This window comes from Sphingobacterium sp. UBA5639, from assembly GCF_002421245.1.
Classification (GTDB): domain Bacteria; phylum Bacteroidota; class Bacteroidia; order Sphingobacteriales; family Sphingobacteriaceae; genus Sphingobacterium; species Sphingobacterium multivorum.
Window position 1 is genome coordinate 1 of the sequence record NZ_DIJR01000004.1, and the last position, 57,671, is coordinate 57,671.

General features: G+C 40.3%; 49 protein-coding genes and 2 tRNA genes (1 of these 51 running past the window's edge). 19 read left to right on the forward strand and 32 right to left on the reverse strand.

The annotated features are described in order from the left end of the window. The 3 genes from B4Z90_RS03590 to B4Z90_RS03600 all read right to left on the reverse strand — a co-directional run. Positions 1–330: hypothetical protein (locus tag B4Z90_RS03590; RefSeq protein ID WP_286801435.1), on the reverse strand; the 330-nt coding region annotated here is incomplete at its 3' end. 26 nt (positions 331–356) lie between these two features. Then, entirely contained in the window at positions 357–2,912 is a 2,556-nt protein-coding gene (locus B4Z90_RS03595) for a tetratricopeptide repeat protein (protein ID WP_159333229.1), read from the reverse strand. Position 2,913: 1 nt separating this feature from the next. Then, entirely contained in the window at positions 2,914–5,058 is a 2,145-nt protein-coding gene (locus B4Z90_RS03600; protein WP_159333230.1) for an ATP-dependent DNA helicase, read from the reverse strand. Positions 5,059–5,161: 103 nt separating this feature from the next. Between B4Z90_RS03600 and B4Z90_RS03605 the strand changes: the two genes are divergently transcribed. Further along, positions 5,162–5,401, forward strand: a complete 240-nt coding sequence (locus B4Z90_RS03605; protein WP_159333231.1) for a hypothetical protein — start codon at positions 5,162–5,164, stop codon at positions 5,399–5,401. Between the two features lie 295 nt (positions 5,402–5,696). Here the strand turns inward: B4Z90_RS03605 and B4Z90_RS03610 are convergent, their stop codons facing one another. Next, a complete protein-coding gene (locus tag B4Z90_RS03610; protein ID WP_159333232.1) occupies positions 5,697–9,005 on the reverse strand; it encodes a TonB-dependent receptor in 3,309 nt (1,102 codons plus the stop codon). Between the two features lie 465 nt (positions 9,006–9,470). On the opposite strand from B4Z90_RS03610, the gene B4Z90_RS03615 reads away from it, so the two are divergent. Continuing rightward, on the forward strand, positions 9,471–9,947 hold the full coding sequence (locus B4Z90_RS03615) for a hypothetical protein (RefSeq protein ID WP_070563649.1): 477 nt from the start codon (positions 9,471–9,473) through the stop codon (positions 9,945–9,947). Between the two features lie 74 nt (positions 9,948–10,021). Here B4Z90_RS03615 and B4Z90_RS03620 read toward each other — a convergent pair whose 3' ends face one another. From B4Z90_RS03620 to B4Z90_RS03635, 4 genes are all read right to left on the reverse strand, one after another. Further along, positions 10,022–10,834, reverse strand: a complete 813-nt coding sequence (locus B4Z90_RS03620) for a M48 family metallopeptidase (protein ID WP_112375777.1) — start codon at positions 10,832–10,834, stop codon at positions 10,022–10,024. A gap of 125 nt (positions 10,835–10,959) precedes the next feature. Next, entirely contained in the window at positions 10,960–11,610 is a 651-nt protein-coding gene (gene plsY / locus B4Z90_RS03625; protein ID WP_075993893.1) for a glycerol-3-phosphate 1-O-acyltransferase PlsY, read from the reverse strand. A gap of 15 nt (positions 11,611–11,625) precedes the next feature. Then, on the reverse strand, positions 11,626–12,483 hold the full coding sequence (gene nadC / locus B4Z90_RS03630) for a carboxylating nicotinate-nucleotide diphosphorylase (RefSeq protein WP_159333233.1): 858 nt from the start codon (positions 12,481–12,483) through the stop codon (positions 11,626–11,628). A 77-nt stretch (positions 12,484–12,560) separates the two neighbouring features. Beyond that, positions 12,561–13,019 carry a DUF4783 domain-containing protein gene (locus B4Z90_RS03635; protein WP_159333234.1) on the reverse strand — a complete coding sequence of 153 codons (459 nt, stop codon included), beginning with the start codon at positions 13,017–13,019 and terminating at the stop codon, positions 12,561–12,563. A 173-nt stretch (positions 13,020–13,192) separates the two neighbouring features. Here B4Z90_RS03635 and gpmI point away from each other — a divergent pair, with 173 nt between their 5' ends. From gpmI to B4Z90_RS03655, 4 genes are all read left to right on the forward strand, one after another. Then, a complete protein-coding gene (gpmI, locus tag B4Z90_RS03640) occupies positions 13,193–14,725 on the forward strand; it encodes a 2,3-bisphosphoglycerate-independent phosphoglycerate mutase (RefSeq protein WP_159333235.1) in 1,533 nt (510 codons plus the stop codon). Beyond that, complete coding sequence (locus B4Z90_RS03645; RefSeq protein WP_115047437.1) at positions 14,706–15,293, forward strand: hypothetical protein; 588 nt, start codon at positions 14,706–14,708, stop codon at positions 15,291–15,293. Before gpmI ends, B4Z90_RS03645 begins: the two co-directional genes overlap by 20 nt. Before the next feature lie 210 nt (positions 15,294–15,503). Further along, complete coding sequence (locus B4Z90_RS03650; RefSeq protein ID WP_159333236.1) at positions 15,504–15,818, forward strand: hypothetical protein; 315 nt, start codon at positions 15,504–15,506, stop codon at positions 15,816–15,818. A gap of 163 nt (positions 15,819–15,981) precedes the next feature. Beyond that, complete coding sequence (locus B4Z90_RS03655) at positions 15,982–18,276, forward strand: TonB-dependent receptor (RefSeq protein WP_159333237.1); 2,295 nt, start codon at positions 15,982–15,984, stop codon at positions 18,274–18,276. Between the two features lie 98 nt (positions 18,277–18,374). Here the strand turns inward: B4Z90_RS03655 and B4Z90_RS03660 are convergent, their stop codons facing one another. Beyond that, positions 18,375–18,929: a ferritin gene (locus tag B4Z90_RS03660; protein WP_070563792.1), complete on the reverse strand. Its 555-nt coding sequence runs from the start codon at positions 18,927–18,929 to the stop codon at positions 18,375–18,377. Positions 18,930–19,164: 235 nt separating this feature from the next. Beyond that, a complete protein-coding gene (locus tag B4Z90_RS03665; protein ID WP_070563675.1) occupies positions 19,165–19,821 on the reverse strand; it encodes a tetratricopeptide repeat protein in 657 nt (218 codons plus the stop codon). Between the two features lie 342 nt (positions 19,822–20,163). Between B4Z90_RS03665 and lon the strand changes: the two genes are divergently transcribed. Beyond that, complete coding sequence (lon, locus tag B4Z90_RS03670) at positions 20,164–22,641, forward strand: endopeptidase La (RefSeq protein WP_070563678.1); 2,478 nt, start codon at positions 20,164–20,166, stop codon at positions 22,639–22,641. A 76-nt stretch (positions 22,642–22,717) separates the two neighbouring features. Here the strand turns inward: lon and B4Z90_RS25115 are convergent, their stop codons facing one another. The 9 genes from B4Z90_RS25115 to B4Z90_RS03710 form a co-directional block, all read right to left on the reverse strand. Beyond that, positions 22,718–22,828, reverse strand: coding sequence for an IS3 family transposase (locus tag B4Z90_RS25115; protein ID WP_083295844.1), 111 nt, complete (start codon positions 22,826–22,828; stop codon positions 22,718–22,720). Between the two features lie 98 nt (positions 22,829–22,926). Beyond that, on the reverse strand, positions 22,927–24,189 hold the full coding sequence (gene dctA / locus B4Z90_RS03675; RefSeq protein ID WP_286801436.1) for a C4-dicarboxylate transporter DctA: 1,263 nt from the start codon (positions 24,187–24,189) through the stop codon (positions 22,927–22,929). 132 nt (positions 24,190–24,321) lie between these two features. Further along, positions 24,322–26,232 (reverse strand): class II glutamine amidotransferase, encoded by a 1,911-nt coding sequence (locus B4Z90_RS03680; RefSeq protein WP_159333238.1) that lies wholly within the window; start codon positions 26,230–26,232, stop codon positions 24,322–24,324. A gap of 120 nt (positions 26,233–26,352) precedes the next feature. Next, a complete protein-coding gene (locus tag B4Z90_RS03685) occupies positions 26,353–28,230 on the reverse strand; it encodes an Nramp family divalent metal transporter (protein ID WP_159333239.1) in 1,878 nt (625 codons plus the stop codon). 84 nt (positions 28,231–28,314) lie between these two features. Continuing rightward, positions 28,315–28,917, reverse strand: a complete 603-nt coding sequence (locus tag B4Z90_RS03690) for a 2'-5' RNA ligase family protein (protein WP_070563690.1) — start codon at positions 28,915–28,917, stop codon at positions 28,315–28,317. Positions 28,918–29,004: 87 nt separating this feature from the next. Next, positions 29,005–30,960: a gamma-glutamyltransferase family protein gene (locus B4Z90_RS03695; RefSeq protein ID WP_070563693.1), complete on the reverse strand. Its 1,956-nt coding sequence runs from the start codon at positions 30,958–30,960 to the stop codon at positions 29,005–29,007. Between the two features lie 121 nt (positions 30,961–31,081). Beyond that, positions 31,082–32,758 carry a sodium/sugar symporter gene (locus tag B4Z90_RS03700; RefSeq protein ID WP_070563696.1) on the reverse strand — a complete coding sequence of 559 codons (1,677 nt, stop codon included), beginning with the start codon at positions 32,756–32,758 and terminating at the stop codon, positions 31,082–31,084. 51 nt (positions 32,759–32,809) lie between these two features. After that, positions 32,810–34,138: a xylose isomerase gene (gene xylA, locus B4Z90_RS03705; RefSeq protein ID WP_070563699.1), complete on the reverse strand. Its 1,329-nt coding sequence runs from the start codon at positions 34,136–34,138 to the stop codon at positions 32,810–32,812. Between the two features lies 1 nt (position 34,139). Further along, a complete protein-coding gene (locus B4Z90_RS03710) occupies positions 34,140–35,624 on the reverse strand; it encodes a xylulokinase (RefSeq protein ID WP_159333240.1) in 1,485 nt (494 codons plus the stop codon). A 123-nt stretch (positions 35,625–35,747) separates the two neighbouring features. On the opposite strand from B4Z90_RS03710, the gene B4Z90_RS03715 reads away from it, so the two are divergent. The 4 genes from B4Z90_RS03715 to B4Z90_RS03730 are packed head-to-tail and all read left to right on the forward strand — an operon-like array spanning position 35,748 to position 38,866. After that, the gene (locus B4Z90_RS03715; RefSeq protein ID WP_070563701.1) at positions 35,748–36,770 is read left to right on the forward strand and encodes a LacI family DNA-binding transcriptional regulator; all 1,023 of its coding nucleotides are present in this window, start codon (positions 35,748–35,750) and stop codon (positions 36,768–36,770) included. A 27-nt stretch (positions 36,771–36,797) separates the two neighbouring features. Further along, positions 36,798–37,355 (forward strand): hypothetical protein, encoded by a 558-nt coding sequence (locus B4Z90_RS03720; RefSeq protein WP_115047419.1) that lies wholly within the window; start codon positions 36,798–36,800, stop codon positions 37,353–37,355. Position 37,356: 1 nt separating this feature from the next. After that, entirely contained in the window at positions 37,357–37,830 is a 474-nt protein-coding gene (locus B4Z90_RS03725) for a hypothetical protein (protein ID WP_115047417.1), read from the forward strand. Between the two features lie 13 nt (positions 37,831–37,843). Beyond that, on the forward strand, positions 37,844–38,866 hold the full coding sequence (locus B4Z90_RS03730) for a WD40/YVTN/BNR-like repeat-containing protein (RefSeq protein ID WP_112375758.1): 1,023 nt from the start codon (positions 37,844–37,846) through the stop codon (positions 38,864–38,866). 100 nt (positions 38,867–38,966) lie between these two features. On the opposite strand, the gene B4Z90_RS03735 is transcribed toward B4Z90_RS03730, so the two are convergent. Next, positions 38,967–41,042: a Na+/H+ antiporter gene (locus B4Z90_RS03735; protein WP_115047415.1), complete on the reverse strand. Its 2,076-nt coding sequence runs from the start codon at positions 41,040–41,042 to the stop codon at positions 38,967–38,969. 88 nt (positions 41,043–41,130) lie between these two features. After that, positions 41,131–42,513 carry a phosphoglucosamine mutase gene (gene glmM, locus B4Z90_RS03740; protein WP_070563713.1) on the reverse strand — a complete coding sequence of 461 codons (1,383 nt, stop codon included), beginning with the start codon at positions 42,511–42,513 and terminating at the stop codon, positions 41,131–41,133. 200 nt (positions 42,514–42,713) lie between these two features. On the opposite strand from glmM, the gene B4Z90_RS03745 reads away from it, so the two are divergent. Beyond that, positions 42,714–43,295, forward strand: a complete 582-nt coding sequence (locus B4Z90_RS03745; protein ID WP_070563716.1) for a phosphatase PAP2 family protein — start codon at positions 42,714–42,716, stop codon at positions 43,293–43,295. Then, positions 43,295–44,104, forward strand: coding sequence for a ZIP family metal transporter (locus B4Z90_RS03750; protein ID WP_286801439.1), 810 nt, complete (start codon positions 43,295–43,297; stop codon positions 44,102–44,104). The genes B4Z90_RS03745 and B4Z90_RS03750 overlap by 1 nt, the downstream gene beginning before the upstream one ends. Positions 44,105–44,109: 5 nt before the next feature. Here the strand turns inward: B4Z90_RS03750 and B4Z90_RS03755 are convergent, their stop codons facing one another. Then, complete coding sequence (locus B4Z90_RS03755; RefSeq protein WP_070563722.1) at positions 44,110–44,559, reverse strand: MarR family winged helix-turn-helix transcriptional regulator; 450 nt, start codon at positions 44,557–44,559, stop codon at positions 44,110–44,112. A 128-nt stretch (positions 44,560–44,687) separates the two neighbouring features. On the opposite strand from B4Z90_RS03755, the gene B4Z90_RS03760 reads away from it, so the two are divergent. From B4Z90_RS03760 to B4Z90_RS03775, 4 genes are all read left to right on the forward strand, one after another. Next, positions 44,688–44,927 (forward strand): FeoA family protein, encoded by a 240-nt coding sequence (locus tag B4Z90_RS03760; protein ID WP_046672175.1) that lies wholly within the window; start codon positions 44,688–44,690, stop codon positions 44,925–44,927. Continuing rightward, positions 44,927–47,029: a ferrous iron transport protein B gene (feoB, locus tag B4Z90_RS03765; protein ID WP_115047414.1), complete on the forward strand. Its 2,103-nt coding sequence runs from the start codon at positions 44,927–44,929 to the stop codon at positions 47,027–47,029. Before B4Z90_RS03760 ends, feoB begins: the two co-directional genes overlap by 1 nt. 6 nt (positions 47,030–47,035) lie before the next feature. After that, a complete protein-coding gene (locus B4Z90_RS03770) occupies positions 47,036–47,197 on the forward strand; it encodes a FeoB-associated Cys-rich membrane protein (RefSeq protein ID WP_083295845.1) in 162 nt (53 codons plus the stop codon). Between the two features lie 387 nt (positions 47,198–47,584). Continuing rightward, positions 47,585–49,003 (forward strand): amino acid permease, encoded by a 1,419-nt coding sequence (locus tag B4Z90_RS03775; protein ID WP_046672150.1) that lies wholly within the window; start codon positions 47,585–47,587, stop codon positions 49,001–49,003. Between the two features lie 72 nt (positions 49,004–49,075). Here B4Z90_RS03775 and B4Z90_RS03780 read toward each other — a convergent pair whose 3' ends face one another. The 4 genes from B4Z90_RS03780 to mnmA all read right to left on the reverse strand — a co-directional run bounded on the left by B4Z90_RS03780 (position 49,076) and on the right by mnmA (position 52,013). Beyond that, positions 49,076–49,387 carry a GNAT family N-acetyltransferase gene (locus B4Z90_RS03780; RefSeq protein ID WP_115047413.1) on the reverse strand — a complete coding sequence of 104 codons (312 nt, stop codon included), beginning with the start codon at positions 49,385–49,387 and terminating at the stop codon, positions 49,076–49,078. Beyond that, a complete protein-coding gene (locus B4Z90_RS03785) occupies positions 49,378–49,617 on the reverse strand; it encodes a hypothetical protein (RefSeq protein ID WP_115047412.1) in 240 nt (79 codons plus the stop codon). The genes B4Z90_RS03780 and B4Z90_RS03785 overlap by 10 nt, the downstream gene beginning before the upstream one ends. Before the next feature lie 52 nt (positions 49,618–49,669). Next, entirely contained in the window at positions 49,670–50,734 is a 1,065-nt protein-coding gene (locus tag B4Z90_RS03790; RefSeq protein WP_115047410.1) for a PA0069 family radical SAM protein, read from the reverse strand. Positions 50,735–50,921: 187 nt separating this feature from the next. Then, positions 50,922–52,013, reverse strand: coding sequence for a tRNA 2-thiouridine(34) synthase MnmA (gene mnmA, locus B4Z90_RS03795; protein ID WP_046672147.1), 1,092 nt, complete (start codon positions 52,011–52,013; stop codon positions 50,922–50,924). Between the two features lie 188 nt (positions 52,014–52,201). Here mnmA and B4Z90_RS03800 point away from each other — a divergent pair. Then, a tRNA-Phe gene (locus B4Z90_RS03800) sits at positions 52,202–52,274 on the forward strand. A 42-nt stretch (positions 52,275–52,316) separates the two neighbouring features. Beyond that, positions 52,317–52,389: transfer RNA gene (locus tag B4Z90_RS03805), tRNA-Phe, on the forward strand. A gap of 248 nt (positions 52,390–52,637) precedes the next feature. Here the strand turns inward: B4Z90_RS03805 and B4Z90_RS03810 are convergent. The 6 genes from B4Z90_RS03810 to B4Z90_RS03835 form a co-directional block, all read right to left on the reverse strand. Then, positions 52,638–53,429 carry an SDR family oxidoreductase gene (locus B4Z90_RS03810; protein WP_115047408.1) on the reverse strand — a complete coding sequence of 264 codons (792 nt, stop codon included), beginning with the start codon at positions 53,427–53,429 and terminating at the stop codon, positions 52,638–52,640. 179 nt (positions 53,430–53,608) lie between these two features. After that, positions 53,609–54,436, reverse strand: coding sequence for an amidohydrolase family protein (locus B4Z90_RS03815; RefSeq protein ID WP_070563734.1), 828 nt, complete (start codon positions 54,434–54,436; stop codon positions 53,609–53,611). Positions 54,437–54,461: 25 nt separating this feature from the next. Continuing rightward, positions 54,462–55,319, reverse strand: a complete 858-nt coding sequence (locus B4Z90_RS03820; RefSeq protein WP_115047407.1) for a fumarylacetoacetate hydrolase family protein — start codon at positions 55,317–55,319, stop codon at positions 54,462–54,464. 41 nt (positions 55,320–55,360) lie between these two features. Then, the gene (locus B4Z90_RS03825; protein ID WP_046672143.1) at positions 55,361–56,125 is read right to left on the reverse strand and encodes an SDR family NAD(P)-dependent oxidoreductase; all 765 of its coding nucleotides are present in this window, start codon (positions 56,123–56,125) and stop codon (positions 55,361–55,363) included. A 2-nt stretch (positions 56,126–56,127) separates the two neighbouring features. After that, entirely contained in the window at positions 56,128–57,441 is a 1,314-nt protein-coding gene (locus B4Z90_RS03830; RefSeq protein ID WP_115049457.1) for an alpha-L-fucosidase, read from the reverse strand. Between the two features lie 49 nt (positions 57,442–57,490). Further along, positions 57,491–57,671: the final stretch of a UxaA family hydrolase gene (locus B4Z90_RS03835; RefSeq protein WP_112375752.1), read on the reverse strand. It continues 1,478 nt past the right edge of the window; only the last 181 of its 1,659 coding nucleotides appear in the window; its start codon lies off the right edge, out of view; its stop codon occupies positions 57,491–57,493.

A 57,671-nucleotide genomic window follows, 5' to 3' on the forward strand; every position in this document is an offset into this window, starting at 1 on the left:
CACCAAAAGTGGGGAAGAACCAGCATGCTCCGGTCTATGCAATTCTAACTCATCATAAAACTTCTTTTCATCTATGTTGGATATTTCCTTGAAAAATTCGTGATCAATTTGAGAATGATCTATATTGTTTTCTGTAAAATGCCTATGGAAGATGAACGATAGTCCGTTCTGATTCGCAATTCTGTTTATCACTTCGTAGTTCTTTTTAACAAATCCTTCGTATTTCGGTCTTTTTCCTAATTGAAAATAAAAAACACGGTGATCCATTAGCCATGGTGTTTTGGTTTTTATTGGAATAATGTGGTAATTAAAATTTTGATTGTCATCCATATATGCAAGTTATATATTCTTAAGTGTTATGTTTTTTGAACTTCTGTTACTTTCCATTTGTCGCCTGCATAAATTGCTCTTGCATTCACTTTGCAATCGCCAGTAATGTTGTGTTTTTCCAAAAGGTATTTTGGCACATAATAATCTCCTATAAAAGCAAAGTCAGGAGCTTCCTCTTCATAATTATAGTCTTTGTATTTTACCTCCAAAAAGCCCACAATGTCTTTTCGTAAGTTTGGATTTGCTTCTTCTGTTAGTTCAATAGATAATATTTTCACTCTTATTTTTTTGTCCTTGTCCGTTTTTGTAGCAAATGAAAGTTTAATAAAATCGCCTTCGCTTGGTCTTAGATTTGTTTCTGTGAACCTGACAATTCCTTGCAACTTGGACGAAATGACAAAATGGAATAATTGCTTTTGCTCGTTCACTCCGTCAACGATTGCAATTTGAGTTTGGAATTTTGAAATGACAGAACCTTTGTCAATTTTCTGAATTTGTCGCAGTTCTGTTCTGTTTTCGTCTTTTACTTTTTTGATGTAACTCTTTGCTGTTACAAAATCTCCAATTTGCAATTCGTTTTTGATTTGTGGGAAAAAGACTTCTTTGTTTTCCGTTGTTATTGCGTGAATGATGTTTTTCTCTTTGTTGATGTAATCAACAACCGCAAAAATGTCATTCAGTATTTCCCAATGTTTTTTTTCCGTCTTGTCCGCAATGAGTGGAATATACTTGTATTCTGTAATAACAGTTTTGCCAAACCAAGCGAACTTTGCTTCAACTTGTTTTTTAATTTCCTGCTTGTAAAGTTTGAATTTGAAAATTTGCCCTAATTCGGATTGTTTGAATACTTCAAAACGATTTTTAACAATTGCAAACTCTATTGTTTTTCCTTCAGTAAAAGTCAAACGCTCTTTTCCTTTTTCGTCCCTCCATTTGTCTGCGAGAACAACTTCTGTCCAATCAAAATCAGCATACGCAAAGCTTTCAGCAAAAGGAATGTATTTTTTGTATAGTTCCCGATTGTCTTTTAAACTTTGTTTAACCGAACTTGCCTTTTTGTGTAATTCGTCAAAAACCGATGACAATTTCCAACCTTTTATTTCCCGATGTTTCTTGTATACTTCAAGTTCTACAAGTGCGTTTTCTAATAGGTTTTCGTCAATTAGAACCTTTGCTAAATCCAAATGAATGTCGCCTAAAAAATCTTCGTTTTTTTCTAAACTCAATGCTTTCGACAACATTCCGATTTTTAAGGAATTCTCGGAAACAATACAATCTGAAAATTCTTGCCAAACGTAATGTTTGTCTGCAAGTTCCAAAACAAGTTGTTTGTATATTTTGATTGCTAATTCTAATTCGTTGTTTTTGAAATGAAGCAAGGCTTTTTCTCGTAACAACCATTCATCGTCAGGGAACAATTTGATTGCTTTTTCATAAGGCTGAATAAGCCAAGATAAATTCTGTTCAGATGTTTGAGTTTTCAGAACTTCAAAAGCCTTTTTAATTGCTTTTGCTGCTAATGGCTTGTATGTGTGTTCGTCTTTTTTTATTTCTTTCCAATCGTCAGTTCTTAAATTTTCGGGATTCCAATTCTTGAAAAAATTTAGAAAACGCCATTCATCATTTTCTTTCATAAATCTTTCAGCAAGACTTAAAATTTCGGAATGCCATTTTGATTGTCCGTGTTTGGAGTAATTGTTATTGTATTGCTCAAACAAATTCCACAATTCGGAAAATTTATTTTCCTTGTGAGCATTGAAAATATTCCAAAAAATGGTTTCCCTGAAAAAGTCTAAGACGGTTTCTTTGCTAAGGTCAATTTTGCTTAAAAATTCTTCAATGTTTATTTCGGTGTTTGAATTTACAAACTCGCTGCAAATGCGTGAAATAAGCGAAGGAATATCTTTTCCGTCCTTATATCCATCGTGCAAATCTTCGTAGCGAAGATTGTCAGGATTCCACAAAAGGAAAAAGTTGTAGAACTTAAAGTCGCTGTGTGTTTTTGAATAATTTAAAGCAAAATTTAAAATCATAGAATGAAGCATTGACGGTCTTTCATTCTTTAAGTTCATATAATCTCTAAAAAACATTCTTGCTTCAACCGATGAAAGATTGCTTTCTTCTGCTTTTATGTATCGGTAAAGTACCCAACCGTAATTTTCGTGATGTAGTTCTGTAAGTCTGTTTTGAGAAATCAGATTTTTAAAAATCGCTAATGCTTCTTTATTATTTCCGTTTTTGCTTAGTTCTTCTGCTTTTTGAATTTCAGAATAATTTGTGTCAATTTTTGGACGAAGAAAGTTTTTTTGATTTTCAATTATTTCATCTTCGTAACCTTGAAAATCTATTGCGTTAAGTTCTCTGAAATAAATTCCTGCTTGGTTTAAGTTTTTATCTGCTATGTAACATTTACATAAGTCAATAAGAACCCAAGCAAATGCTTTTTTCCCCCATTCATCATCGGGTTCTACAGAATACAAGTTTCTTGCAATTCCTAATGCCTTGTTTAATTTATTCAGTTTTTCAACGCCTGATAAATCTTTAGCTTCATTTCGTAATCCAAAAACGGCTTTAGAGTCCATATCAAAATACTTTTTCTAATAAGAGTTCGTTAATTTCTTCTGCTAAACCTGTTGTTCTGGTTGGAATGAGTTCTGTTTTTTTGAACTTAAATTTTCCGTCATACCAAAATTTGTATGTCGCTGTAAAACCGTTTTTCTTTATTTCATAAATATCGTGATATTGTTTGTGTTCAATTTTCGCAATTTGAAAATTGAACGGTTTTAATTTTGCCTTTAAGTTTTCGTAAAACTCTTTTTGAAACGCTTGTTCAAATTCAAATTCCGTTTCGTCTGTTTCGGATTCTGCAATTATGAGTGTCTTATTTTGAAGTTTGGCAAGTTTCGTATAAATGCTTTCAGTAAATTCATTTGAGTTTCCTGGCTTTTGTATGGTTGTAATTTTATTATGGCTGTTGTAGTTGATTTTGAAAACTGCAACTTCATTTCCTTGCGAAACAGTATAATGTTCCAAATAACTTGTGTGGCGAATGTCACTGATGTTTACATTTTCATCTTTCAAACATTCACTAATTGTAAGATAAATATGCTTCACAAAAGCCGTTTGATTTGAAAAATCAAACGGCAATTCTATTTCCGCAATTTCTGTGTTTAAAGTAAGAATATCTTCTCTTGGTTTTATGTTTTCAATTTTTGGCGGTTGAATATTGCTTGCAATGCTAAAATGCGGTTCGTCAAGCGTAAACAAGTTTTCTTTTGCCCTAGTAATTCCTGTATAAAGCCAACGGAAATAACTTGAATTGAAATAACCCATTGAAGTTTTGCAATTCAAAAATGTATTTTCCCATTCTCCGCCTTGTGCTTTATGACAAGTAATTGCGTAGCCAAATTTTATGCGTAACGCATTAAAATACTTGTCGCTTCGCAAAGCGTCTTTAAATGGTTGTGTTCCGCCTTTCAAATTTTTGTTTCGGATTTTGAAATCAATGTAAAGAGCTTTCAATTCGTCTGAACTCAAATCTCTGTGATGTGAGTATAGTAAGTTCTCAATTATTTTACATTCTATATCGTGTTTCTTAAAATTTTCGTCTGTGAAAGTAATTGTAACATTCCGGAAAGTTAGCGGAACATTTATTTCTTCAACTACATTTTTGCTGTTTTTTCGTTTTAGTGGAATTGTTCTGCTTTCGGTTGTTGGTGAAACTTCTACAACAAAACCAATGTCGCCATTTAGCAATTCCATTTGCGAATAATTGTAGTTATTGCTCAATAAGATTACTTTGTCGCCAACTGTAATTGTTTTTTGATTTGGAAAAAAATGATTTCTCACAAAGTCGTTGTAACCTTTTACGGCTGAATTTGAATAAGCAACAATTATCGTTTCTTCGTCTATTGTGTTGTTGCAGGCTTGCAAATATTTCGGCAACAACTCTTCATATTTTGTTTTGTTGATGTCTTTAAAATCTGTTTCAATGTCAAGTTTATTGAAAATGTTTTCTTTTAAAGATTGACGAATTTTTGTTGCGTTGTAAAGTATTCCGCTGTCTGCTTTTTGTCTTACAACTTCGGTCAATTCAAATTCGTTTGAAACAAGTCCGCAATTTTCTTGCAGGTATTTTCCGTCAAGTGCTGGCGAAAAATTCATATTTACAGGTGGCAACTGTGCGTTATCGCCAATGAAAATTATTTTTTTGTTGTGGTCGTTGTTGTCAAGGTTAATATGCTTGATAAGGTCTTTAAGCAAAAAGCCCGAACCAAATCTAAAAAATTCGCCTTCCGAATAAACATTTGAAATCATTGATGATTCGTCAATAATGTAAACGGTGTTGTTTGGCTCGTCATTTATTTTGACTTCAAAGTAAAATTTGAAAGTTTCTGTTCCGTCTTCGTCTTTGATTTTAAACTCTTTGAGTTCTTTGCTTGAATAAATTGTCTTATGAATAGTGCAAGCCTTGTGTTTTGTCTTTTGCGAAATCACTTTTGCAGCTCGCCCTGTCGGTGCAGCAATAACAAAGTTTCTTTTGCTTTGAAAAAGAAAGTCTGTAAGTCCTTTCATTAAAAACGTTTTTCCTGTTCCTGCGTAACCTTTCAACAAAAAGCAAGGTGTCTGGTCGGAAAGGAACTTTTCTAATTCGTCAATAAGAGAACTTTGTCCTGATGTCAGCTCATGTTTTAAAAAAAAGTCTCTTAAGGTAAGTTTGTCTGACATAATCCTAATTATTTTTTGTATAAAGGTAAAGATAATTTGCCTTTTAATATTACGGGAAAGCGTACAATTCTAAGGCGTACCCTTATCGGTAAAGTCGGACAACATGAAACAATGGGTCGTGCGCAGTAATCGTTACGAGCCAAAGTTCGCCGATATGCTGGAGCAATGGGCCAATCATAATAACATAGCGCTCCTGGCCACACGTCCTGCAAAACCCAGGGATAAGGCATCAGTGGAAGGTGCTGTTAAAATAACCTATCAACGGATATATGCGCCACTCCGAAATGAGACCTTTAAAAGTATCCGCGAACTGAACCTTGCTATAACACATTTGATCAAATAATCGGAAAGATCGAAAATTAGAGTGATCGTAAAAGAACTTTGTTTGCGACAAAACAAAACTTTGTTAAAGTTGCTCTTGATAATATAAATCAAAACCTAAGTTGTAAATTATAGTATAAGCAATTTCTAAACATTGTCAAAGAACTTTTTAGTTCTAATGGACTGATAATATTTGTTTAAGTTTTAATTTGCAATCCCCCCCTAATTCGAGCACTTTTTGCAATCGAAAAAAAAACACCCCAAAAGCTATCATCAAGCTTTTGGGGTGTCGTAGATTAATTTACTATATATTATTCCTAGTTAAATTTAAATTTAACACCAAACTGCATATAATAAGTTGAAGAGATCGATTCGTTCGGTCGATTCAACTCTTTTATTACATCGCCATTTGCATAGCCCAAGTTAAATGTTGGAACTGTAGTGCCATTTGCTGCTACTTTATCAATATTTTTTGGAGTCAATAAAATATTGTTATTAATTTTATAAGTACCCCAAGAAGAATTAAATAGGTTACCAATATTCATCACATCCCAGAAGAATTCTAATGAATTATTTCCGCCACCGATTCCTCTAAATACTTCTTGTGACAAATGGAAGTCAAACTGGTGTCTCCATGGTGCAACAGCGCCATTACGTTCAACATACTTTCCTTTGTGCTCGCTAAGGTACTTATCGCCATCCACTAAGCTCCAAAATATGTCGGATTGCTCCTGCGCAGTGTATGCTTTCTTACCATAGTTACTGTTACCAGCCGCTATATCAATAAATTTCAATTCTGAAGCATCTTTCGGGATGTAGATTAAGTCATTATTTTGACCATCACGATTAAAATCAGAACCATAATAGTAAGAGAATCTACCCATTGAGCTTCCACTATAGAATAATGTCATCGAAGTGTTCAATTTACCAATCCAATTGTTGGTGTAAGTCACAGATCCCATTAAACGATGAGGAACAATATTGGTAGTATATCCCAGTTCGGGATTATTGGAGTTACCGTTTGCTTGAAGAGGAATAGACCATAGGTTTTGAATTTGATCTCCAGCTCCATCACCGTAATTTTTAGCTCCACTATAAGTGTATGCAACCATTCCGGAAAATCCTTTATCGAAGCCTTTTTGCAATTGAGCAGTTACCGAATAATAATGTCCACCTTTCGCATTGGTCATGTACGTTGGAATAAACTGTCCTGAAGATCCTTTAACAGGTTGTCCTTTTGAGTCAATTGTATATAGGTATTTATCTGCGTTTGCATTCGGGAAAATAAATCTAGTATCTCCATATCCAGCGATATTCATTGCCGTCGGATCAACCAAGTTTACATTTTTTGCAACTACAGCATTGATATCTTTATTATAGATAGCTTCTACTGTACCGACCATTCCCCAAGGTAGTTTGTAATCAACTGCGACACTTGATTTCCAGGTTGAAGGAAATTTAAGGTTAACATCCATCGCTGACATGTTACCAGGCAATGAAGTACCAGCAGCATCAGGTTTAGCTGGGTAATTCGCTTTAATATCTGGGCTAAATACAGGCATATTAGCATCACCTGCAGCATAAGTCTTTGTATATTGAAGCATACCGGAATCTCCTGATTGAGCAACGATCCAAACAAAAGGAATTCGACCAGTAAATACTCCTGTACCTCCACGAACAATAAATGAACGATCACCATTAACATCATAATTAAATCCAAAACGCGGAGATACCATTACTCTTGTTTTAGGCATCGCACCTGTATTTAGATGAAGTCCGTTAGCAAATTCTAAGCTCTGCAACAGTGGGTGAGTTTTCATTTCTGAAACATCTGGATACGTTGGAAGTTCTAAACGCACTCCCCCCGTTAATTTCAGTTTTTCATTTACTGTAAACTGATCTTGTAGATAAAGTGACCACTGGTTAAACTTGAAGCTTGGCATAGCTTGCGAACCATCTGCAGTTAATGGATAAGTCAACGCATAATTTACAGCAGGTTTACCCCCAATAAAGTCTTGCCAAGAATTATACATATAATACCCTGCTCCGAAACGTTGAAACCCATTTACTGTCCGAGATGTCTCAAACTGAAGACCTCCAGTAAAATAATGATCGTTCAAGGTATAGTTAGCGTCATAATTTGCAGTCCAAGTTTTGACCGAGCGAAGGTTTCCGTACGTAAACGGATCTGTTCCAAAAGAGGTAAGTACGTTACCACCTGTACCAGCAATACCATCACGTATGTCAACTAAAGGAAATATATCTCCAGAGACACTTCGCGGCTCATCTTGATTTACATAAGATAGACGGGCAGAATGATTCAAATTACCAATCTTTCCATTATATTCGGCTGTCGCGGAATATAAGTTTGTTTCTTGAAAATAATTCGAGTTTTGAAAACTTAAAGCATTATTTCCAGTTCTACTCATTGGATACACTTTTGTATCAATATTAGAACCACTAAATGAAGAACTCAAATTAGAAGGAGATTTCCCTTTAACTTGGTTGTATCTAAAATTGATTTTGTGATTATCAGCAATGTTCCAGTCGATACGAGCAAAAATCTTATCATTATTACTTTTCGAAGAATATCCTTGGTAAGCACCAGGATCATAACCGTAAGTATTTTTCAAATAATTGCTCACTTCATCCATAAAAGCAACTGTAGGTCTTGCAAAATAACTTGTAGTTCCATAGTCAGATTCTTTTACAGAAGCAACTTTGGTCGGCCCTGGTTCAGTTTGCTTCAATTGTTCAACATTCACAAAGAAGAATAACTTGTTTTTAATAATTGGACCACCTAAACTTACACCATACTGTTTTACACTTAGATCATTAGGTGTAAACACCACATCATTTACACGAGTTCCTTGTTGTTTATCAGAACGACCACTATAAAAAGCTGAGCCAAAGAAATCGTTACGACCAGAACGTGTTACAGCATTAATAGACGCTCCTGTAAAACCTGATTGGCGAACATCAAAAGGAGTTACATTCACTGAGATCTGCTCTATCGCGTCAATAGAAATTGGAGATCCATTTGCTGGAATATTTTGGCCAATACCAAATTGGTTATTGAAATTCGCTCCGTCAACAGTGAAATTATTGGCACGGTAATTTCCCCCACCAATAGCAGTACCGTTAGATTGGGGAGTTAAACGGGTTAAATCATTTACACTTCTAGTAATTGTAGGCAAATTTTCGATCTGACGACGCCCAACAATGGTAGATGCTCCATTTCGCTCTCCTTTTAAAACTCCAGCTCTTGTAACAACTACTTCTTCAAGATTAGTCGCTGAATCGCCGAAAACAGGATTTACTACGAATGGTTCACCTAATTGCAAATAAACATCTTCATACACGATAGGTTGTTGTCCTACATAGGTTACTTCAATTCTGTAAGGTCCACCAACACGCATATTGGCAAGGTTAAACCTGCCTGCAGCATTAGCCGAGCTTGAATAAACTGTTCCTGATGGGACATGCGTAGCTTTAATTGTTGCTCCCGATGTGAACTGTCCGTTTGACTCTTTTACAATACCTGTAACGCTACTTGTCGTAACCTGAGCTTGTACAGCACCATAACTAGCCATAACAAGAGCGAAAAAGAGTAAAGATCTTTTCATATAATGTGATTTGTTAAAAAATGTTAAGCAAAATTACTAAGAGATTTCAAATTACAAAGGACTTAATATAAACTTAACACACTAAACCACACCCATTTCATGAAATTCACACCAAAAATCAGACATCAACCTATAATTTATCACGACAAAAAACGTTGTAAGATGTTTTAAACCAGCATTTACATTCTAATTATCGGATCAAAAATAGTTTTCCACATCAATTCTGGATTTTTTTTTTGTAACAACATTCTTCCAATCGGAATTTAACTTTTTGAAAATTTTTAACTAATTTCCTGTCAATCGAGACTTTTATTAAACAACTCAGTTTCTTGTCGAATTTGAGCCACTGTAACTTATTCTGACCAAAAAAATCTAAACGATTCTATAGGCCTGATGGTTTATATAAAAAATGTTTCAAAAGCCAAGAACTTTTCAGAAATTCGCACACCTAATAATTTATGCTTCATGGAAGACGGTATTCAAAATTCTTCTTTTCAAGAACCTGCAGACATTAAATTGTCTCCGGCAGGACTCTCCTTCTTGGCTTCAGCGGCCAAATGGGCCAATTTTTTGGCCATTGTCTGTTTTATTTTCATCGGCATTTCTGCCATAACCATGGTCAGCCTAATCTTCGGAGCCAGTGCATTATCACTCGGGGCCGACGAATATGTCACAGCAGGGGCCTTATCCACATTCGGTGTACTTTATCTTTTATTTCTTGCTTTTTTCTGCCTTCCCATCTATTTCCTTTATAATTTCGGATCCAAAGCAAAGAAAGCTATTGAAAACCGCGACACCATTCAGCTGGAGCTCTGCTTGGATGCGTTAAAAAAACATTACAAATTTATTGGCATCATGGTCATCATTACCATAGCCTTTAATTTTATGGGATTGGTTATTGGTGTAGTGCTCGGCGTTAGCGATGCGCTAGCCGGGGTGTAACTTGATCAAAATATAATGCAAAAAAAAGAGGGATCTGCTCACGCAAATTCCTCTTTTCGTATCCTATCAATCGTTTATTTTTTATAATATTTCATTGCGTTTGGAATCAATTTCTGAATATCCGCAATCCGTCGCTCATCACTCGGGTGGGTACTCAAAAACTCAGGCTGCCCTTTTTGACTACCCGATGCCATACGCTTCCAGAAATCTACAGCTTCATTGGGATTGTAACCCGCCAAAGCCATAATAATCAAACCCGCTGCATCCGCATCCGATTCGTCGCTTCTCGAAAATTTCAGTTGCGCCAAGTTGCCTCCTAATCCATAAAGATTGTTAAAAACACCAAGCGTACTGTTTCCAGATACGCCTGCAGCTGAACCTAAAATTTGTCCACCCAGCTGTAAAGCGATCTGATTCGAAGCCTGAGCCACAGAGTGTTCTTCAATAGCGTGTGCTATCTCGTGTCCCATTACTGTTGCCAATCCCGCTTCTGTACGTGTTACTGGTAATATTCCGGTATATACCGCAACTTTACCCCCAGGCATACACCATGCATTCACGTCATCACTCTTCACCAGATTAAACTCCCAATTGAAGTTAAATTGATTTGCGCGACCTGTACTCTGCAAATACTGATTTACCGCCGTTGCAAGCTTGTTACCAACACGTTTTACCATCGCCGCATCTGCAGTTCCGGTTACTACTTTCGCGCTATTTTTCGATAAAAAATCTTTATAAGCCAATGCAGCTTGTTGGTTCACTTGATCAGCACTGACCAATTTCAAATATTTTTTCCCGGTAACAGCAGAAGTTGCACAACCCGACAACCCCGATGCCAGTGTTACACATGCTAATACCATAGCTGAATACTTAAACATTCCGTTCATAGTTTAAATTTTATTTCAAGGGCCATATGGAGTTTCGAAGCGAAAGATAATCGCTTTTCAGCGCATCCAACATGGATATTTTACAATAATTTATTAATCCATCGTAGCGAATGCAATTATTGTGCCTATTCTTTTTCCTTCGGCTTTTTCTTAAAGAGGTAAATCTTGGATTCATGCCCCTTTAACAAACGCTCTATATTCTTTTGGTGGGTAATTAACAACAGAATACAGATGGCTATTCCGTAAAGCAGCACAGAAGGTATCGTTGTTTTAAAAATAAAGGCCAAACTAAAAGGAAATGCAAAACCTGCAGAAATGGAACCGAGCGAAACATAATGAGTTGTCAGCAGGATGATGATAAACACTGAAACACAGACCAAAGCGGCAGGTGTATGTATAGCGAGGATCATACCACACAGGGTTGCCACCCCTTTTCCACCTCTAAACCCTGCAAATACAGGAAACAAATGTCCTAATACCGCAATAACGCCAAGTGCCAACTGAAAGTTGACAAATTGGACATCGCTGGTATTTTGCCCCAGTTCTATTAAATAAGCCAGGTTTGTTGCTGTCCAGCCTTTAAATATATCTACAAACATCACGATCGATCCCGCTTTAGGGCCCAAGACGCGAAAGGTGTTAGTCGCCCCAGCATTACCGCTACCGTACTCACGAACATCTACCCCATAAAATGCCTGTCCCAACCAAACTGCTGTAGGTATGGAACCAAACAAATAAGCTAGTAATACTGCAGTTACTAAATAAATCGATATCATTAATTAAATCAGTTCTTATATTAATTTGGCCTTCAGACTAAGATCCAGGCTCCTTACACTGTGTGTCAAAGCACCTACTGAAATATAATCTACCCCAGCCTCCGCATACGATCGGATCGTGTCGAAAGTTATTCCCCCAGAGGCCTCTGTCTTGAATCGATGGTCAATTAGCTGAACAGCTTTGGCTACATCCTGCGGCGAAAAATTATCTAACATGATTCGGTCCACTTCGCCAAAGTTAAGAACTTCATCAAGCTCCGCAAAATTTCGGACTTCAATTTCTATTTCTATTGGTTTATTTAGGTTCTTTCTGTAATCATTTGCGCGCTTTAGAGCCGGTACAATACCGCCACTATAGTCCACATGATTGTCCTTAATTAAAATCATATCAAAAAGACCAAAACGATGATTGGTCCCACCTCCTATGCGGACGGCTTCTTTCTCCAATACACGCAATAAGGGTGTGGTTTTCCGGGTATCCAAAACTTTCGTACCTGTACCTTTGAGAAGGTCTACGTATTTTCGGGTAGTTGTCGCAATGCCACTCATACGCTGCATGACATTCAGCACCAAACGCTCTGCCAGCAAAATACTTTGGATATTTCCCCTCACATAAAAAACAATATCACCTACTTTAACCTGACTTCCATCGTGGATAAACACCTCGCAGGTCAACGTATCGTCAATATAGGCAATAATCGCCTGCGCCACTTCGACCCCTGCTAAAATACCGTTATCCTTAACAATCAATTTGGCTTCACCTTGTGCGCCAGTTTCAATCGTAGAAAGTGAGGTATGATCTCCATCGCCCAAATCCTCCGCGACAGCCTGTTTTACAAAATGGGCCAGATAGTCCTTGATTTCCTTCTCCATAAATACTATTTATTGGGCTAAGATGTGGAATAATTTTTTAATCGAAAAATAGATTTATAAAAAAAGCATCGCTAGCTTTAATTTTTGCCGATTCTTAGCTCTTCAATCGAATGGTTATTATTTCCTACGCCGATCTTAATAAAGACACGATAGTTTGTTTGTTCTGTAGCTAATGTAAATGTAAAATATTGATAGCCATTGTTCGCATTGCTGGCTTGCGTCAATTTAACAGTCTTGGGTTTATGCTGATTAAAAAATGCCGCCAACATGATTTCTGACTGATACTTTGTGTATACGCCATTCTCCCCCAAAATAGATAAGGTTAAGTTTGAGCCGAAATACTTGGCCATATTTTTTGCATTACCTTCTTTCAAATACGATTTCAGTTCCTCTGAAATACTTCCTAAAGAATCATCATCACCTGGCAAAGCTACCTTTACCACTGTATTTACTTCTCTTAAATAATGCCCGAAGGCCGCAGTGTGTACAAAAAGACTATTAATAAGTATAAATACGCAATAGCTTAAAAATTTCATATAGCTCAACATATTATAGAACAGCTTCTATCATCCATATCAATCATTAGGTAGCTCCGTTTTTTAACCGAACATAAACTATGCCACAAACCTATAAAATTATTAGGGATTAACAAGGGAACTTTTTAAGATGCGTTGATAGATTCTAAAATTAAGATTATCTTTGTTATACGATGAATAAGAAAAAAGTTGCACTCATGATCCTAGACGGACTAGGATATGGAAAACATGATAAATCAAATGCAGTTGAAGCTGCAAACACCCCATTTTTAGATCATTTATTAGAAGCTTATCCAAACTCGAGCTTAGAGGCTTCTGGTGAAGCTGTTGGACTGCCTGCAGGACAGATGGGTAACTCGGAGGTTGGTCACATGAATCTTGGCGCCGGAAGAATCGTCTATCAAGAATTGGGTCGTATTCACAAAGCTGTCAACGATGGCGTATTCAATACGGATCCTATTATTCAAGACGCATTTAAATATGCATTGGAAAATAACAAAAAGGTACATTTAATCGGATTACTTTCCGATGGTGGTGTACACGCACATACAAAGCACTTAAAAGGCTTATGTGATGCTGCAAAACATGCTGGCTTGACAAGTGACCAGGTATTTGTACATGCATTTTTAGATGGCCGTGATACAGATCCAAACTCTGGTATTGGCTATGTCAGGGATCTACAAGACTATTTAAAAACGACAACGGGCACTTTTGCCTCTGCAATAGGCCGATATTATGCCATGGACCGCGACAACAGATGGGAACGTGTGAAATTAGCATACGATCTTTTAGTAAAAGCGGAAGGTGAAAAATCCAATGACCTTGTTGCATCGATCCAAAAATCATACGACGAAGGTGTAACCGATGAGTTTGTGAAACCAATCGCATTGGTTGACGCCAACGGTACTCCGGTAGCAACAATCCAAGAAGGTGATGTGGTCTTCTGTTATAACTTCAGAACAGATCGTGGCCGCGAGATTACGATCGCTTTAACTCAAAAGGCATTTCCAGAATATGATCTACAACCATTAGATCTATATTATGTGACAATGACTTCTTACGATGAAACATTTCAAAATGTCAGAGTTGTTTTCCAAAAAGACAACTTGTCCAATACTTTGGGTGAAGTGTTGGAGGCAAACCATAAAACACAAACACGTATTGCCGAAACAGAGAAATATCCGCACGTGACATTTTTCTTTTCAGGAGGTCGTGAACAACAGTTTGAAGGTGAAAACCGCTTGTTGGTTCCATCTCCCAAAGTAGCGACTTACGATCTTCAACCGGAGATGTCTGCCAAAGGAATTACAGAAGCTATCGTCAACGATATGGAGACCCTTCAACCAGATTTTATCTGTCTGAATTTTGCAAACCCAGACATGGTAGGTCACACAGGTGTTTTTGACGCTGTCATAAAAGCGGTAGAAACTGTTGATCAATGTACAAAAACGGTTGTTGAAACAGGCCTTAAAAATGGTTACTCCTTTATTATTTTGGCCGATCATGGTAACTCCGAGTTTATGGTCAATGAAGATGGATCACCAAATACGGCACACACAACCAATTTGGTTCCGTGTATCTTAATTGACGATCAGTATAAGAAAATAGCAGATGGTAAATTAGGTGATATTGCCCCAACCGTCTTACAGCTTTTAGGCGTCAATATCCCCGTTGAAATGACAGGAAATGTATTGGTATCAGAATAATAATTTACTTATAAATAGTGGCAGAGCACTTTCCCTTGTTATGGGCAGTGCGCTGCTTTTTTGGAGCTGTGGATCTCCATCCGCGACAAAAGGTCCTCAAAAATCTTCAGACATATTTTCTGTTGATTCATTCTTTACTGCCGAGGTCAATCGCCTGCAGCAACTCAACCCCTCGGTTCTAAAATCTGTCAACAAAGATGGAGAAAAAGAACAAAAGGAACTGAAAATTAGCAACTGGAAAAATGAACTTTCCGCCTTTCAAGCTGCCGACATCAGCAAAAACTTCGATCCATCACTGTATGAAGTTAAAGCTGTAGACTGTGTAACAGAATTTACAGCTAAAAAGAAAGAACTACAAATACAAAAGTTACGCATCGAGTTTGATAACAACGAAAAGGTAAAACACATCCATATCGATAAAAAGATAACAAATACCTTATACGATAGTCAAGAAAAATTAGACTATTATACGGACTCGCTTTATCGCATTGTCAAATTTCAAGATGTCCAAGGCTTGGATGCCAATCAATATGAAATTGAAGGCAAGTTTATTCCTTCCAAAAAATAAACAACCTTATCGATCATATGCAAAGTGTCTATCTAATCTTTGGATAGACACTTTTTTTTGTTCCGATGGGTATCCCCTATCACATCCTTTCGATAATCGGTTCAAAATAATAAATGCAACACAATTGCTTTGTATTATATTTTCCTTACCTTTGATCTGATTAACAAAATAACTCAACGGATAAATGGGTTTAAACGTAGTGATTTCAGCGTGAAAGATATCTCATTGAACAAATTCGCAGCATTCATGCTCTTAATGACCTTCTTAATTGGTCAGTTCATTGTGTATACCCATGCGCATCCGCAAACTGCACTCAGTATCGTAGACAGTCCTGCAAAAAAACACCATGGAGACCATCCGAAGTGTTCCATCTGTGACCAAAATTCACATCCACAAATTCTTTTCCATTTTACGCTGCACGAATTAATACTTCCGACACAGCAGGTTGAATTTGGCCTGTTTATCACCGGAGATCAAATTATTCGATCACTGCTTTCTGGCAATCGTGGTCCCCCCATCGCTTAATTTTTACATAAGTCCGATAATGTCACTCCTATATTCTTCTCATTATTGCGACAAACGACTTCATAAAAGTTTTTAGAACTAGACAATCTCAAGAATTCATACGATGAGTTATTGGGTTTCTATTATCCTTGATGTTATATATACGTAAAAATTATTCGTACAGATGAAACTTAAAATTATAGGCTGCATTTTTATGCTTGTCTCCTATTTCTCCATATTTCCGGCCCTTGCCGCAACAATCAGCGGTAAAGTAACGGATGCAAAAACAAATCTTCCCATTGCCGGTGCTACAATATCTCTGCAACAGCTTCGTTCGAGCACTGCATCAGACCAACAAGGTCGTTATAGCTTTAAATCACTTCCTTCAAGTGGACGCTACCTAGTTGAGGTCCGTTTCTTGGGCTATCAGTCCGTTGTCAAGACCGTCGATTTAACTTCAGAAAATCTTTCCCTTGATTTCGCCCTAACCGAAAGTATTATTGAAACCAATGAAGTCGTCGTTACAGGTACATTGGTTACTTCACAGAGCCGGCGCAACAGTACTTCGGTTGCTGTAATCTCCAAAGATGAATTACAGGGAAATGCGACGAATCTGATTGATGCGCTTGCCCGACAAGTTCCCGGACTAAGCCAGATCACAACGGGACAAGGCATTTCAAAACCTGTTATACGGGGTCTTGGCTATAATCGTGTCGTCACGGTAAGTGATGGTGTCAAACAGATGGGACAGCAATGGGGAGACGAACATGGTATTGAAATCGACCAAAATCAACCGGATCGTGTGGAGGTCCTACGCGGTGCCGCTTCCTTGATGTACGGATCTGATGCTATTGGCGGTGTAATCAATGTGCTTGAACCAAATGTTCCTACAGCTGGGCAAATTAAAGGTGAAGTATTGAGCAGCTACTCCACCAACAACGGACTAACCAATAGTTCGGTTATGCTTACCGGTAATGAAAATGGCTTCGTATGGCGTGGGCGTAGTTCTTATCAAAATGCCTATTCGTATAATACACCCGCAGGCCGATATGGCAATAGTGGTTTTAATACCAGTAATTTCAGTGGTATGCTCGGGCTAAACAAACAATGGGGCTACTCTCATCTGAATTTTTCATACCTGAAAAATAATATCGGCTTTTACGACGCCGAACCTGGTGACCCGCTTTACATAAACTCAAAAAGCCGGACCTTAGATTTCCCTAAACAGGATATCCGCCATTACAAACTGGCCCTCAACAATAACTTTGTCATCGGTTCGGGTAGTTTAAAACTTGATCTGGGCTATCAAAAAAATCAACGTCGGGAGCTCGAAGAAGCAACACCTTCTTTATTCTTTGATTTGAATACATATTCACTTGACGCAAAATATTCGTTGAGTGAAAAAAATGGTTGGCAACATGTCTTTGGTATTAGTGCTAGCCAGGAACACAGTTTAAATAAAGGTGTTGAATTCTTAATTCCGGCCTATGATCAGTTGGAATTGGGCGCTTTTGGCTATGCAAAGAAAACCTGGGGCGAAAACACCTTTAACGTTGGATTACGCTATGACTACGTCAACAACAAAGGCAAGCAGCTCTTTATTGAAGACGAAGAGCAGTTCGCTGGCTTTAAAAATAGTTTCAGCAATGTTAGCGGAGCACTTGGATATACCCATATTTTCAGCGAAGACCTCAATTTCAAAGCAAATGCGGGTTCGGCATTTAGAGCCCCTAATCCCGCTGAACTCGGCTCAAACGGGGTGCACGAAGGGACTTACCGCTATGAAGTGGGAAATGAAAACCTGAAACCTGAACGAAGCTACCAAGCGGATGCAACGCTGGAGTTTGGACATAGCATCGTCACAGGAAGTATCGGAATCTATGAAAATTATATCCACAACTTTATCTATGCCTCAACAACAAAAGGCGATACCAAAACTGTGGTGGGTGAAGATGGTGATTCGCATACCTACGACGTATATCGCTATGGCCAGGTAAACGCCAATCTTTACGGTGTTGAAGGAAGCCTGAATTTTCATTTGTTAAACTGGATACACCTGGACAATACGTTTAGTTATACCCATGCACAGAACAATACCTTTAACAGACCCTTGGCAATGATTCCAGCTGGTGTTGTACACAATACATTGCGTCTTGAGCCCAAGATTAGCGGCTTGAATGCTTTCTACGTTTCTGTAGGGCTGGACAATTACTTCAAACAGAACCGCATTGATGAAACCTTCGAAACGCCAGCAAACTCTTATACTTTATTGAACGCAGGAATCGGTACGACATTACATCTCGGATCGCAGCAACTGAAAGTATTTGCAGCAGCTTCAAACTTGACCAACAAACGTTATTACGATGCGTTGAGCAGATTGCGCCCAGGACGTCTTTCACAGGAAGACACGAGCTTTGGTGTCTACAATATGGGTAGAAACATCACCTTCGGTGTATATCTGCCATTGAGCATAAAGTAAATTAAGCCTGGTAATAAATGATCGTGAGATCAATTAAGATTAGTACACGGCAAAATAAAAAAGCGGGATCTTGAAGATCCCGCTTTTTTATTTTATAATTATTTGGGGTCATCTGCTGTCGCTTCCCTTGCCAAGGCTACTTCGTCGGGCATGGCTTCAAGGGAGGAATCCAACGCAAACAAGGATTCATCTGAAGCTCGGTCACCACCGGCAATCTTCAGTTTATCCATCAATTCCAGCGCCAATTTCTCTTCTTCAATCTGTTCCTTGACAAACCACTGTGCAAAGTTCCACGTTGCCCAGTCCTTCTCGGCCATCGCTAAATTGACAATGTTATAGATCGCTTCGGTATTATCTACTTCATGTTTAAAAACGCGATTAAAGCATTCGGTCAGCGATTGCGGGTCAGCTGGCGGAGCTGCAATAGCCTGTATTCTGGGGCGGCCACCTCTTTCCAGAATATAACCCATAATTTTAGTCATGTGATTTCGCTCTTCCTGGGCATGTCTATACAGAAAATTGGCGATTCCGCCATAACCCTGATCATCTGCCCATACCCCCAACGCCAAATAAATCTGTGCAGCCTCAGCTTCTTTTGTCATCTGACTGATTAAAATTTGCTGCATTTCCTTTGACAATCGATTCGTTTCCATAATATTCATTTTGATTTAGGAAAAGAACAGTTTCGGTGCTTATTTCGTTTGAAATTTATCAAAGTAAAAACTGTCGAAAATTCACTCCTCGAAATGAAACTGGATCTCATTTGTGACCAACTGTTACATTCCAATAAGTACATTTCAACCGGCACAAATCAATAGGTACAAAATCAACAAGCACAAAAAAGGGAACACCATTGGCATTCCCTTTTTCTATGCTTTTATAGCGATACTATTTCAAGTTATCTCTATATACTTTCGCTTTTTTGATTTCTGTTTGGATATCTTTTTTCGATGCATCAAAGCTCAACACTTTTTCGTAATCCTTGATTGCATTGTTATAAGCGTCAGTTGCCATTGCCTTATTGTAGTTAGGCGTACCCTCCGTTCCGATCAAGATACCTAAATCGCGATTCGCGATCGCTCTATTTTGATAGAATTTCGAATCAGTCGGCGTAATAGCAATCGCTTTTGAATAATCCTCAATAGCAACTTTCAACAACTGCTCTTTGTTAGCAACAGATGTCTTATTTGTGGCTTGAGTAGCAAGATTGTTTGTTGCTTTCGCTTTGAAGTATAAAGCATTTGCATTTTTACCGTTCAATGCAACTACTTTTCCAAAAGTTTCAGCTGATTTTTTATAGTCACCATTTTGAAATTGAGAATATCCCAACATATATAATACGTCCGGATCTTTCCCTTCTTGAGGGAGGGCTTTAGTCAAGTATGACTCTGCATTCTTGAAATCACCATCCAAAAGAGCTTTCTGCCCCATTCTCACATTAGCGTTGCTATGCTCAGCCTGTTTTGGTTGTTGTGCATTCGCGCTAAAAGCAACTAAGGCAAAAACCCCAGTAAACAAACCCAATTTAAATGATTTTAAATTCATATCTAAATAGTTACGTTTTTATATTCACTCTTTAATGATCACTTGTGATCGTTTCTACATCTGTAAAAAAGCATCCGATTGATTTCTTTAAACTTAAAAACGGCCATCGGCGCCCTTTCACATTCCAATATTACAATTATTATGCCTATTTCTCCAACAAATGGCAGATAAATTTTATTTAACCTGCCTTTTTTTCCTATTCTAGAAAATAGATTTGTAATTTTGCTCACTTTTAGCAATTGGCACTTCCCTTGCAATATAGGGGAAACAATAATAGAAGCTTAAAATTTGAAAGTCAGCCGTCAACATGTCAGCGACTGCCAAATACACAAAATAAATACTATGAGCAAATTCGAAACTTTTGATTTCAGTCAAGCAATTCCAATCGTTGCAGAGGATACCGAATTCTTCCCCTTACTTACACAAGAGGATGAAGATAATATGGCGAATGCTGAAATTCCAGAAGCATTGTCTATTTTGCCTTTGCGTAATACCGTATTATTTCCCGGTGTTGTCATTCCGATTACCGTAGGTCGAGATAAATCCATCAAACTGGTCAAAGAAGCCTATAAAGGCAGCAAAACCATCGGTGTTGTTTCTCAAAAGGACATGACTGTAGAGGACCCAGGGTTTGAAGAACTAAATAAAGTGGGCACCGTAGCTCATATCATTAAAGTCCTCCAAATGCCTGATGGTAATACCACCGTCATCATCCAGGGAAAACAACGGTTCAACTTGTTGGAAATTGTCGATACTGAGCCTTATTTAAAGGCACGTGTGGAGAAATTCAATGAAGCGAAGCCGAAGATGACCAAGCACTTTAAAGCGACAATTTCTACCTTAAAAGAAATGGCGCTGCAGATCATCCAACTTTCGCCAAACTTACCTAGTGAAGCTGGTATCGCGATTAAAAATATTGAAAGCCCTTCGTTTCTGATCAACTTTATTTCGTCGAATATCAATGTCGAAATGGTCAGAAAACAGGAACTACTTCAAATACCTAAAGTAGAGAATCGTGCCAAACTTTTATTGGAGCTCCTGACAACAGAAATCCAGATGCTGGAACTAAAGCACCAGATCCAGAATAAAGTACGTGTCGACCTTGACAAGCAACAACGTGATTATTTCTTGAACCAACAGCTCAAAACAATCCAGGAAGAGCTGGGTGGAAACACCCCCGATCTTGAGCTGGAAGAGCTTAAAAAACGGGGTAAGAAAAAGAAATGGAATGTTGATGTCGAAAAACATTTCACAAAAGAACTCGAAAAGCTATCGCGTATCAATCCTGCGGCTGCTGATTATTCGGTACAGCTCAATTACCTTGAGCTACTACTTGATCTACCCTGGAATGAAACAACAAAAGACAATTTTGATTTAAACAAAGCACAAAAAGTGCTCGATAAAGATCATTATGGGCTTGAGAAAGTAAAAAAACGTATCATTGAATACCTTGCGGTATTGAAATTAAAAAATGATATGAAAGCACCTATTCTTTGTTTAGTAGGCCCTCCGGGAGTCGGTAAGACTTCTTTGGGAAGATCTATTGCCAAAGCATTGGGGCGTAAATATACCCGTATGGCCTTGGGTGGTGTGCGCGATGAAGCAGAAATCAGAGGACACCGCAAAACCTATATCGGCGCAATGCCGGGCCGTATCATCCAGTCCCTGAAAAAAGCAGGAGCAGCAAATCCGGTTTTTATTTTGGACGAAATCGATAAAATGAGTGCGGATTTCAAAGGAGATCCTTCGTCGGCCTTATTGGAGGTATTAGATCCGGAACAAAACACACATTTCTATGATCACTATGTCGAAATGGAGTTTGACCTTTCCAAAGTGATGTTTATTGCGACGGCCAATTCCTTGAGCGCTATTCAACCTGCGTTATTGGATCGGATGGAAATTATCGAAGTGAATGGTTATACCATCGAGGAGAAAATCGAAATCGCGAAAAAACACCTTTTGCCAAAACAACGCGAAATGCATGGAATGGCGGCCAAAGATGTCTCGTTAAAGGCTAAGATCATCGAACAGATTATCGAGGATTACACACGTGAATCTGGTGTGCGTGGATTAGAAAAAAAGATCGGCTCTGTGGTACGTGGTATTGCAACACGCATTGTCATGGAAAAGGATTACAGTCCAAGTATCAACGAACAGGATCTGCTTGATATCCTAGGTGCTCCAATATTTGATAAGGACATCTACGAAAATAACAATGTTGCCGGTGTCGTAACGGGCTTAGCCTGGACTTCTGTCGGCGGCGATATCTTATTTATAGAATCTTCGCTGAGCCCAGGAAAAGGACGTTTGAGCCTGACAGGTAATTTGGGTGATGTCATGAAAGAATCTGCGTCGATAGCACTAGCCTACCTGAAAGCCCATGCTTCGGATTTCGGCATTAACTACCGCGTTTTCGACCATTGGGATATCCATATCCACGTTCCTGCGGGTGCCATTCCAAAAGATGGCCCTTCAGCTGGTATAACCATGCTCACAGCACTGACATCGCTATTTACCCAACGTAAAGTGAAGGAAAAATTAGCCATGACAGGTGAAATTACATTACGTGGAAAAGTATTGCCTGTTGGCGGTATTAAGGAGAAAATCCTTGCCGCAAAACGTGCGAACATCAAAGATATTATCCTTTGTAAATCCAATGAAAAAGACATCTTGGAAATCAAGGAAGATTATATCAAAGACATGCAATTCCACTATGTGACTGAAATGTCGCAGGTGATCAAACTCGCGCTATTGGAAGAAAAAGTAACTGGTGCCATCGATCTGGCTCAAGATATAGAAAATACAAAAAAAGAGAATTAACAGATACCTGAAAGGTTTTGAATAGAAAGGGGCTATTCAAAATTTGGACTGCCCCCAAAAGATTGGACAAATTTAGTTAATTAGATTTGTAATAATGAGCTCGATATTCTGTCGGGCTCATTCCATTTAAATTTAGTTTTATCCGTTGATTATTGTAATAGGAGATATAATCTTCTATTTCGCTCACAGAACCTTATCAGCTATTCTTAAACGGTTTGAGCTGACTTTTCAAACAATTCTTTGTTGGAGCCAAGCTTCTTTTATCATAGCTTTTGATTGCAGAAATCATCGTTTAGAACCTAACTTTTCATGTAGGAGCTCCTCGTCCAAACTATCTTCATATTTTGAAATCACCAGCGTTGCCGCTGAATTTCCGATCAAATTGGTTATCGCCCTTGCTTCACTCATAAAACGATCTACACCAAAGATCAAAGCGACTGATTCCACCGGTACATGGCCAACAACAGGCAAGGTCGCAGCGAGGGTAACGAAACCACTTCCTGTTACACCTACAGCACCTTTAGAGGTCAATAACAACACCAGCAATAAGGTAATTTCCTGCTCCAGGCTGAGATGCATATTGAGCGCCTGCGAAATAAAGACCGCTGCCATGGTCAGATAGATACTTGTCCCATCCAGATTGAAAGAATAGCCCGTGGGGATAACTAAACCCACAACAGGCTTGGCACAACCCGCATCTTCCATCTTCTGCATAATGCCCGGCAACGCCGACTCGGATGAGGAAGTCCCCAAAACGATTAAAATCTCTTCTTTGATATATTTTAAAAACTTAAAAACATTCACCTTGAGATAAAAATACAATACGGCCCCAATCACGATGATCACGAAGATAAAACAGGTCAGGTAGAAGCTCAACATCAGCATACCGAGTTTAGATAAGGCCTGGATTCCAAACTTACCGATCGTAAAACCCATTGCTCCCATTGCCCCGATTGGAGCCAGGTACATGATCATTTTGATAATGGAGAAGAGAACCTTCAGAAAAGATTGCAATACATTGAGCACAGGCTCACAAGCTTTCTGCCCTATTTTTGTCATACCGATCCCAAATAGCACTGCAAAAACGAGTACCTGCAACATGTTGTCCGACGCTACCGCAGCTATCACATTACCTGGAATGATCCCGATGATAAAATCCATAAAACTATGTGGCTCTTTGGATTCTGAAATATAATGAGATACCGAAGATACATCAAGACTAGCTGGATCGGCGTTCATGCCAGTACCCGGCTGTATCCAATTAACAAAGACCAAACCGATAATCAGGGCAATCGTTGTCATGATCTCGAAATAGATAATGGAGGTTAAACCGATTTTCCCCACTTTTTTTGTATCCTGCATGCCCGCTATCCCGATCACAATGGAGCTAAAAATCAATGGCGCAATAACCATCTTGATCAGTTTAATAAAAGCATCTCCTAATGGTTTTAGCTTAACAGCAAAATCGGGGTAATAGATACCACAGATGATCCCCATAAGTATACCCACGATGACTTGAAAATAGAGGCTCTTAAAAATATGCTTCATGATAGATTTATTTACGGACAGTAATTTCCCTTGCTTTAATCGGTTTTTTAATTTAGGATATTGAAATTAATTGGTACGAATATAAAAAAAAAGGGATGCATAAATGCATCCCTTCCTATTATAATTTTGAACTTAGCTGCTGAAATATGCTCTTACATTCTTTCCTTCAATCCAGTTCATATAAGCTTTATTGACAACCTTGTTTCCACCAGGTGTTGGGTAATCACCGGAGAAATACCAATCACCCTTATGATCTGGACAAGCTTTGTGTAAATTATCCAAAGTCTGATAAACTACTTCAAGCTCTGCTTTCAGGTGGTGAGGTCTTACGATTCGGGCGATTTCTTCCGAGATCTCTTCATCAGTAAAAGGTGCGTAGATCGCTTTGACATAATTATCGATATCATGAACATCCTGAGTCATTGATAACACACATTTTTGATAAACTTCATCGATAATATGTGCCATACCACGTTGTTTTAGGAGATTAATTGCGGCTTCGAAAGCGACAAACTCACCCATACGTGACATATCGATACCATAACAATCTGGGTAACGGATCTGAGGCGCAGATGAAACAATCACGATTTTTTTCGGATTCAAACGATCCAGGATCGTTAAAATACTTTGTTTCAATGTTGTTCCCCTAACAATCGAGTCATCAATGGCAACGATCGTATCTTCGTGATCCTTTACAATACCGTAAGTTGTATCGTATACGTGCTGTACCATGTCTGTACGGTCCGCATCTTGCGTAATGAACGTACGTAGTTTAGCGTCCTTCACGTTAAGTTTTTCAAAACGAGGTTTAATACTCAAGATCTCATCCAATTCTTCATCAGAAATTTTTTCTGAGCGATTCAATAAAGTATCTTTTTGAAAATCCCGAACATAGGTATTGATACCATCCATTAAGCCATAGTAAGATACTTCAGCTGTATTTGGAATAAACGAGAATACGGTATTTTTGATATTATTTTTAACAGATTCCAATACCTGAGGTACCAGTAATCTACCCAATTCTTTACGTTCTTGATAGATATCAGCATCTGATCCACGTGAGAAGTAAATACGCTCGAAAGAACAAGAACGTTGTTCTACGGGTTGTCTAAACATCTCTTGGGATACTGTACCATCTTTTTTGGCGATCAGGGCATGGCCTGGTTTAATTTCCTTCACAGCACCAATTGGAATATTGAATGCAGTTTGGATGACCGGTCTTTCCGATGCTACAACCAGGATCTCCTCATCCTGATAATAAAACGCCGGACGGATACCCGCTGGATCGCGCATAACAAAAGCATCACCATGACCAAAGATACCTGCGATGGTGTAACCGCCATCCCAAGTTTTGGCCGAACGCTTCAATATTTTGGTAACATCAATATTTTTAGCAATCAGCGAGCTGATCTCAATATTAGAATGACCTTCTTTTTTGAATTGATCGAAAAGATCTTGGTTCTCATCATCCAAGAAATGGCCAATTTTTTCCAAAACGGTTACGGTGTCCGCTTTTTCTTTTGGATGTTGTCCCAACTCATATAACTGTTGCAACAATTCGTCCACATTGGTCATGTTGAAGTTACCCGCTACCACCAAATTACGAGACATCCAATTGTTTTGTCTTAAAAATGGGTGACAGCTTTCGATGCTGTTCTTTCCATGCGTTCCATAGCGCAAATGTCCTAAAAGTACTTCTCCCGTAAAACTTACGTTATCTTTTAACCATTGCGTATCTTTTGACTCCTCCGGAAATGCTTTCTGAACAGAAGCAAATTTTTTCTGTACATATTCGAATATGTCTGCCACAGCAGTTGAGCCCATTGCTCTGTAACGCGAAATGTAACGATTTCCAGGTTTAACATCAAATTTAATGGTTGCAATTCCAGCCCCGTCTTGTCCACGGTTATGCTGTTTTTCCATTAATAGGTACAATTTGTTGATGCCATAAAATGGCGTACCATATTTTTCCTGATAATAAGATAAGGGTTTTAACAGGCGAATTAGTGCGATTCCGCACTCGTGTTTAATAGCGTCGCTCATATCTTGATTTGATGTCGCAAAAATAAGAATTATTTAGCACTTAGCGATCGCTCCGCTCACTTTTTCAGCAATAAAATTACAGTGAATAGACAGAGGCTCTTTCGAATAGCTCCTTAAGGCCTATTGGGCGATAAAAACAGGGACTTTCACCGCATGTCGCAGCTTGTTAACGGTCTCACCAAAAACAAAATCCTTCACACCACTGTGCCCATGGCTTCCAACAACCAGCAGATCGGCACCGTATTTTTCACATACTTCTGCAATACTCTTGATCCGGTTATTGTATCCCAGTTCATATTCAGTTTGATGTCCTTGCGAAAATAGAAAATCAGCATACAATTTCAGCCGTTCCAAATCCTGACGCGATTCGTAATCATCCGTCGACTCCCCGGTATATTTCACCGATGCACTCTCAACAATATGTACAACGACAAAGGTCGTGTCGTCATGCGACAACTGTAAAGCATATTGAATTACTTTCTGATCTGAATTTGAGAAATCCAACGCGATCACAACTTTCTTAAAAGAGCCCTTATGTTCAAAATGCAATGCCTCGAATGGTGGGTGAACTTCCAGCTCCGTTGGTTTCGATTTGAGTAAAATGGGGTATAATACAGTCATGATAAGCAAGACGAATAAGCCCATCGCCCCCATCAGCAATAATACCGTTACCACAATATTATCGGCTTCACCAATCCAGCCGACCACTTCGTCGTAGACCAATTTAAAATTCAAAACAGCGATAATGGCCGCTATCAGCCAGGCCGCAATTTTTGTTAGCGGTTTAATGGCAAAAGAACCCATCTTGACTTTATCGCTCACAAAATGGATCAGCGGGATGACGGCAAAAGCGAGCTGCATACTCAAGATCACCTGACTAAAGATCAGCAGCTGTCCAACGCGACCTTCACCCGAAATAAGTATCACCAATACAGCCGGGATAATCGCCAAAAGCCGGGTTATAATCCTTCGCAAAGTCGGACTAATCCGCAAGCGAAGGTATCCCTCCATCACAATCTGACCGGCTAGGGTTCCCGTCACCGTTGAGCTCTGTCCGGCAAGAATCAAGGCAACAGCAAACAATTTTGAGGCCCATTCCGTTCCAAGAAGATTGCCCAATAGGTGATAAGCATCTTCAAGTTCGGCAACGTCATGCATACCGTTTTTATGAAAAACAGAGGCTGCAAGAATCAATATCGCGGCATTTACCAAAAAGGCCAGGTTCAAAGCAATGGCGCTATCCCAAAAGTTATACTTGAGCGATTTTCGGATCGAAACCTCATTCCGGTCAATCTTCCGTGTCTGCACAAGAGCCGAGTGCAAATATAGATTATGTGGCATGACGGTTGCACCTATAATGCCTATAGCAATATATAGTGCGGCACTATTCGGGATACTGGGTATAAACCCAGTGGCCACCTCGGCAAAATCCGGTTTCGCCAAAAACATTTCTACCATGAAACACATGCCGATAAGCGCAATCAGGCCAATGATAAAAAGTTCCATTTTCCGCATCCCCAGCTTCTGCAGATAGAGCAATAAGAAGGTATCTGCAAAACTGATCATTACCCCCCAGAGCAGATCAATGCCGAAAAGGAGGTTAAGACCGATTGCCATACCCAAAACCTCCGCCAGGTCACAGGCTGCTATTGCAATTTCAGCAAGTACATAGAGCACAAAATTCATCCGTTTAGGATAGGTTTCCCTGTTACACTGCGCAAGGTCTTTACCGCGTACAATACCTAGACGGGCACATAGATTCTGTAGAACTAGCGCCATGATATTACTCATCAACAGCACCCAAATCAGGGTATACCCAAATTGGCTTCCTCCAGCAAGATCGGTAGCCCAGTTACCTGGATCCATATACCCAACACTAATGAGATAAGCCGGACCAAAGAAACTAAGTATCTTCTTAAATTTGGATTTCCCTTGATTGACATCTACACTTTCATGGATATCAGATAGGGATTTATGATGAGATTCGTCGTAATGCATAAAATACTGTAAGTGCAATATCGTCTATTGTCAGCCTTAAAGATAAAAAGCTTTATATTATTAGGCAATTAAACCGCGATATTATTAGAATTTAAATGCCAGCTGGCCAGAATTTTCCTTCGATTGGTTGCCAAACTGTATAAAATCAATGATCTCATACTGACCTAAATCAGGTTTAAACTGCCGCACATGAACGCCCTTGCACATAAAGCTCAGGTCGACAGACCGCAATTGTTCTTTTGCAATTTCAAGCTGTTCTGGCTCCAGACGTCGTCCAATCGAAATATGGGGTTCGTCGCTAATCTCGATCAAATCAAACTCCGATAAAGTTTGAACAACCTTCCGCGCCCGGTCCTTGAGATAACTGCGGGCATGTACTGTCGGTGCAATATAGAAAGCACCACCGGCAAATGACGAAAAATGATCGAAATAAACATACTGACTACGCTCATAGACCATAGTCTCCTGCAAAGCCTCAATAGCCATTTTCAGTTTACTCCCATCTGCTTCAAAAGCACATATCGTTACATGGGCTTTGGAATTGCAACTGGGATACCAGCCTTTGTTTTTGTCGGGAAACAGTTCGGCTAACGATGCACGTAATCGCCGCTTCAGGCCATCTACCAAGACAATACCAGCTTCATCAGGCTGAAAAACAAACGAATATTTATTGACACTACCCTCCATAACAAAAATCAGTTTCCGATCAGTAGGTAAGATAACAAATACCGCGGAGATAACAAAACCAAAACCTAGCAGCAGGCTAATGACAAACTACCACCCGATGCCATAGTCCTCCCCGTTGTTGCTACTGCCGCCCCAAAGTGTATGGTGCTGCTGGTCGAAATAAATAGCATTGATAGGTCCACTGGTACGATCACCGAGTTGTATGCTATACCCCATTTTCTTTAATTGTTCGATAATTGCTGGTGCTGTATTTTTATCCAATAGAAGGCTACCTGAGCGCGGTTTTCGATCGTCGGTCTTCGTTCCTCCCAGCGATAACCAAAGCTGGTTACTGTTGATATTGGCCGCTTCGCTGGCTTGTTGTGGCGTCATGCCAAACTCGACCATATTCAAGAAAAACTGCAATAGGTTTTGATCCTGTGTATCTCCGCCCTGCACAGCAAAAGAAAGGTAAGGTTTTCCGTTTTTCAACGCCATCGAAGGGGTGAGCGTTACACGCGGTCTTTTCCCCGGCTCGACCACATTGAACGGGTTAATCAACGAATCTAAGACAAAACTCTGCAAACGTTGGCTCATGCCCACCCCGGTATTCCCGGCAATACAGGCAGGGAGCCAACCACCACTTGGTGTGATCGAAACGACCCAACCTTCTTCATCCGCAGCTTCAACGCTTGTGGTTCCCCGCAATAAACGGTCGACATAAGCACTATCCACCGTTAAAGATGCCAAAAGAGCTTTTTTTGGCAATTCCGTTCGCGACGAACTTGAGCGTGCGTCATGTTTAGGGACAAAATCATTTTTCAGCTCCGTATGTGGCGTAAACTCTTTCTTACGCTGCTCAAGTAACGAAAGATACGGATTCTGCTTACCTTCGTAGGGATAAGGGTCTCCGGGAAGTACATTCGGGTTATTTTGCTTAAGATCAATGGTTGCGGCCCTAGTCTTGGCATAGGACTCATTCAAAAGGCCTTGAATTGGTGTCTTAGGTTTACCGTAGGGATCACCGTAATAAAAATCCCGATCGGCAAAGGCCAAGTTCATAACCTGATAGAGTGTATGAATATAAGAAGCAGAATTATAACCCATTGCCTTTAGATCGAAGTTTTTCAGCAACTGCAAACTCTGTAGCATGGCTGGTCCCTGTGTCCATTCTTGTAATTTATACACGTCAACGCCCTTATAATTGACATGCAATGGTTCCTCCTCAATGGGTTTCCAATTGGCTAAGTCTGCTTTCGTGATTAAGCCACCTTGCTCCTTACTGCCACGGACAAATTCATCTGCAATATCGCCGGTATAAAACCGGTCATAAGCAGCCATGATTGCAGCTTTCCGGTCTTTTCCCGCCGCAAGAGCCTGCTTTTCGGCTTCTACCAATTTGGACAGGGTCTTATGCAGATCCTGCTGCACGAAAACCTCTCCCGCCTCGGGAGCTTCCCAGGATTTACCATCATGTACTAAAAACACCTTTTTACTGTATGGCCATTCTTTAATGCGCTCTTTGCCACGTTCAATACTCGTTGCAGTTTGCGCATCAATCGGGTACCCTGCAGCCATTTCAAGAGCAGGAGCTAATACTTCTGCTAGACTTTTCGTTCCATAATGAGCCAACATATAGCACAAACCGCCGGGTGTACCCGGTGTGACAGCAGCAAGAGGACCATATTCTGGTGGAAATTCGTAGCCCTTTGATCTAAAAAAATCGACTGTCGCTCCACTGGGTGCTACCCCCAAAGCATTTATCGCAATGACCTTCTTTAGTTTCGGATGATAAATTAACGCTTGCGTCTCTCCGCCCCAACTCAGTACATCCCACATCGTACAGGTTGCTGCGAGCATTGCACAAGCAGCGTCCACCGCATTTCCCCCTTGTTGAAATAGCTGGGCACCCGCTGTTGCCGCCAAGGGCTTACCCGTAATAGCCATCCAATGTTTTCCATGTAAAGGTGGTTTCTGTGTACGCTGGGCGGAACTCAGCATCGGCGTACAGGTAGTGAGCAATCCAAACAGCGTCATCAGTAGCAAGGGGGATCTTCTTTTCATAGCAGCAATCTTTCGTTAAGCAATGGTTTTAGTAAAACCAAGATAGGTATTTTTAAAACAAACAAAAAACTCCCATCAACCGAGATTGATAGGAGTTTTTAAAATCTTATTTGCTATTGGATTACCAATAAATAGAATATAATGCTGTAACCAATAGCGCTACGATCAATGCAATGACCAAAAACGCCCGGTGTGGTTTAAACATCGTGGTATCAACTTCCAATCCAGCTGGCACGACACCACGCTTATTGTCGACAATACTGATGAGAATCATACCGATAATACAGATCACGAAGACGAATCCCATTCTATCCAAAAATGGAATTTCGTAGACTCCTGTTGTTGGATTTGGAACAGAGAAACCTGTCGATGACAAGAATGACAGATCGACCCAATCCGGCAATTTTTTGAAGATGATGGAGAAAATAAAACCTCCAATTGTTGCAAACAAAGCCGCATTTGAAGTTGCTTTCTTCCAGAAGAATCCTAAAATGAACATCGCAAAAATACCTGGAGATACAAAACCCGTATATTCTTGAATATATTGGAATCCACCTTTTTTATCAATACCCAAATGTGGAGCAATCAGCACACCCAAAATCATGGCAACCACAACAGTTAGCTTGCCGATATTGACCAATTTCTTATCCGATGCTTCTGTATTGAATACTTTTTTATAAATATCCAAGGAGAAGATTGTTGCGATACTGTTTGCTTTACCTGCCAAAGAAGCGACCACTGCAGCTGTTAATGCCGCAAAAGACAAGCCTTTTAAACCTGCTGGCAATAAATTCAACAAAACTGGATAAGCGTGGTCAGGGTTTACCTCACCATGTTGCATCATTTCATTTTGAAACAAGCCATCTTTCCACATGACATAGGCTGCAATACCCGGCAACACGACAATGATAGGCATTAATAACTTCAGAAATGCGGCAAACAAGATACCATTTCTCGCGGTTTTCAAATCTGCTCCAAGCGCGCGTTGCGTGATGTATTGATTACACCCCCAGTAATTCAAATTAACGATCCACATACCGCCAATCAATACGGTTAGCCCCGGTAAATCGAGATAGTTCTCATTTTTACGATCCAGAATCATATGAAAGTGGTCGGAAGCTTTTTCGGTCATCAAGTGATAGCCTTCCAGTACTCCTGAGCCACCATAGTGCTCTGAAACGAGGTTCAAGGCTAGGTAAGTGGTCGCCAAACCACCCAATACCAAAAAGAAAACCTGAATAATATCCGTATAACCGATTACTTTCATTCCCCCCAATGTAATGATCACAGCAAAAATCGCAATGGCATACATACAGGCATCCAGACTGATACCGGAAATACTACTTACCGCAATGGCTCCCAAATAGAGGATAGAAGTCAAATTGACGACAACATACAGCAGTAACCAGAAAACGGCCATGATCATCGCAACAGTTCCATTATATCGTTTATGGAGAAACTGTGGCATCGTAAAGATCTTGTTCTTTAAGTATACCGGGATAAAAAATACCGCAACGACAATCAGTGTAATGGCAGCCATCCACTCGTAAGTCGCAATAGCCAATCCCATCTTAAATCCGGAACCGCTCATACCGATAAATTGCTCGGCCGAAATATTGGACGCAATAAGTGAAGCTCCGATAGCCCACCAAGTCAATGACCCCTCAGCCAAAAAATAGTCTTTGGAACCTACAGATTCAGATTTCTTGCGATAATACACCCATAATCCATAACCTGCTACAATAACAAAGTAGATCAGGAAAACGATGTAATCTTTTGTGCTTAAATAATTATTCATGTATTGGTAATTGGTTTAATTTGATCGCCTAATATAGAAATATTTTTAGAACTATATATATCTATTAACCAAATTTTCTAAATACTCCTGTTTACCACTAATCGTTTTCGGCTCACCTAATTCCACTGCTAAATCCCTTAAGTTCTCCAGGGTCAATGTCAATTCTTCAAATGATGCACCATGGCCTGTATCAAAAGAAGCATAACGATCGGCCCGTATTTTTTTGTAATCCGAGTCTTGCAAGATACGATCTGCCGTAATAAGCGCGCGTGCAAAAAGATCCATACCACCGATATGTGCATAAAACAAATCTTCAGGATCTGTCGAGTTGCGGCGTATTTTGGCATCAAAATTCACACCTCCACCTTGGAATCCACCACCTTCTAAAATAATCAACATGGCTTCGGTCAATTCATTAATATCATTCGGAAATTGATCCGTATCCCATCCATTTTGATAATCACCACGGTTAGCATCAATGGAGCCCAATTTACCTGCATCTACAGCAACCTGTAGCTCATGCTGGAACGTATGTCCGGCCAATGTCGCATGGTTTACCTCTAAATTTAATTTAAAATCTTCCAAAAGATTATACTGACGCAGGAAGCCCAGCACAGTAGCCGCATCATAATCGTATTGATGTTTTGTAGGCTCACATGGTTTCGGCTCGATAAAGAAAGTTCCTTTGAAACCATTTTTGCGGGCATAATCCTTGGCCATATGTAAAAACTGTGCAAGATGTTCCTGCTCACGCTTCATATTGGTATTTAAAAGGCTCATATACCCCTCTCTTCCACCCCAGAACACATAATTTTCACCACCAAGAGCAATCGTTGCGTCCAAGGCTGCCTTTACCTGTGCGCCACCATGTGCAAGAACATGAAAATCAGGGTTAGTTGCAGCTCCATTCATATAGCGTTTATGGCTAAAAAGGTTGGCTGTTCCCCAAAGCAATTTTATACCGCTTTCCTGTTGTTTTTCCTTCGCATAATCAACGATAGTTGACAGACGTTTTTCATTTTCAACCACATTATCCGAATAATCAACTAAGTCCACATCATGAAAGCAATAATAGGGTATGTTTATTTTACTAATAAATTCGAATGCTGCATCCATTTTATCTTTTGCCCTCGTGATTACGTCGTTGCTTTCATCCCATGGAAATTGATGTGTCGGTCCGCCAAATGGATCAGATCCGTTACCGTTGAAAGAATGCCAGTATGAACAGGCAAATTTAAAATACTCTTCCATGGTCTTGCCACCAACAATTTGTTTTGGATTATAATAACGGAAAGCCAATGGATTTGTGCTGTCTTTTCCTTCGAATTGAATTTGGCCAACGCCCTTGAAAAATTCCTTTTTCCCTTTGATAATATTCATCTTATTTGTTATTTATTTGTTTGTTTAATAATTCCTTCCATTGCTGATAGTGCTCCTCATATTGCGCTACAAATTGAGGTTCCACTGTATACACGGGTTTCAAAGAACGAAAAGCTTCTGTAAAATCGGCATAATACCCACTTCCTATACCTGCTCCAAGAGCGGCACCAATACTGCCATCATGATTAAAGATTTCTACAGGAACGTCAGTGGCCCCCACAAATGACTCCCTGAAAACGGAGCTCAAGAATAAATTCGCATAACCTGCACGAATCATATTTGGATGCAGATTATTTTCGCGCATGATATCCAAACCATAGCGGAAGGCATAGGCAATACCTTCCTGTATAGCACGCAGCATATCGCTTGTCTCATGCCTATTCAAATCTATCGCTGAAATTGAAGCCCCAACGGTTTGGTTGTTGAGCATCCGTTCGGCACCGTTGCCGAATGGGACAACCTGTAATCCTTTGCTACCGATAGGAGATGCGCCAGCCATCGCATTAATCTGCTCATAAGACAAATCGTGGCCCATCAAACGTCTCCCCCAGCTATTCATAATCCCTGTTCCATTTATACAGAGCAATACCCCTGTCCGGATATCATTCTCCTGATAATTCACATGGGCAAATGTATTGACGCGCGATTCACGGTCTGCAATCAACTGGTCGCTCACCCCATAGATAACCCCTGAAGTGCCCGCGGTCGCGGCAACTTCCCCGGGTTGAAGGACATTGAGGGAAAGTGCGTTATTGGGCTGATCACCAGCTTTATAATTGATAGTCACTGTGCCAGAGAGGCCAAGCTCCTCGGCAACAGCTGTTTTAATCTGTCCATGGGTCGAAAACACGGGTAAGATCTCAGGAATAAGATGATCCTCAAAGCCATAATAATCCATGATGGTATCCGACAGCTTATTGTTTTTGAAATCCCAAAATATTCCCTCAGACAAGGCTGATATGGAAGTTGTCACCTGTCCCGAAAGTTTCATGGCGATAAAATCGCCCGGCAGCATGATCTTATCTATTTTTTCATAGATCGCCGGTTCATTAGCCTTCACCCAAGCCAGCTTAGACGCCGTAAAATTCCCCGGAGAATTCAAGTGATGGCTCAGATTAAAAGATCTTCCGATTTCATCGAAAGCAGCATTCCCTATTTCTACAGCCCTGCTATCGCACCAGATAATTGCATTTCGCAACACGTTCTGATCTTTATCGACGATAACTAAGCCGTGCATCTGATAGGCAATACCAATGGCGGAAATCGCTTTGGGATCGTATAACCCTAACGCATTTGCCTTCAATAAAGCCTGTTTAAAGTAGTCCCACCAATCGAGCGGGTTTTGTTCAGCCCAATTGGGCTCCACCGTTATAATGGGAGCTTCTACGTCCGGATATTGCACCGAGCAAACCTTGCGTTGCGAAGATGCCTCAACAATCGAAACCTTTACGGAAGAAGTACCTACGTCTATACCTAATAAATACATGGTAATTAATTGAAACTGGTTATTTTAAAACAAAGGCGGAAACAAACATTGCAACCGGTTGCATAAAAGTAGGATATGTTTCTGAATTATCAAAATATTAAATAAAATTATTTACTTTGGAGCGTGAATAAAAAAACGACAATTTACGATATTGCCCGTGCGCTTGGAGTGACAGTCTCTACCGTATCGCGCGCATTGAATAATGTGCCTACGATCAGCGAGGCGACACGCAAGCTTGTGCTTGATAAAGCAAAGGAATTAAATTATAGTGTCAATAAGCTAGCGTCCTCCCTTTCCTCGGGCAAGTCCAATACAATTGGAGTCATCGTACCGACCATGCAAATTCATTTTTTTGCAGAGGCGGTACATAGTATTGAAAAAGAGTTAAAAAAACACAATTATAGTCTATTGCTTTATCAATCGAATGAATCTTTTGAGGATGAAGTTAATGGCGTGAAGACTTTACTGGAAGCCCAGGTGGACGGCATTATTGCTTCGTTGTCGCTAGAAACGCAGGAAACCCAGCATTTTCAGGAAGTGATCAATCAGCGCAAATGTTTGGTTATTTTTGACCGTACGCATAAAAATATTCCTGCTCCCGTGGTCAAACTTGATGATTTTAAAGCAGGCTACCTCGCAACACAGCATTTACTTGAACAGGGCTACAAAAATATTGCCTTTATCACAACGGATAAAGAAATAGCGATTTTTCAGGATCGTTTCCATGGTTTCGAAGCCGCCCTAAAAGACGCGCAGATTTCCCCGCAGAAGGACTTTATTATTCGCGGCGACTTATCCATTGAAGCCGGTATCAAAGGAACCGAACAGATTCTAAAATCTGCAATCCAACCTGACGCCTTTATTGGTGGCGATGACTTTACAGCTGTCGGGATAATACAAGCATTAAAAACTGCAAATATTGCTATTCCAACAACTGGTGTGATCGGTTTTGCAAACCAGACCTTTTCTTCTTTTATCACGCCCACACTGTCAAGTATCGACCAGCAGGCCAACAAAATGGGCGAAGAATGTGCTAAGCTCTTTCTGAAAATGGTCAAACAAAAAAGTCCATACGAAGCAATCGAACAGATTGTTCTTGACCCTATATTGATAAAAAGAAAATCTACCAATAGAATAGACAAATAATCAGTACCTTTGCCTAAATTTATTTAAATGCAAGCCCGGCAGAAATTTAGGATAATAAGCATCTGTTTATTATTTGTCATTCAGGCCCTTTTTTTAGTGGCCATCTTTGTAGAAAACACACATTCTTATATTGTATTGGCTTTTATCGGCCTACTGTCCTTACTGATCTTATACAGTTACCTCAAGTCGCCCATTCATCATCACAGGCATGAATATGAATCGATTAAAATTGCTATTTGGGTACCTGTAGGAGCGATTGCATCCTACTATTTCAATCAGATTTTCGGTTTGGGCCCTGTGTTGGGCGCAGCACTGACAGGTACCATAGCCTCTTTCATTCCAAATATCAACAAAAATTCGACTTATCTGCCCCACCTTCCAGCAGCAATTTATTGCGGCGCATTTGTAGGAATGTCCAATGCACAGGTGGCTCATGGGTTCTCTTTTATTTTAGCAGCGAGTATTTTTACAGCGATCTTTCTGATTGTATCGAAAAGTTTATTAAATGGTGTCGGCGGTAAACTAGGCACATTGGCCTTTCTTGGTGTTTCACTGACTTACCTCCTTTTATATATTTTTAAGTAATATGGAAACATTCATTTTATACCTAGTTGGCACCATCGGGAGCACGGCGACATACTATGTCAACACCAAGTTTCACCAAGGGGCAGTACGTTCGTCGGCATTGCTGACCTTACTTGTTGCAGGTTTTCTACATTTCTTCCCACAAAGTGTTTCTCCTTATCTCGCACAGTACATTCCCCCTATTTTTATAGGCGCGTCATTTATAGGCATGGTCTCCAAAAACCAGTTATCAACCTATTTCGGTTTGGCTCTAGCTGGCGCTATTTTCACGACAATACTGCTCAATACCAGTAAATTTTTTACTGGTTATGGCGGAGCCCTCGGCACTTCCGCCTGCATCGCGCTGTTGGTCGTACTGAGCATTCCTTATTTTAAATCACCACGGAAAATGACCGTTGGATTTCTTCAGCTCCGCAAAACAATCTTAAAAAAACAAGGAAAAGTTTCAAAAAGACGAGTAGATTTGTTTAAATAAAAAGTATAACCACATGAAACCTTTATTTCTTGCCCTTATTATCCAAATCTTTCTCCTGAGCCATTTGAGTGCTCAACAAGCAAAAATTAACATCGTAAATCAAGAACGAAATAGCAGCTACAGAGGTTTAAGTGTAGTTGATGATACAACTCTATGGGTAAGCGGAAGCAATGGGACAGTTGGGCTCAGCACCGATGCTGGAAAAAACTGGCAGTGGGTCAATCCAATTGGCTACGAAAAAACAGATTTTAGGGATATCGAAGCATTTGATGAGCATGAAGCCTTAATTATATCGGCCGGTTCCCCTGCCATTATCTTAAGCACACAGGATGGTGGTCGAAGCTGGAAAGAAGTATTCAATGACAAGCGGCCCGAAATATTTTATGACGGTTTTGCTTTTACATCAAAAGGGGTCGGCATTGCCTTTGGCGACGCCATTCAGGGAAAAATGCCGCTATTGAAAAGCACCGATTTCGGAAGGTCCTGGAAAGATATATCCCCGAATATGCACTTTACCATTACCGATGGCGAGGCCGGTTTTGCAGCCAGTGGAACATCAATATATTGCGATAACAGCGGAACATATTGGATTGCCACAGGTGGGACAGTTTCCAATATCTACAGCAGCAAGGATCAGGGTAACACATGGCAACGTTACAGCTGCCCCATCATTCAGGGCACAAATAGCACCGGCCCTTTTTCTGTCGCATTTAACACATCAAAAACGGGTATTGTCGTCGGTGGCGATTATAAGGCGGATAAAAACAAAGACAAAAATAGCCTGCTAACCAACGATGGCGGCAAAACATGGTCTGCACCACAGACAGCACCCGCTGGCTTTAAGTCGGCCGTTATTTATCTTTCAAAAAAACAGCTGATCAGCACGGGCACTTCGGGTACAGACCTATCGAATGACGGCGGAAAAAACTGGACGCCTATTGGAAAGGAAAGTTTCAATGCCGTCCAAAAGGCAAAAAAAGGTCGAGCGATATTTTTAGTGGGCGATAAAGGCAAAATAGCGAATTTAGCATTATAAGCTAAATTCGCTATTTCCTGCAACACTACACACTATTTTTTGCAGCACTGTGCCGCTAGGTTTTGTCGTCCAAAACCGAGATTTACGCACTTATAAATAACTACTTACGCGACAAACGCGATTCCTCCAAATCCAGGGAATACTCGATCTCTTTAATGACATCGCTGTCAAAAGCCTTGCTTTCCTTGATCTTGTACAGACCATCACGACGCAGCGCCAAAAGTTCCAGCATAATTTTATTATAGAGCCCCCTTACTGCCGAAAGCTGCGCGCGCGTATCCTCTTCTTTCGCTCGTTCGGATGCATTTACGCTTCGGATAATCTGCTCTTTGACGCGAGCGATGGTCTCATGTTCCAGCATTTCTTTTGCATAATGTTTATCCAGATATGCAATAGATTCTTTGCCAAGCCGTACACGGATCTCATCAATTTGCTCTTCCATTGAAGCTTGCTCGTCGACTTCCTCAATTTTTATCAATTTAATCAACAAAGGCAATGTAAGCCCCTGAAAAACGAGTGTTACCAAAATAACCACAAACGTAATGAACAAAATCAGATTTCGGTGCGGGAAGGCCGTTCCATCGTATAAAGTCAATGGAATCGCTAATGCTGACGCCAAAGAAACCACGCCTCTCATCCCGGCCCAGCCAACGACCAGGGGCAGTTGCCACCCCGGACTCTTTTCCTTGATGCGAACCCGTTTAAATAATATTCTGGGAACAAAAGCCGAAAGATAAACGGCGATTAAGCGTAAAACAATAACAATTACACAGATCGCCAAGGCATAATCAATAGCTTCCTCCATGGAGTATTCACCCAATCCATTGATGATCACCGGAAGCTCAAGTCCAATTAAAATAAAAACAAATCCATTTAATAGAAAGCCCACTGTCGCCCAAACCTCCTTCGTCTGGATGCGCGTATGGTAGTTGAGGTAATCGCCTGCCCGGAAGGAAAGAAACAATCCACCACTAACCACCGCCAAGACCCCCGACCATTCAAAATGCTCCGCAACAATATACATCAGGTAAGGTGCGATGAGGGTAATGGGTGTTGAAATACTGGACGATTTCGCGACATAGCGTAAGAAAATATAGAGGATGTGACCTATAACCAAACCAACTACAACACCCATGACTGATAACATCAGAAACTGTGTCGTCGCATTGCTCATTACGAACTGACCAGTAAGAATCGCGATGGATGCAAATCTAAAGACAGTCAATGAGGCCGCATCATTGACCAGGCTTTCTCCTTCCAATATTGCAATTCCCCGTTTAGGAATACTTACCCCCTTCAGGACAGAACTCGCGGCCACGGCATCTGGGGGAGAGATAATCCCACCCAGTAAAAAGCCCAGCGCTAAGGTAAACCCAGGAATAATACTGACCGAAAAGTAGGCAATGGCCAATGATGTGAAAAAGACTAAACCAAAGCCCATGATGAAAATAGACCGTCGCCACTTTAGAAAATTCCCCCAATTGGTATACCAGGCTGCTTCGAAAAGCAAAGGTGGCAAAAACACCATAAATACGATATCGGGATCAACACTAATAACCGGCGCGCCCGGAATCAGCGAAATCACCAGTCCGCCAATAACCAGCAGAATGGGGTAAGAGATTTTTAAGCGTTGACTCAGCACAAATAACATGGCCATAAAGAAAAACAGCACCATAACCAATAAGAGGTTGCTGTGAATTTTTTCACCGGCCTTCCCGCCCACGGTAGACTTAACATCCTGATAGGGAACCGACATGGACATGCTGTATTGACGAATCTTCCATTCATTATCCAGCTTACTTAATACCCCCACGCCACGAAAAGACTTGGTATTGATCTTAAAAGATTCATCAAACCACGCTGTCGTACTATCTGCATTAAAGCTGATATGCCGCTTATCATAGGTGTAGGTCCAGGCATTTTTTGGATTGAAATATTGATCGGTGAACTTCTCTGCATGTGCTTTATCCCACCTTTCATCATGATCAGTACCCAAAATAACGCCATCTGAAGCAATAACATTCAAAAACGGGCCATACTTTACCTCGCCCGAGGTTTTGTGCCAACGGTCTAACAGCCCATTGATTTCGTCCATTGGCTGCTGGGCATTTGTCGGAAAGACAAATAAGATTAAACTAAGAAAACAATACGTACCTAAAATGATCTTTCTAATCATACATTATAAAACTTCGTAATCGCTCAGACAATACGCTTTCGCTGAGATCAGTCTTAAAACAAAAAGCTGCGTATGCAGCTTTTTGTTTTTATTTAATTATTTCTTCAATTTCGCTGATAATCCGCTGCGCGATCTGCTCAGCAGCTTCAGGCGTAGGTCCCTCCGAGTAAATCCGAATAATCGGTTCGGTATTCGATTTACGCAAATGCACCCATTCATTTTCAAAGTCTATTTTCAAGCCATCGATTGTCGAATGGTCTTCATGCTTATATTTTTCCTCCATTTTGGCCAATAGGTTGTCAATGTCCAATTCCGGAGTCAGCGTGATCTTGTTTTTTGACATAAAGTATTGCGGCAAAGAAGCACGATATTCGGAGGCTTTTTTACCAAGCTTAGCCAAATGTGTCAAGAAGATGGCCACGCCTACCAGCGCATCACGGCCATAATGAGATGCCGGGTAGATAACACCACCGTTTCCTTCTCCGCCAATGACAGCATCGACTTCTTTCATCTTTGTAACCACGTTGACTTCGCCCACAGCCGCCGCATAGTACTCGCCACCATGTGCTTTAGTCACATCACGTAGTGCGCGTGTAGAAGATAAATTGGAAACGGTATTTCCTTTTTTATGCTGCAATAAATAGTCCGCTACGGCAACTAGGGTATATTCTTCACCAAATAGCTCGCCATCCTCCATCATAAAGACCAATCGATCTACATCCGGATCTACGGCAATCCCTAAATCAGCTTTGTGTTCAATAACCGCAGCCGATAGATCCGTCAAATTCTCTTTCAATGGTTCTGGATTATGCGGGAATTGACCATTTGGCTCACAATGGATTTTAAAGATTGTCTGTACACCAAGTGCATCCAATAAGGCAGGTATAAATGTACCACCGGTACTGTTGACTGCATCCAAAGCAACTTTAAAATTAGCCGCTTTGATGGCTTCTTTATCCACATATTCCAGTGCCAACACAGCGTCTACATGTTTCTGTAAGTATGAATAATCTTTATGAACTTGTCCCAGTTCTTCCACTTCGGAAAAATCAAAGTCTAAGGATTCACCAAGGGCCAATACTTCTTGCCCTTCAGCATCTGAAATGAATTCACCCTTTGCATTTAATAACTTTAGTGCGTTCCATTGACCGGGGTTGTGTGAAGCAGTCAAAATAATACCACCCGCTGCTTTTTCCATCGGTACGGCAATCTCTACCGTTGGCGTTGTTGCAAGACCCAGGTCAACCACATCAACACCGATGCTTTGTAGGGTTCCAATCACCAAATTACTTACCATCTCACCAGAAACACGCGCATCTCTTCCGACAACAATTTTTTTGATACCACTCTGCTTAACAATTATTTTGCCATAAGCAGCTGTAAACTTAACGATATCTATTGGGGTAAGTGCCTCTCCAGCACGTCCGCCGATCGTACCTCGTATTCCTGATATTGATTTAATTAAAGTCATTTCTTTTGAATTGATTAACGTGTAAATTTAGCACAATGGCAATAAAATATCGAATTAAAATTATAATTAATGAATATTTAACGTATATTTGTTGCAACAAAGTTGTTTTTAAAAGAAACAACCGTTTGCAATGAAATTATTTTTACTTTTGAAAAGTGAGTTTTTAAAGTTTGGGAATTTCATTGTCATCAGCAACATTTATGATTCAACAATTAGTACACATCGATCAAGAGATTTTTCTGGCCATTAATCAAGGCTTGAGTAACCCCGTATTTGATTGGTTATTGCCGATATTACGCAATCCATACACTTGGGCACCTTTGTATTTATTTCTGATCATATTTTTCATTAAGACCTATGGAAAAACAGGTATCCTAATTGTTGCCATGACCTTGGTTACTTTCGGAATTTCCGATGGTATATCCTCTCATTTGATCAAAAAGACTGTAAAAAGGATTAGACCATGTAACGACGTGGAGTTTAAAGAAAATGTCAACATCCGAGTGCGATGCGGTTCGGGCTTCAGCTTTACATCCTCTCACGCGGCCAATCATTTTTCCCTAGCTTTTTTCTGGATTGTACTTTTCCGGAGAAGATGGAAACATGCGCTTTGGCTTTGTATTACCTGGGCAACCCTAATCTCAGCCTCTCAAATTTATGTTGGTGTCCATTACCCGTTTGATGTCCTGTGTGGTTCAGCCTTAGGTATTCTGGTTGGATTGGCAACAGGCTACTTATTTAAACGGTTTGTGCCTAGCTTTTTTAAAACTGAACACGTATAATGAATTCAATTTTATTGATTTTAATTTTATTCATACCTGCATTTGCAAGTGGAATTGCTGTATTTTTTGTACAAAAGAAAGGAACCAGCTTCCTTAAACTCATCCTTTCTTTTAGTGGAGCCTATTTATTCTCTATTACTGTGCTTCACCTCATTCCGCATGTCTATCAGTCCAACAATACTTCACCTGAAGTATTGGGTATTTATGTACTTGCTGGATTTCTTTTCCAGCTATTTCTTGAACAGTTCTCCCAAGGGATCGAACATGGCCATATCCATACCGAAAATGATCATGACCACCATAGCCATCGTTTTCCAATCGGTATTATGTTCAGCCTATGTCTTCATGCTTTCCTCGAGGGAATGCCACTTGCGGCTACACATCAGACAGAACTTGCACTAGGCATATCCATCCACCACATTCCGGCCGCATTTGCGTTGGGAAGTATTCTCATAAGCACACATTTAAAGAAAAATACCATCCTCATTACACTGGCTTTATTTGCGGCAATGACCCCTTTTGGCTTTTTGCTGAGCAAAGCCATCAGTGCAGGTGAAGTAGGGAATATCCAGCAATATTTTGATAAAATCATGGCCGTCGTTATTGGTATCTTCTTACACATATCGACGACGATACTTTTTGAATCGGGCTCCATTGACCATCATAAATTCAATAAAAAGAAAATGATCGCTGTGATTGCAGGTGTTGCGATTGCACTCGGAAGTTTCTTATTTGTCGGAAAACATGATCATGGGCACGATCAACACCAACAACCGCATGATCATGAACATCATGACCATGCGCATTAATTTCTTTAGCCGCGAAGTTTATCCAACAGTGTACTTAACGTCATTGCCTCTTCTTCACTAATTCGATTGGGTAAAAGATCCTTCATCAGCATTTCCTCATCTAGATTCTTAAGAATCTCCAAGCCCTTCTCGGTGATAACCAAATCCACAGCCCTTTTATCTCCACCCGATTGACAACGTGAAACCAATTCTTTGGAAACCATGCGATCAATCATACGCGAGATGTCAGGGGTGGTACTCAACATTCTTGATTTAATCAGATTATTGGTTGCAGGCTTAGGATATTGGCCCCTCAATATGCGCAAGACATTAAACTGTTTCAAAGTGATCCCTTCTTTGGCAGCTCGCTGTTCAAGCTCATTGTTAATCCAATTGTACGTATATAGAATATTTACCGTACAACGATGCCATTCATTGCTGAATTTACTTACTTTGATTTCGTCCTCAATCTTCATTCTGGTTGATAATTAATCGTTCTGAATAGTAAAGATAGCTGTTTTTTACTAAATACATAACTATGACATTAGAATCATTCTAAATGGTAGAAATTCTGTATATTTGAAGAATTCAAAAAAACAGGCAGATGCGTAATAGAACTAGCTTAGATAAGCTAAAAAAAGGGGAAAAAGCGGTAATTATTGATTTTGATTCACACGAAATTCCAGCTAAATTTTTCGAATTGGGGTTTATACCTGGTACTGAAGTAGAAGTGAAACATATCGCACCTTTGGACGGTCCCATATGTCTAAATATTAGTGCTAATAACGCCTTAATTGCTATCCGCAAATCAGAAGCTAAAGTCATCCTTATTGATCAGAAATAATGAATAACCCGATTATTGCACTTTTGGGTAATCCAAATGTGGGTAAAACATCTCTATTTAACCGGATTACAAAATTAAATCAGAAAGTAGGAAATTATCCCGGTATTACGGTCGAAAAACGTGAGGGGCAAGTAAAAGCCAACAACAAAATTTATCGTATTATTGATTTACCGGGAACATATACCCTGTTCCCAAGTTCGCTGGACGAAGAAGTTGTTTTCAACACTTTAGTCAATAAAGAAAGTAGTTTCAGACCTAACCTTGTCGTTGTCGTCGCTGAACCTACGAACTTAAAGCGGTCTATTATTCTTTATCAGCAGGCCCGGGAGCTCGGTCTGCCGGCCATCTTTGTCATCAATATGATAGATGAAGCCAAAGAAAAAGGAATTACAATAGATGTTCAGAAGCTTGAGCAACTATTAAATACAAAAGTCTACGAAACCAATGCACGTACGGGACAAGGTATCGATCAGCTGATCAAAAACTTTGATGCTGTTCCGCCCATGTATATCAGCAAATTTAGCCTACCCAAGGAAGCTGATGCCGCATTAGAAGAAACCAAACGTCTTTTTCCATTAGATACGGAATACCATACCTGGCAATACCTGGCCAAAGGCGAGGTATCCTTTTTATCGAAAGAAAAAAATCAGGCGATTCAACAAATCCGTGAAAAACACCAATTACGCGCCGAGAGACTGCAAAAAGACGAAGCCATTTTGCGTAGTAAATCCCTGGATAGCAGCCTTGCTGAAATCTATGCAAAGGATGAATCCTCCAATAAAAACAAAACCAATACGATTGATAGCATCCTGCTTCATCCCATCTTTGGCTATGTCATCTTCTTTGGAATCCTCTTTTTAATCTTCCAGGCAATTTATACCTGGTCTGGACCAGCCATGGATTTTATCGATGGTTTATTTGGTGATCTTGCAGCCTATATACAAACAGCATTGCCGGCAGGGCCATTGACCGACTTGCTCAGCAATGGTATTATCAAAGGTATTGGCGGAATTGTGATCTTCATTCCACAGATCGTTATTTTATACATCTTTATCTCGATCATGGAAGAAACGGGCTATATGAGCCGTGTTGTTTTCCTGATGGACCGCTGGCTTCGCCCTTTCGGGCTGAATGGAAAATCAGTGATTCCATTGATTTCGGGCGTAGCCTGTGCTGTTCCTGCGGTTATGTCGGCACGTAACATCGAAAATAGCAAAGAAAGACTGGTCACTATTCTGGTAACGCCTTTTATGACCTGCTCAGCACGTCTACCTATTTATATCGTTCTGATCGGACTGGTGATACCGGACACGAAATTAGGGGGCTTTCAAATACAAGGTATTGTATTGTTTGTGATGTACCTACTTGGAATATTCGCAGCTTTGCTATCGGCGATTATCCTGACCAAAGTCATCAAATCAAAACACAAATCATTTCTAATCTTTGAACTCCCCACCTATAAGACTCCAGATTGGAAAAACGTAGCCTTAAATGTATGGGAAAAAGCATCAAGCTTTGTTTTCGGCGCAGGTAAAATCATTTTAGCCATTTCCGTTATCCTATGGGCATTGGGTAGTTTTGGTCCGAACGATAAATTTAGCCGGGCGGAGGAATATGTGACAAAAAATAACCCCAACCTGTCCGAAGCCGATTTGGACCATGAAGTTTCATCTTACCGTCTGGAACACTCTTTCCTTGGCTATCTTGGCATGGCTATTGAACCTGTTGTTAAACCATTAGGCTACGACTGGAAGATGGGCATAGGTCTTATTTCTTCGTTTGCTGCCCGTGAAGTTTTTGTAGGCACAATGGCCACAGTATATAGCCTTGGTGACGAAGTGGATATCGAAGATGAAGCATCTAAAACAACGGTATTAGGCAAAATGAAAAGCGAAATTAACAGGAATACCGGTTTACCGGCTTATAATTTAGCTTCTGGTGTATCCTTATTACTTTTCTATGCTTTTGCTATGCAATGTATGAGTACAATTGCAGCAGTAAAGAGGGAAACAGGCTCGTGGAAATGGACTTTGATACAGCTTGGTTTTATGACAGGCTTGGCGTATTTCAGTGCCTTGATTGCTTATCAACTTTTAAAATAAAAAGCTATGGATAATTTAACAGTACAATATCTCATCGTAGGAATGCTCGTTTTGGCGGCTGTATGGTATGTCGTTAAAAATGTCCGAAAATCACTAAAGGGCAAGTCGAGCTGCTCGAAAGGCTGCGGATGCGACTGCGGCGTAGAAAAAACACAAAAAGCAAATTAATTTATCTTTTTGAGTAGCATTTACAAATAAGATTTCGTTATTAGTTAGAGTGGCCAAAAATCACACTAGCTGCTAATTCATAAAGCGCCGTATTTCCAAATTACGGCGCTTTCTATTTCTGAGTCAAACAGGCCCCTCGCTATTGTTTATAAAAAAACAACGAAATACATTAAAACCACAACAGAATGTGCACAAATACCTAAGTGTTTTATTAACTTTATGCGCTTAGGGCAAATCGTTCGCTGGGAAGCTTTACGATAAACAGGTAATTCTTCTGGCGTCATTGATTTTGCTCAAACGATCCTTGGCGGGAGCAAATAGCCTCATGGGTTTTTCCGTATCTAAGGACCAGATTAAAACAGACTAGTAACCGTATTAACCATACACATGGAGAAACAGAACAATAAGGAGGAGTTAAAAAGAGGACTTCAAAACAGACATATTCAATTAATTGCCCTGGGTGGTGCAATCGGAACGGGCTTATTTCTAGGTATTGGGAAGGCTGCCACATTGGCTGGGCCAGCTGTTATCCTCGGCTATGCTTTCGCCGGAATTATTGCTTTTTTTATTATGCGCCAGTTGGGTGAGATGGTTGTTGAGGAACCTGTTTCAGGAAGTTTTAGCTACTTCGCCAATAAATACTGGGGTTCTTTTGCGGGTTATGCTTCGGGCTGGAACTATTGGGTGCTGTATATCTTAGTCAGCATGGCCGAACTCACAGCGATAGGCGTTTATGTACAATTCTGGTGGCCGGAAATACCTTTATGGGCATCAAGTTTATTTTTCTTCTTTGCAATCAACGCCCTTAATCTTGCCTCAGTCAAAATTTATGGCGAGACGGAATTTTGGTTTTCCATTATCAAGGTTGTTGCAATCATTGCCATGATTGTTTTTGGTGCATATTTATTGGTAAGCGGTACTGGAGGGGAGCAGGCAAGTCTCAGCAACCTGACTTCACATGGTGGTTTTTTCCCAAAAGGTTGGTTTAGCCAAACAGCGGATGGAAGTTTTGAAGGCCTTCTTTCCGCCATAGCATTGATCATGTTTTCTTTCGGTGGCCTGGAGTTGGTTGGTATCACTGCTGCCGAGGCCGAGCATCCCGAAAAGAACATCCCCAAAGCGACCAACCAGGTTATCTATCGAATCTTAATCTTTTACGTAGGTGCATTGATTATTCTTTTCTCTTTGACACCGTGGACAAATATCACCGCCGATACAAGTCCCTTTGTGCTGGTGTTTGACAAACTCAATGGGTTTGAATTTACGATCTTTGGAAAGACCTTCTATTTCACAAAAATTATCGCAAATGCGCTAAATCTTATTGTCCTTACCGCTGCATTATCTGTTTATAATAGCAGCGTGTACAGCAATAGCAGAATGTTATATGGATTGGCAGAGCAGGGAAATGCACCCCGTTTTCTTTCGAAACTCAACAAGAATCATGCGCCTATTAACGCGATTTTAGTTTCGGCACTGTTCGCGGCGATTTGTGTATTTATCAACTATGTAGCACCTAAAAATGCCTTGGAGATCCTGATGTCGCTGGTGGTATCTTCACTGATTATAAACTGGGTCATGATTTCCATTACACACTTGTATTTCAGAAAGAATAAACTCGATGCCCACTTACGCACCAAGTTTCCATCCTTTCTGTATCCTTTAAGTAATTATATCTGTCTGATCTTTTTGATCGCTGTACTTGGCATCATGTGGATAACAGGGATGAAACTTCCGGTAGAATTGATCCCTGCTTGGCTTATATTACTCTATGTGAGTTATGTTTTGATCAAAAGAAAGAAATCTTAGTTCACTGGAACCTTGATCTTATCAATCAAAAAAGCCTGATTCATTGCATGAATCAGGCTTTCTTGCTAAAATTTAATGCGGGTATTCCTCCTCGAGAATAGCAAATTCATAATTGTCGCTCCAACCATCTTTTAACGGCAAAATTTTCCGTCTGCGCGCCTCTTTGACCATGCCGACTTTCTCCATTACTTTAGCGGAAGCGATATTTCCAACAGCACAACCGCCCTCAATTCTATGAAAATTAAGTTCCTTGAAACCAAATGTCAGGATTCGGTTCAATGCCTCTGTTGCATAGCCCTTATTCCACATTGTCGCAACAAGCTTAAACCATACTTCTGAATTTCGATAGCGCAGCTTGACAACACTGATATTAATTAACCCAATAAACTCTTCCCTTCAAGGGTTTCTATATAAAAGGTATAATCCTTTCTGGCATCCAATTCATTGATTTGCGCCGACCAAGCTTCCACCATTTGCTCTGTATGGGCTATTCCATTCGGAAATCCACTCGGATTAAATAATGCAGATTCAGGATACATTAATAGGGAATGGATCTTTTCCAAATCTATTTTCTCTACGGATCTAAGCTTGAGCCGTTCTGTTCTAATTTCCATGTTTAAAATTACACAAATGGCTTAATTTAATGCTACCATTTGACAACAATAACTAAAATAAGCCCAGCTGCGTTCCTGCATCGGGTAAGCGGAAAAGATCTCTTCTCAAGGAGGGAAGCGTCCCATTATTCATAAATTTCTTGACGGAAAGCTTGAATAAATGCTGTAAACTCTCAGCCATATGGCCATCCCCTTTTATCCTCCGTCCAAAATCGGTATCGTTAATTTTTCCACCATGACAGGCTTCGATCCAGTGTAATACCTTTTCAGCACGATCAGGATAGTTTTGATAGAGCCAATCTTTAAAGATACCACCGATCTGTCCATTGAGCCTCACGATGGTATAAGAGGCCGTAATGGCTCCCGCATCTGCTCCCGAACGAATCAAATCTGAAATCTCATCACTATTGATCCCCGGAACGATGGGGGCCATCATTAACATGACGGGTACACCTATCTCAGTCAATCCCTCGATCAGTTTCAAACGGGCCGACGCTGTAGCAGTCCGAGGTTCCATTTTCTGACGTACCTCCTCGCGCAGCGAATTGATGGTCACAGCAACGGAAACCAGATTGTGTGCTGCAAGCTCGCGCAAAAGATCAAAATCCCGTCGCATCAGTACATTTTTGCTGATGATAGAGACCGGATGTTGGTATTTGACCATCAATTCTAAAAGCGAGCGTGTGATGCCCAGCTTCCGTTCAATCGGTTGATAACAGTCCGTATTGCCTGAAAGCATAATCAAATCGGGTTGATAGCTCGATTTTCTAAACTCCTGTTCGAGAAGCTGAGCCGCATTATGTTTTACTAGGATCTTACGTTCAAAATCCAACCCAGCACTAAAGCCCCAGTACTCATGCGAATTGCGCGCGTAACAATAAATACAACCATGCTCACAGCCCTGATAGGGATTAATGGATCGTTCAAAACGTAGATCCGGGCTATTTGATTTGGATATAATGGATTTTGGATGTGTCGGAATAAATTGTGTTTTCTCGGCACCCAAAAATTCTTCATCCAGCCCCTCCACATGTTCCTGCACGTATTGATTAGAAAAAAATTTGTTATTGGGATTGATCTGCGCCCCTCTGCCCTTCAAATATTCCGATGAATTCATAGGTTAAAATTACTAATTTTATTAGCAAAAACAAATTAAAATTTCCAATTTTTCACAAAGCGGGAAAGCGAATATCTTCTAGTTTGAAGTCCCAATAAAGCGTATTTTAAACCAAATAAAAATCCCTATACCGCAGCGGCAGTATAGGGATTAAAATTCTTATTTTAGATCTCAGTCCAGCTTCTATTTATTTCATTAAGAAACCACCACCGAGTAAATCATTGCCTTCATAAAAAACGGCCGATTGCCCTGGAGCAATACCTTTCACATTGTGCACAAAATCTATACGCACTTTATCGCCTTCTTGGGATATGGTCGACAAAGCACCAGAGTCTTTGTAACGTACCTTTGAAATTGCTTCCATCGGTTGATCTAGTCCTGCATATTTCACAAAGTTCACATTACGAACGTAAGCATGTGACTTTTCAAGTTCATGTTCTTCACCCAATACGACCGTATTACTTTCCGGAAGGATCTCAATCACAAACATCGGTTTACCCAAGGCAATACCTAAGCCTTTACGCTGACCGATGGTGAAATAAGGGTAACCAATATGTTTACCTACAACGGTACCATCGGAAAGAATAAAGTTACCGGGACCAATTTGTTGATCCAACGTTGGCACCTTATGTCTCAAAAACGCACGGTAGTCGTTGTCAGGAACGAAACAGATTTCATAACTCTCCGACTTATTGGCCAATTCCTTCTGTCCCATATCCAAAGCCATCTGACGAATCTCCTTTTTCGTGAAAGATCCTAACGGAAACTGTGTCCGGGCAAGATTTTCTTGTGATACGCCCCATAAAACGTAAGATTGATCTTTGTTTTCATCCTTACCTTTTGATATCACATAACGACCATTGTCGTGCATACGGATATTAGCATAGTGCCCGGTAGCGATAAACTCACAGTCCAATTTGTCAGCGCGTTTCATCAAAGCCTCCCACTTAATGTGGGTATTACACAACACGCATGGGTTAGGCGTGCGCCCAGCAATATATTCTTCTACAAAATTGTCAATCACAAAATCTCCAAACTCATCACGTATATCTAATATATAATGAGGGAAACCATAGTTTACGGCTAATGTACGAGCGTCATTGATACTATCAAGGCTACAACATCCGGTTTCTTTCGACGAGCCACCTGCGGATGCATAATCCCATGTCTTCATCGTGATACCGATAACCTCATATCCTTGTTCGTGGAGCATGACAGAAGCAACGGAGCTATCTACCCCTCCACTCATTGCAACTAAAACTCTTCCTCTTTTACTCATCTCTAATTATTGAAATGCAAAGATACAGCTTATTCCTTTTCCTATATGTTAGTTTCTTGTAATTTTATCTCGATCAAAATCAACACGTTCGAAAAAAGTACGAAAATAATCTGCATAAAAGTTTTAGAATTCAAATTATCGGACTATATTTGCATCGCAATAGGGGAACAAACCCATAGCAAAAAAGCGGTGCCATAGCTCAGCTGGTAGAGCAAAGGACTGAAAATCCTTGTGTCCCTGGTTCGAACCCAGGTGGCACCACGCTTCAATCTGATGATCACAGATTTAAATAAAAGGTCAACTGGTGCCATAGCTCAGCTGGTAGAGCAAAGGACTGAAAATCCTTGTGTCCCTGGTTCGAACCCAGGTGGCACCACAAAAAAAGCTTGTTCAATGAACAAGCTTTTTTTGTTTTAGCTAACTGCATTTTATATAACATCCCCCCCACATCTCCGCCGTATAGAAAATTCATCATACCCCTACTGCCTGAATTCAATGGGTGTTATTTTCATTGATTGATTGAGGGATATTATCAAAAAAAAGATCATGGATTTTGGAAATGAACCGGCGTTGTCTTTTTAAAATCCACTCAAGTTTAATTTCCAAAACCCAATCGCTTTTCTGCTACGATTCAGCAATAATCGACCGATCAAGATGCACATAGCCACCGTCCACATGAATCAATTGACCAGTTGTATGACTTGATTTGTTAGACAGCAAAAAGACTGTTGTATCGGCGATTTCCGCTGCTGTGGTCATGCGATGCTCCAATGGAATGCGGTCCGTAATTTTTTTCAATGTCTCCTCCGGATTTGATAAGGTTTGAATCCAGGTATCGTATTGGGGAGTTGCACATTCTGCCACAATAATGGCATTGACACGAATCGAGTAAGGCAACAATTCTACAGCCCACTCGCGCGTAAGTGCATTACGTCCACCATTGGATGCCGCATAAGCCGAGGTATTGCCCTGCCCTGTTTCACCAGTTTTGGACGAAATATTCACGATACTGCCCTTAGATGCTTTCAACGCATCCAAAGCGTGATGTGCCATCAGATAGTAGTGAATTAAGTTCTTATGTAGCGAAGCAACAAATCTTTCATAGTTGCCCGATGCCAATCCAACACCATCATTTTGTCCGGCATTATTCACCAAACCATCGATCCGCCCGTACACTTCCAATGTCTTTTGAACGGCTCTTTCACAATCTTCGGGTTTAGATAATTCTGCTTCAATACAGAGTGCATCCACACCAAATTGCTTTATTTCTTCTTTGACTTTTTCATTATCAGCTTGTTTACGGCCAACAATGACAGGAATAGCCTGTTCTTTAGCCAACGCGTGGACTACAGCCCGCCCGATTCCTTTTGCTCCGCCGGTAACAATAACAACTTTATCTTTTAAATGAAGATCCATAATACTTTTATTGAATGGTTTGTTTCATTGATTGTGGTTAACATTCGCAACAATGAATTCGTTCTCTGGTTATTGATTAATTTATATTGACGTCATTAAGCCCATTATCCAGCTTCATGACCAATAAAAAGCTTCAGCATGCTATTTTTCCCTTTCATAGCATGCTGAAGTTTTTCCTTTTAAAGATTATACACGCGTATTGCGTTCTCTGCCCAAAATGCGTTCTTCTCTTCAGCCGTAAATTGCCCTAATTTATCCTCAACGATGGCAATACTTTCTTCGTAGGATGCCGCCAATAGACATACCGGCCAATCTGACCCGTACATAATGCGCTCCTTTCCAAAACGCGCAAAGATATGCTCCAGATATTGCTTAAAATCATCAAGTTTCCATCCTTCCCAATCGGCCTCTGTTGCAAGTCCCGAAACTTTACATACGACATTTGGAAAGGCAGATAGCGCATCGATAAACGCCGCCCACTCATCAAATGCTTTCGACTTGATCGGCGGTTTGGCAATATGATCCAATACAAATTGAAGATTTGGATTTTGCTGCACACAATCCAACGTTGCCGCATAATGTCGTGGACGGATGAGCAGATCATACGTATAACCATAATCTGCTAAGGCCTTCAGCCCGTTTAATACCGCAGGGCGAATGAGAAAATCAGGGTCAGCTTCTCCTTCAACAATATGACGAAATCCTTTGATGACCGTAGCTGATTGATAGCCATCCAACTGTTGTCGAATATCCGCTGCTTGAAGATCAATCCAGCCCACTACGCCTTTAATAAAAGGATAATCACTAGCCAGCTGAACCAAATAAGCAGTCTCTTCGTTGGATTGATCCGCCTGAACAGCAACACTCCCTCCAAATCCATTTCGTTCAAGCACAAATTGAATATCCAAAGGGGTGAAATCACGTCTGATGACTTGCATTTCTTCGGTAATCCAACTATCTCTAATTGGATCGAATTTCCAGAAATGCTGATGGGTATCTATACGCATAATGAAAAGAAAACCTAATGAGCAATTAATTTTTTGAATACGCTACCACAGTCTGACGGGACTCTCCAAGACCATCTGCTCCTAACTCGATCACATCGCCAGGCTTCAAATAAATCGGTGGGTTAAATCCTAAGCCAACACCTGCCGGAGTACCTGTTGATATCACGTCTCCTGGCAACAAAGTCATAAATTTAGACACATAGGATACTACATGCGCCACCGAAAAGATTAAATCCTTGGTATTACCATCTTGGTAGGTTTTTCCGTTTACCTTCAACCATAGACGCACATTGTTGATATCTTTGATTTCTTCTTTTGTCGCCATGAAAGGTCCCATCGGTGCAAACGTATCACATCCTTTTCCTTTATCCCAAGTACCGCCACGTTCCAGCTGATACTCACGTTCGGAAACATCGTTGTGCAATACATAACCGACCACATAATCTAAGGCTTCATGCTCTTCTATATAAGAAGCTTTTTTACCGATCACAATACAGAATTCCACCTCCCAATCTGTTTTTACAGAATCTTTCGGAATCATCACATTATCGTATGGACCTACCAACGAAGTGGTCGATTTCATAAAGATGATCGGTTCAGCAGGAATTGGTGCATTTGTTTCCTTGGCATGGTCTAAATAGTTCAATCCAATACAAACAATTTTGGATGGGCGGGCAAAAGGTGCTCCGATACGTTCGCCTTGAGGAACTTCAATCAACTTACCTTCATTTGCCTTCACAAATTCTTCTAAACGGGCTACACCATTCTCTGCAAAGAATTGTTCATTGTAATCACCACCAAATGCGCTTACATCGTAATTTACACCATCGATCTGAACACCGATTTTCTCCTTGCCTTGAGCTCCAAAACGTATTAATTTCATTTTTATAGTATTGAGATAATAGATATTTTATTTTTAGCTTTTTAATTATTCAATTTAATAAAACCACCGTCAATAGGGTAGTCATTTCCAGTAATAAATCCAGCATCGTCACTACACAAGAAAAGTGCTAATTTGGCAATTTCTTCCGGTTGCGCCATGCGGCCTATTGGTTGGCTTGCTGATAGTTTTTCAAACATTTCTTCCTCTTTTCCAGGATAGTTTTTTGCGATAAATCCATCCACAAATGGGGTATGTACACGTGCAGGCGAAATGCTATTGCAACGAATACCATAGGCCATGTAATCCCGTGCTACAGACATTGACATCGCGTAAATAGCCCCCTTGCTCATCGAATACGCAAAACGATCCGTGATACCAACCCATGCAGCTATGGATGCTAAATTAAGGATTGCTCCCGAACCCTGCGCCTTCATCATCGGCACAATAGCATGCAATGCATTATAAGCTCCCTTAACATTCACATTAAAAACACGCTCAAAATCTTCTGATTGACAATTTTCCAAATTACCAACATGAGCGATACCAGCATTATTTACTAAAATATCAATTTTTCCGATATTTTGTGCTATAGCAGTAATTTCTTGTTGATCAGTTACATTACAACGATTAAATGCAGCCTGACCACCCAAAGCCAAGATCTCATCAACTACAGCCTTACCGCCATCTTCATTCAAATCCAGAATATGAACTTTTGCTCCTTCTGCAGCAAATTGCAGACTGATCGCACGGCCTATCCCACTACCACCACCGGTAATTACAGCTACTTTTTGTTCTAATTTTCCCATTGTTATTTAATTGTTAATGTCAATACCAAATCTGCTTCATCTGTCGATGTTGGCAAATCCAAGCGTAGACTATTGTTCTTATAACTAAACTTAATCTCTTTCTTTCCGATAAATGTGCTTACTTTTTTCACCTGATAAGGAAGGTTATTAATCAACAATTCCTTTTTATCCGTTTTAAACACATGTAGATACACTTGGTTTCCTTTTTTTGTCAACGCATAATCGTCTGTTGGTGACACCGCCCCACCCGCTGTTCCATAGATTGTTTCACCATACACCGATAGCCATTTTCCAAGTTCTTTCAAGCGCTCCTGTTGATAGTCCTGAATCTCACCGTTTGGCATCGGGCCAACATTGAGCAATAAATTGGAACCATGACTAGCTGCCTTGACCAGGTATTTCAGCACTTCCTGAAAGGATTTTCGTGTCCGATCTTTCAGCTCAAATCCCCAAGATCCTGCAATTGTTCCACATACTTCCTTCGGTAGTTTCCCAACATCATGCACTTTCGTGCCGAACCCAGTAGTATTCTCTCCAGGTAAATCACGTTCGAACATCTGAAAATCTTCCCCTTCAAATGGCGCCAGATGGTGGTTGTTACCCACCAAGCACTGTGGCTGTAAGGTATGAATCAATTCATAGATTTCTTTGAAATGCCAATCTTCATTGGGCTTGTCCCAATGACCATCAAACCAGATCCCATCGATCTCACCGTAGTTGCTCAACAGCTCCGTTAATTGGCTTTTCATAAACTGGACATAATGATTCCAATCCCCTTTCGTTGAATCGCGCCCCGCAATGCCACCACCCGTTTTACCAACAGGCAGATAATCATCCCGGTGCCAGTCTAAAAGCGAATAGTAGAACATCACTTTTATCCCTTCGGCACGGCAAGCTTCCACCAACTCTTTCACAATATCGCGTTTGAAGGGAGATTTCTTCACCACATTATAGTCCGAAACCTGGCTGTTCCACATCGAAAATCCATCATGATGTCTGGTCGTAAAGGTGATATACTTTGCCCCTGCCTGTTTAAATAACTTCGCCCATTCTTTCGCATTAAAGGAAATTGGATTGAAAAATTTAGGCAGCAATGCATATTCATCCAAACTGATATTCTGGTTGTTCATGACCCACTCACCATCCCCCAGCACACTATATACCCCCCAATGGATAAAAACACCAAACCGAGATTGTTCAAACCACTCCCTATTTTTCAGATTTTCGGGACTCGGTTGATAATGTTGCTGGCTATAGCTCGCGGATACTGATCCCATCAGCAAGGCTAAACCACAGATTACATGTTTAAGTTTCATATGTAAATGATTAGTTGTCATGGATTTTCAATAAACTCATTATACCCAACTACAAAGAAACACCTCTACGCCATGGTATGAAATCGTCTTGCCCCAACAACACCGCCTTCGGTTTCACTTCACCAGAAGCAACCTCTATTACATAATCCCAAATACGGTGTGCGGCTTCCTCAATAGTCTCTGTACCTTCGATAATGGTACCACAGTTCAAATCCAGGATATCGGGCATT

Bases quoted from the DNA above. Each gene is read 5' to 3' on its own strand.
- B4Z90_RS03595 (WP_159333229.1), bottom strand. From the start codon at position 2,912: ATGGACTCTAAAGCCGTTTTTGGATTACGAAATGAAGCTAAAGATTTA.
- B4Z90_RS03600 (WP_159333230.1), bottom strand. From the start codon at position 5,058: ATGTCAGACAAACTTACCTTAAGAGACTTTTTTTTAAAACATGAGCTG.
- B4Z90_RS03605 (WP_159333231.1), top strand. From the start codon at position 5,162: ATGAAACAATGGGTCGTGCGCAGTAATCGTTACGAGCCAAAGTTCGCC.
- B4Z90_RS03610 (WP_159333232.1), bottom strand. From the start codon at position 9,005: ATGAAAAGATCTTTACTCTTTTTCGCTCTTGTTATGGCTAGTTATGGT.
- B4Z90_RS03615 (WP_070563649.1), top strand. From the start codon at position 9,471: ATGGAAGACGGTATTCAAAATTCTTCTTTTCAAGAACCTGCAGACATT.
- B4Z90_RS03620 (WP_112375777.1), bottom strand. From the start codon at position 10,834: ATGAACGGAATGTTTAAGTATTCAGCTATGGTATTAGCATGTGTAACA.
- plsY (WP_075993893.1), bottom strand. From the start codon at position 11,610: ATGATATCGATTTATTTAGTAACTGCAGTATTACTAGCTTATTTGTTT.
- nadC (WP_159333233.1), bottom strand. From the start codon at position 12,483: ATGGAGAAGGAAATCAAGGACTATCTGGCCCATTTTGTAAAACAGGCT.
- B4Z90_RS03635 (WP_159333234.1), bottom strand. From the start codon at position 13,019: ATGAAATTTTTAAGCTATTGCGTATTTATACTTATTAATAGTCTTTTT.
- gpmI (WP_159333235.1), top strand. From the start codon at position 13,193: ATGAATAAGAAAAAAGTTGCACTCATGATCCTAGACGGACTAGGATAT.
- B4Z90_RS03645 (WP_115047437.1), top strand. From the start codon at position 14,706: ATGTATTGGTATCAGAATAATAATTTACTTATAAATAGTGGCAGAGCA.
- B4Z90_RS03655 (WP_159333237.1), top strand. From the start codon at position 15,982: ATGAAACTTAAAATTATAGGCTGCATTTTTATGCTTGTCTCCTATTTC.
- B4Z90_RS03660 (WP_070563792.1), bottom strand. From the start codon at position 18,929: ATGGAAACGAATCGATTGTCAAAGGAAATGCAGCAAATTTTAATCAGT.
- B4Z90_RS03665 (WP_070563675.1), bottom strand. From the start codon at position 19,821: ATGAATTTAAAATCATTTAAATTGGGTTTGTTTACTGGGGTTTTTGCC.
- lon (WP_070563678.1), top strand. From the start codon at position 20,164: ATGAGCAAATTCGAAACTTTTGATTTCAGTCAAGCAATTCCAATCGTT.
- dctA (WP_286801436.1), bottom strand. From the start codon at position 24,189: ATGAAGCATATTTTTAAGAGCCTCTATTTTCAAGTCATCGTGGGTATA.
- B4Z90_RS03680 (WP_159333238.1), bottom strand. From the start codon at position 26,232: ATGAGCGACGCTATTAAACACGAGTGCGGAATCGCACTAATTCGCCTG.
- B4Z90_RS03685 (WP_159333239.1), bottom strand. From the start codon at position 28,230: ATGCATTACGACGAATCTCATCATAAATCCCTATCTGATATCCATGAA.
- B4Z90_RS03690 (WP_070563690.1), bottom strand. From the start codon at position 28,917: ATGGAGGGTAGTGTCAATAAATATTCGTTTGTTTTTCAGCCTGATGAA.
- B4Z90_RS03695 (WP_070563693.1), bottom strand. From the start codon at position 30,960: ATGAAAAGAAGATCCCCCTTGCTACTGATGACGCTGTTTGGATTGCTC.
- B4Z90_RS03700 (WP_070563696.1), bottom strand. From the start codon at position 32,758: ATGAATAATTATTTAAGCACAAAAGATTACATCGTTTTCCTGATCTAC.
- xylA (WP_070563699.1), bottom strand. From the start codon at position 34,138: ATGAATATTATCAAAGGGAAAAAGGAATTTTTCAAGGGCGTTGGCCAA.
- B4Z90_RS03710 (WP_159333240.1), bottom strand. From the start codon at position 35,624: ATGTATTTATTAGGTATAGACGTAGGTACTTCTTCCGTAAAGGTTTCG.
- B4Z90_RS03720 (WP_115047419.1), top strand. From the start codon at position 36,798: ATGCAAGCCCGGCAGAAATTTAGGATAATAAGCATCTGTTTATTATTT.
- B4Z90_RS03725 (WP_115047417.1), top strand. From the start codon at position 37,357: ATGGAAACATTCATTTTATACCTAGTTGGCACCATCGGGAGCACGGCG.
- B4Z90_RS03730 (WP_112375758.1), top strand. From the start codon at position 37,844: ATGAAACCTTTATTTCTTGCCCTTATTATCCAAATCTTTCTCCTGAGC.
- B4Z90_RS03735 (WP_115047415.1), bottom strand. From the start codon at position 41,042: ATGATTAGAAAGATCATTTTAGGTACGTATTGTTTTCTTAGTTTAATC.
- glmM (WP_070563713.1), bottom strand. From the start codon at position 42,513: ATGACTTTAATTAAATCAATATCAGGAATACGAGGTACGATCGGCGGA.
- B4Z90_RS03745 (WP_070563716.1), top strand. From the start codon at position 42,714: ATGATTCAACAATTAGTACACATCGATCAAGAGATTTTTCTGGCCATT.
- B4Z90_RS03750 (WP_286801439.1), top strand. From the start codon at position 43,295: ATGAATTCAATTTTATTGATTTTAATTTTATTCATACCTGCATTTGCA.
- B4Z90_RS03755 (WP_070563722.1), bottom strand. From the start codon at position 44,559: ATGAAGATTGAGGACGAAATCAAAGTAAGTAAATTCAGCAATGAATGG.
- B4Z90_RS03760 (WP_046672175.1), top strand. From the start codon at position 44,688: ATGCGTAATAGAACTAGCTTAGATAAGCTAAAAAAAGGGGAAAAAGCG.
- feoB (WP_115047414.1), top strand. From the start codon at position 44,927: ATGAATAACCCGATTATTGCACTTTTGGGTAATCCAAATGTGGGTAAA.
- B4Z90_RS03770 (WP_083295845.1), top strand. From the start codon at position 47,036: ATGGATAATTTAACAGTACAATATCTCATCGTAGGAATGCTCGTTTTG.
- B4Z90_RS03775 (WP_046672150.1), top strand. From the start codon at position 47,585: ATGGAGAAACAGAACAATAAGGAGGAGTTAAAAAGAGGACTTCAAAAC.
- B4Z90_RS03785 (WP_115047412.1), bottom strand. From the start codon at position 49,617: ATGGAAATTAGAACAGAACGGCTCAAGCTTAGATCCGTAGAGAAAATA.
- B4Z90_RS03790 (WP_115047410.1), bottom strand. From the start codon at position 50,734: ATGAATTCATCGGAATATTTGAAGGGCAGAGGGGCGCAGATCAATCCC.
- mnmA (WP_046672147.1), bottom strand. From the start codon at position 52,013: ATGAGTAAAAGAGGAAGAGTTTTAGTTGCAATGAGTGGAGGGGTAGAT.
- B4Z90_RS03810 (WP_115047408.1), bottom strand. From the start codon at position 53,429: ATGGATCTTCATTTAAAAGATAAAGTTGTTATTGTTACCGGCGGAGCA.
- B4Z90_RS03815 (WP_070563734.1), bottom strand. From the start codon at position 54,436: ATGCGTATAGATACCCATCAGCATTTCTGGAAATTCGATCCAATTAGA.
- B4Z90_RS03820 (WP_115047407.1), bottom strand. From the start codon at position 55,319: ATGAAATTAATACGTTTTGGAGCTCAAGGCAAGGAGAAAATCGGTGTT.
- B4Z90_RS03825 (WP_046672143.1), bottom strand. From the start codon at position 56,125: ATGGGAAAATTAGAACAAAAAGTAGCTGTAATTACCGGTGGTGGTAGT.
- B4Z90_RS03830 (WP_115049457.1), bottom strand. From the start codon at position 57,441: ATGAAACTTAAACATGTAATCTGTGGTTTAGCCTTGCTGATGGGATCA.